The sequence below is a fragment of the Planktotalea sp. genome (assembly GCF_965659345.1).
Taxonomy (GTDB): domain Bacteria; phylum Pseudomonadota; class Alphaproteobacteria; order Rhodobacterales; family Rhodobacteraceae; genus Planktotalea.
Map to the genome: position 1 here is coordinate 1 of NZ_CBFHVK010000008.1, position 57671 is coordinate 57671.

Sequence of the window (57671 nt, forward strand, 5' to 3'; positions counted from 1 at the left end):
GCCTGAGGAAGGTAAAAATCCACCCGTTCATCATTAGGGTTAGCAACCAGCTTCTTCGGGGCATTCAACTTTTTAAACAGTGGATATTCTGGCACCAGTAGGCTTTGAAGAAACTTAAGGCTCGGTAACTCTATTGGCAGAATTGTATAAAAAAACTTTAGAGCTGGATTGTTTTCGAAGGTACCACCTCGAATGGTATGTTCCCATTTTGGCGTACTGTCTGAGATAAGACGCAGCGGCTGCCCCAGAAACTCTTTCCAATCAATATCTTCTTCGCCTCGGTGAGGTAGGATTAAATCCAGAAGTTGTGGAGCAGGCCGAGTGGGCGCTCCCCTTGTGAGTAAATCAAAAGTATTTGCGACGAAGGAAGGTACGGGAGCAGGTCTAGATTTCAAGCCATCAACTTCGAAAAGAATGTCTCCGGGAAAATATCCAGCACAGAATGATGGCACTTTAAATCTCCTTTGAACTGTTATTTTTCACTGTCGAAAAGGTCCAATCTGCCAGACTTACTTTGCTTTTCCGTTTTGAATTGATCCATGACGAAATCATCACTGATTATTTTTTAGCGTTAAAATGGAATATCATCACCATTTAACATTGCTGAACTATTGGGATCACCCATCTCATCACTAATCGAATAAACTCGCTCTTCAGATGAAGTATTGCGAGTTACCTTCCATGCCTTCACATCAGTATACCAACGGCCATTATACTCTCTACTTTCGAGGTCGACTGACACCTCAACACTCTCACCTTGCTGAATTGCAAACTGCTCGACCTTCTCACCCCAAACAATGAAGCAAACCTTTTTCGGGTACTGACCATCTGTCTGCAAAACATACTCTTGCTTCCGCCACTCACCATTAGACGACTGACCCGACTTCAAAGGCAGACACTCAATAATTTTTCCACTAATTTCCATCTGTGATTAATCCTCTTCGCTTCGGTGTCTATCGTTGGTGTGGCTTATATATGCGCGTCGATTAAGGCGCTCAAACGATCCACTAAATCTTTTGTTGAGTTCGCACCATTTACGACGACAACGATACTTCTGCTACCGCGCGTCACATAGACAGCAGCACAAAAACCAGCAGCCCGTGTATAGCCATATCGCGCAGCTTCAACTCCTTCTATCGAAGTAAGTACTCGCTTTGAACTACTAGACACAATCCTCGTGCCCGCGTCGGTGGATAATCTGCCAAATAAATTAAAGAAGTCTGGAAATTCTCTTTTGTGACTGAGCATTAGGGTCGAGATATCTCGAGCCGTCGAAAGATGCCCGTACTCTGTCAAGCCATGCGCGTTGCTCCAAGAGCTTCCTGTAAGGCCCAACCGCTTCGAAGTACGATTTAACTCGTCTACAAACTCAGCCTCCGAGCCTGAAATTCCTTCTGCCAGTGCTGTGGCTGCATCGTTCGCGCCTTTCACCCCGACAGCTCTTATTAAGTACCGTGCTTTAATTTTCCAACCTGCATTTAGACCCACACTGACAGCTGATTCAGCCGCACTCTTTTCGGAAATTGTAACCATATCATCTAGAGTAAATTCATTAAGTCGGATCGCATCAAAGGCAGCATAGAGTGTGATAAGTTTGGTTAATCCGGCAGGGTGCAGGCGCACATCAGCATTCTGCTCATGAAGGACTGCGTCGTTATTCGCATTTACAACTATAGCAGCGTAAGGGGCGGCAACAGCAATGCTGGCTGAGCTAAAAAATAAAAATATCAATGTCGTGTATAGGTTTTTCATTTTACTGCTTCCTCGGGTTGTAGATATGCAAACGTTGAAGCGCCAAGCACCGCGGCGCGGCGGGATGTAACAGCGTTTCAGAGTTTTGCTCACTCAGCACCTCATACTTATCTGCATCGATGATGATGTCTGCATACGGAGCCGCAAGAAGCTGGCTAGAAAACGCAGTCAGCCAGACCACAACCAAGGACAAAACAATTCGGGTACTCATCGGAAGAGCCTACTGATGGAACTAGATATTGACTAGGCCATCAATAAGTAAAAAATTTCAGCAGGCCTTTTCAGCAAAAAAATGTGAGAGCAGATTCACTAGCAACAAGAAGCCTTCATGTTTTTAGCCCCCCCCCACAGCCGCCTGTATACTAAAAAATTACCCAGAGCCGATTGGGGGGCCATTTGAGGGGCCAGAATTAAACAATACCTGCAAGGTATTGATAATAAATAACAATTTAAAATTAAATGGCGGACAGACAGGGATTCGAACCCTGGAGACGGTCTCCCGCCTACACACTTTCCAGGCGTGCGCCTTCGACCACTCGGCCACCTGTCCGTTGGGGTGGGGTTTAGCGTTAAGAGACGGACAAACGCAAGCGTAAAAATGCAGGGATTTGCACTTCGTTCAGCTGCGCGTTTTTCCACCAACGTCGCGTGTTAGATACCCTGTCGAGAAAGCCACAAAAACTGAGCGACGAAAAAGACTTCGGTCACAATCGCCAAAGCGATACCGCCCCCCACCTCGCCCCGGACGAAAGCAAGCACGCCAACAAGTGCCAACCCTGCCATCGCGACTGCAACGCTGCGGAAAATCGCGCGGCGTGCTGGCGACGGTGTCAAAGCGCGGGCGCTCCATGTTAAATAGGAGAACCCCGCGAAAAGCATCGCCGCGCGGGCCGCGAGGATCGCGCCGCCTGCGTCGTTCTCCATTTGGAAGAGCCAGAAAAACAACCCTGGAATGAATAGTAATGTGACGCAAAGCGCCGCAAAGATCAGCGCGGCCAGTTGGCACAAGCGAGTTGGGCTAAGCCAGAGCATCAGGCCCCCTTTCGCGATTGATCACGCAGAATCATCCATTTACTATACGCAATCTCGGCACACTCATTGGCGCGGGGTGCTGCCTTGGAGGTGTGGCCTCTGCAGAAGCATAGTTACTCTCAAAACGTTCTTTCACATCCTCCATACGAAGCTGAGAAATCTCGCGCCAATCCTGATTTTGAGCAAGCGCACCAAGGTCAGCGCCCGCTTCTTTATAGTAAGGAATGGCGCATAGATCAGGATCAAGCCGGTAAAGAATGTCGTCCACAGGCTTCATCGTGCGTCGATAATCCACGTTGATTGCAAGGCTGAGCGCGATCAGACGACGACTGTTGTAGGGCGATGTGTAAAACTGCTTGTGCAACCCGTTGAAGGTAAAGCCAACGGACGAGTTATAATAAACCTCGATGAACATGAAATCGAGCGGCAGATCCATCGCCGCTTTGGGTAGGGTTTTTCGCCAACTCACGAAGTCAGGCAAGAACCGTTCGTACACGTCTTGATTAAATTCTTGCGTTGGCACAGGGAACAATCGCTGCATCTGCCAATCCAGATCCTTCCAACGGCTCCGTTTGCCAGTGAAGACATAGACGGCGCGCAAAAGATCGGTCAAATGCCCGCGCAGCACAACATTATCTGGCGTCAAAAATTGATGCACGTTCTTTTCGATTTCATCTGGAATGGGCACAGGCGCACCAACAGCGGTTTGAAATTGACGCGTTTGGTGACGGTATTTGAAACGGCTGCGCGCGGGCGGGCTCGGCTGCCGCCAAGCGTGGATTTCATGATCAACGCCCAAATGATCAGCAATCAGAGTCGCAACGGAGGCATCATAACGCGTCGAAAAATTTGTAATATGTGTATATACTTGATTGACGTTCTTAATGTGCTCTCCAGCGAACCCCGCTATCAATCGGCTGTCGCGCCCGCCGGACAGTGGCAAGGAGGTTTTAAACATCTGTGTGATCGACGCAATCGAGTGGCGCGCTGTCGCCGCGATCTCGTCGTAGACGGCTCCGTATTGCTCACGCGGCACTTCAAACTGTTCGGTGCGTGGCCAGAACCGTGTTTCGAGCATGTTATAAAGATCAAGATAAAAGCTTCCGTTCATCCGGCGCGCTGTGGCGTCGCGCGTGTGAAAGAGCGTGTATTTTCCACCGCGTTTCTCATTGGCAGAATGGTCATAGCTCGGATGCAGCACAGGGTCGTCATCAAGCACGAGGTTGAGCGACGACCCAACACGTTTGGTCAACGGGTTATAAACCGCGCCAATCATCGCGACGGGATCGGTGTAAATGCGCTGCTCAATTCCCGCAGCACAGACAAAGACGTAACGCCCAGACACATCGTCAAGATACTCTGCAAACTTATCGAACACACGCGGATCATCAAGATCGAGACAGTCAAGCTGCCACACACCTTGAATAACGCCTGTCTTGTCGACGCCAATCCCAAGCACATAGCCGAAAAAACGCCCTTTCACGTCAGTCACAACTGCGCGGTGCAGCTTTTTGCCGACGTGAACCGAGAATTTACCAAAAGGAAGTGGGTCAAACCCATCAATAGATTTTTTGCCAGGGGAAACTAAATACTGATACGCAAAAAGATCGCTGAAATTCAGCGAAGCCTTCTCGCACAACCTGTGTGCGTAGGTCATGGTGCCACCTCAATGTATTTATATAATTTTTTATACATCTATGGAGTTATTTGCGGCTAGGTAAACACGTTTAGGTCGAACCAGCGCGACCGAGTCTTTAGGGCAACACCGCGTTTGAGCGGAATTTAGCTATCTAAGTGCAAGTACACACGACGGTTCTGCTTGCCCTTTTTCTCCACCTTGCCAAGACGCACGCGGCCAATCTCGGAGGTGCGTGCCACATGAGTGCCGCCGCAAGGTTGCAGATCAATCTGTCGCGTCTCATCGCCAATGCGCACGAGACGTACGCGCCCTGCCCCCATTGGTGGCTGCACAGACATGGTTTTCACCAAATCCATATTCGCACGCAGCTCTTCGTCAGAAATCCATCCTTCAGAGACGACATAGTCCAGCTCGATCAATGCGTTCAAAGAGCGTTCCAGCGCCTCTTTATCATCCGGCGCTTCAGGCATATCGAAATCCAGCCTGCCCTTAGTCGCCGAAATGGACCCACCTGAGACGGGCAGCGGGATTACAACCGACAAAAGATGCAAGGCCGTGTGGACCCGCATATGCGCATGGCGGCGCTCCCAATCGAGGGATTGCGAAACCTTTGCGCCAACGGGCGGTAGCGGTGCAGGTTCTGCTGGCACAAGCGCAGATGTCGTATCGCTGCGATCTTTGATCTTCACACAGGTCGCTATAGGAAGGCGTTGGCCATCCCATTGTATCATCCCGCTATCCCCGGGCTGTCCGCCCCCTGTCGGATAGAAAATCGAGCGGTCCAAGACGACCCCACCTTCGGGCGTGTGTTCGATCACCGTCGCATCCGCATCGCGCATGTAGGCGTCATCGAGGAACAATGGATGTGTCATGTCGCAGGCTTCTCAATTGTGGATTGATCAGATGTTTCGCCATCTTCACTCACATCCGAGCCACCAGAGGACAAAGCTTCGGGATTGCGGATCCAGATGTCGCGTTGTTGGAAGGGAATTTCGACCCCTTCTTCGGCAAAGCGTTTGGCAATCTCATGGTTCATATCAGACTTTACGCTAAGCACGTAATTCACATCACGCAAGATCGCGCGAATTTCGAAATCGAGCGAGTCAGCACCGAAGCCTTGAAATACAATCGACGGCGCTGGATTTAGCAAAACCATCGGATGTTCACGCGCGATCCCCAGCAGAATGTTCTCCACCTTGCGGGTATCGTTGCCATAAGCGACCCCGACGGGAACAATCACACGCCCAACCGTTTTGCCGCGCGTCCAGTTAGTGACCATGCCCGACACAAGGTCTGCATTTGGAACAATAACATCCGTGCGATCAAACGTCTCAATCCGGGTTGAGCGTACTGAAATACCGCGCACATACCCCATCTTGCCACCCACCTCGATCCAATCGCCCTCAGCAATCGGGCGTTCGATCAACAGGATGATGCCAGAGACAAAGTTAGAAACAATATTTTGAAGGCCAAAGCCGATACCAACGGACAACGCACCTGCAACAAGCGCAATGTTGCTCAGATCGATGCCAGCAGAGCTAATGGCGATTACGGCGGCAAGGAAGATACCGATATAGCCGATGCCAGAGACAATGGCATTTCGCCCACCTGTGTCGATCTTGGTGCGTGGCAGAATGGACGTGCGCATCGCACTTTGAAGCAAGCGAGTGAGCATGTAGCCAGCGCTAAAGATCACGGCGAAAGTCAGGAAATCAACAGGTGAAATGCGACTGTCTCCAATCGCGAACCCCTCTTGGAAACGTGTCCAGACCTCTGTGATATCTGCCGCACGGGCACCCCAGATCAACGCAAGGACTGGCACAGAACCAAGCAGCAAGACAAAGCCCATAAGAATGGGGATCAAGCCATCCTCTTCGCTATCACCTTTGCGCACGAGAAAGGCGTAGAGGTGACCAATGAACGATTGCAGTACCAATACCAAACCGAACACAGCCAACGTTGCGACGGTCGCAAACATCAATCGCGCAGACGCATTACCATAGCCAAGCGCGCCAATGATCGGCCCAGCAATCGCTACCAGCAGCAGCGCACGTCCCAAAAGCCGAGAAATCCGCAATCGATATAACGGAGTTTCTTCTTCGGATGAGCTGTCGATCAAGCCATCGCTCAAGATGCGTCCCAAACGCGACAGCACGACACCTGTGACAATCAGTATTGGAAAACCAATCACAGCGCGCGTAGCATCGCTCCAAGCATCGTAGGTAGCCAGAACATTGAAAACCAACGCCGTGACCAATATCACCGCACCAGCTGCGATATACCAACGCGCTTCTCGCGCATGATTGTCTTCGACGTGTAAGATTGCTTCTTCGTCGTCATTACGCGGAAACAGCTGCCCTGCGAGCCAGCGAAAGCTCAGTAGGATCAGGCCGTACCAGGGGACGTCGTCAAGCAATAGGGTGCCGCGCAATCCAAGCAGACCCGTTTCGATTGCAGCTTCAACAAGCGCAATTAGGCCAACAAAAGGAAGAAAAATCTGCAACAATGACGCGACAAAACGCCAAACAGGCGCGCCACGTTGGGTATGACGGCTCAGAAAGCCAACAATGCTATAGGCCCAGCGACGCCCTCGTAATAAAAGCACCACTCCGACTAAAGCGAGAATGATAATTTCTGGCAATGCGCGCCCCGCACTACTGCGCTGCGCATCTGATTTAAACGCTTGGCTCACTTCGTGGGCCAGTGCACTGCTTGACCTCGCCAAGGCCTCAAGCGCGGGGGCCCAATGCACGGGGTTTAGCGGGCTTGGGCCTGCGCTCAGCAAAGCATCGGTTTGACGTTCACGGATCAAGCTATCGATCTCTTTGATGACCCCATCTGCGCGACTATAAGCTTCCTCGGCCGTAAGAATTGGGGCGCGCAAACGTTGTAACTGGATGGTCAATTCAGCACGGCGCTCGGCGATATCAGGCGCTTCTTCAACACCCTCAGCTGGGGTTCCAAGACTGGCTATCTGTGAATTAAGCGTTGCGATGCGCGTTTCATTGGCGCTTTGCGCTTCAAGAAATTGCTCGCGCCAGTCGACAACTTGCATGCGTAGCGCTTCTAAGGCGCTGGATGATGCACGTCCATTTTCAACTGCAATTTCAGCACGTTGCGCAACGCTTTGCCAAGCTGCATAATCTGGAACAGTGGCCTGCGCGCTCGCAGACAGTGGCAATACCAGCAGAAAAACTGTGCAAAGCAGTCGCAAAAGCGATGTCATACGCATCAAACGTCCTCGAATACGCTAGGCACAGCACTTGGCTCTTTATCCAGCCATGCGGGCACGGGCAGATCTTTTGAGCGTAAAAACTCTGGATTAAACAGCTTGGATTGATAGCGCGTGCCAAAATCGCACAGGATCGTCACAATCGTATGCCCCGGCCCCATTTCTTGCGCCATACGGATGGCGCCCGCGATATTCACGCCAGAGGACGCGCCAAGGCAGAGCCCTTCGCTCTCAAGCAAATCAAAGACGATTGGCAAAGCTTCATCATCGTGAATGTTGAACGACATATCAGGCGTAAAGCCCTCTAGATTCTTTGTGATACGAATTTGGCCAATGCCTTCGGCGATTGATCCACCTTCGCTCATCACCAGCTCACCATTCGTGTAGTAGTTATAGAGCGACGCACCGTCTGGGTCAGCAAGGCCGATTTTCACGCCTTTGGACTGAAGTGACATGCCAACGCCCGCGAGGGTGCCGCCAGAACCAACAGCACAGATAAAGCCATCAACCTTGCCATCGGTTTGTGCCCATATTTCAGGACCCGTCGTATCAATATGCGCTTGGCGATTGGCGACGTTGTCGAATTGGTTGGCCCAGATCACACCTTCATTCGTTGTGCGCGCCAACTCTTTCGCCAAACGTTCAGAATAACGCACGAAATTGTTAGGGTTGCGATATGGGGCTGCTGGAACCTGCACCAATTCAGCGCCTGCAAGCCGCAGCATATCTTTCTTTTCCTGAGACTGGGTTTCAGGGATCACAATGACCGTTTTAAACCCCATCGAAGACCCTACAAGCGCAAGGCCAATACCGGTGTTTCCCGCAGTTCCTTCAACAATTGTGCCGCCTGGCTTCAGCTCACCGCTTGCGACAGCATTCTGGATAATTGACAGTGCGGCGCGGTCCTTGACAGACTGGCCGGGATTCATGAATTCCGCCTTGCCTAGAATTGTACAACCCGTCAGCTCAGATGCGGCCTTGAGCTTGATAAGTGGTGTGTTTCCGATGGCCTGAGCCAGATCCTGCGCGACGATCATGTGCATCTCTCCTTGCTGCAGCTCATGTCTATGCCCCTGCCCTTGCTAACTCAAGTCACCAATCAGAGATCACGCCTCGTAACGCAGCGAGTCACGATGTCGCGCGATCCACAAAAGCATCATCGTTGTCGGCGCGAGATTGATCTCCCCGCTGTCCATCAGCGTCATCGCATGATCAAACGTGATGATATGGGTGCGGATATCTTCGTTCTCGCTCGCCAATCCATGGGTGCCCTCGACGACCTTATCAAGCTCGCAAATGCCTAGAAAACAATGGAAGAATTCGGTCGAGTAACCGGGGCTTGGATAGGCTTTCATCATCGGACGAATGTCTTGCAGATCAAGCCCAGCTTCCTCGACCGCCTCGCGGCGCGCTGTTTCTATTGGTGGCTCACCCGCATCCACAAGCCCGGCAATCGGCTCCAACACCCAAGGCTGCGGATCCCCGCGCATCAAGGGGCCATAGCGCAGCTGCTCGATTAACAAGATAAGATCATTTTTAGGGTCATATGGTAAGACCAGAGCTGCGTCGTAAGCAACAAAAGCGGACCTTTGCAGTGTCTCGCTTGGTGAGCCATCAAATCGCGGATAACTCAACTCAAACGTATCGAGCCGAAAGAACTCAGCATAGCCTTCTGCTGTGGGGCTGAGGTTCACCTCTGCGCTTTTGGTGGCGCGACGCAGAGACGAAGGAGCAGTGTCGCGCGCAAGTTCCTTTGCCCAAGCGCGTGCCCGAAAGAATGGCAAAAGGCGCGCGACCTCTTCAACACTACGCTTGCCGTAATGCTCCATCGCTTCCTTGGCAGCCGCCTCGCTGATCCTGCCCCAATCTGCGATCCAATCGTCCAAGACCCACTCGGCACCGGCGTGCCAGACACCCTCTTGAGGCAAGAAGACATCTGCCTTTGCAAAGCGACCATCGCTGAGCTGAACGTTCAGTGTGGCTAGATCATACTCAAACCCACCTTCGTAAAACCGCAGGCGCGCGACATCTTCAGCAGACAGGTCTTGCACCACTACCCCGCGCGCACGCGCTCGGGGCTGCTTGGCTATCATCGGAAATGGCTCGTCCTTGACCCAACTTACCAGATGATCTGCCAAATGCGCTTCGATGATCTCAATGTCAGCGCGGGATTTCCCTAAGACGATTTCTAGCAGTGGGATGTGACGCAGCGTTCCGTAGAAAAACAAAGATTGCGTCATGAGGCGCGTTTGGCCGTGAACTCAGCAAATAAGCCAGACAACGCAGAGCCAACAACCAAAGTGCCAAGGATCAATGGCGTTGCGACCAAAATTGCATTTTCTGCGATCAACTGGAACATCGCGGCAAGCGCTTCAAGCGCGCCATCGTAGCGATTGCGCATGGAGCGTTCAAACATCTCAATCGCGCCATGCGCAAGCGAGCACCACAAAAACAACATGATACCACCTGTCAGCCCATTATTAATTGCAGCTGACATCCCCCGCCCGGCACGGCTGCCGACAACTTGCCAGCCAACAACTAACGCAATGCCGGTATTGATCAGGTTGAAGTTCCCAAAAGGCTTATCGTCTTCAAACAGCTCTTTGATCTGTTCCGAAACGAGCCACGCTAACGCAGCGAGACAAAGGGCGGCGATAACGCGTGCGGCTGTAGGCATGATATTGTGCTTTCTGCGCTTAACTTGGCTTGCGAATGGTAATCTGTGTTACGTCGCAGTTTCCGCTGTGAAACGTCGATGCGCAAGAGGTGAGATAAAAGTTCCACATCCGCCGGAAACGATCATCAAACCCCATGCCTGCGACAATGTCCCATTTCGCATTGAACGTCTCAAACCAGCGTCGCAGCGTGATCGAGTAGCTTTCGCCAAACTCTTTGGATTTAATGACGTCCAATCCTGCTTTGTGAACCTCAGCTTTTAATGCACCGGGACTTGGAAGCATCCCACCTGGAAAGATGTATTTCTGTATGAAATCCACGCCACGTTTATACACCTGCCAACGACGGTCCGCGACTGTGATGATCTGGAGCGTTGCCTGCGCACCGGGCTTAAGCCGTTCACGTACAGTTTCGAAATACACAGGCCAATATTTTTCACCGACCGCTTCAAACATCTCGATTGACGCGATGCCATCATAGGTGCCTTTTTCGTCGCGGTAGTCTTGTAGCTTAAAGTCTACAAGATCAGAAATACCAGCTTTTTCAATGCGTTCTTGCGCATACTTAAACTGTTCTTCACTGATTGTGAGACCCGTCACACGGATACCACGTTCTTTAGCGGCATACTCTGCAAAGCCACCCCAGCCGCAGCCGATCTCAAGAACATGGTCGCCCGCTTTGGCCCCCATCTCATCAATCATCGACGCGTATTTGGCTGTCTGTGCTTTCTCGGTGCTTTCTTGCCCCGTTTCGAAAATAGCAGATGAATAGGTCATGGTTTCATCAAGCCAGAGACCATAAAATTCGTTGCCTAAGTCATAGTGATAAGAGATGTTTTTGCGCGCTTGTTCTTTATGATTGCGTTGCAACCAAAAGCGAAATTTTTCTGCCAAACGAACCAAACCCATGCCTGGAAAACCGTCATAGACGTCTTCATTGTCCATGTGCACAAGGTCCATAAAGGCCTGCAAATCAGGTGTAGACCACCAATCATCGAGATAGGCATCGCAAAATCCAAGGTCCCCTTCACGTATCAAACGCGCGAAAAGATCAGGGTTTTTAACATGAAGTTCTGCGACAGGACCCGGATTCTTGCCCTCAGCGCGAAAGATCCGCCCATCTGGAAGGTGAAAATCAACGCGGCCGTAGTTCATGTTGTTCGACATCGCGAACACCTGTGAAAAATAGCGCGGAAGGCCCTTTTGGCCGTCAGTGGTTGTTAAGATCATATCACCCCCCAATCGGTGAATCGGTGCGTCTTTTCATAGAGGTAGCCCGTGTTATTGTATATGTAGCCCTAAAACCCTCGGGCTTGATAGGCATCAAGCGCACGCTGGCGCCCTGTCGCAGCGTCAACAACAGGCTGCGGATATGACGCATCAGGCGTCAAAGACCAACTTTCAGGGATCGCATCAAAGAAGCTGAGCGACGTTTCTGAAGGGTTTCCGTGACCTTCTGCGATCCATGCGCGCACATAGCCGCGATCGCGATCAAACTTATCAAGTTGGGTCACAGGGTTGAAAACACGAAAATAGGGTGATGCATCAGGCCCGGACCCCGCCGCCCATTGCCAGCCCATCGCATTGCTCGCTGGGTCCCAATCCGTCAGGCATTCATCAAACCAAGCCTGCCCAACTTTCCAATGTGTCAGAAGATGCTTGGTCAGATAGCTCGCCACGATCATGCGCCCGCGATTGTGCATCTTGCCTGTCACATACATTTCGCGCATTGCAGCATCAACAAATTCGATCCCTGTGCGGCCTTGCTTCCATGCAATCACATCAGGGTGCGACGCATCTGTGTTCCACTTGAACTTGTCCCAATCAGGTTTCCAATTGCTATCAAGGATATGCGGTGTGTGATGCATCAAGTGATAGGCAAATTCGCGCCAGACAAGTTCTTTTAAAAAGACTTCTGCATCTGCGCTGCCTTCATGCAACGCGCGCATCCCAGCATGCCAACATTGATGCGGAGAGATTTCACCAAGAGCGAGATTTTCGCTCAAGCCAGAGGTGCCACGCGTTGAAGGGATATCGCGCATTTGCACATAGTCTGCGACATCATTGTCAATGAACTCTGCGAGACGATCCTGCGCGGCGCGTTCGCCCACTTGCGCATGGCGCTCAACAATCGCACCACCGCGTCGCATTGCTGCGCCAAGGGCCCACTCTTGCAATGTGTCACTTTTGACGGCTTCCGATTTTGCGATCTGCGACGGTGCTGGCAATGGCACCTCGACCTCCCGATCTTTCACGGAACGCCAAAATGGCGTGTAAACCTTGTACATTCCGCCAGTTTTAGTCTCCACACTCCAAGGCTCAAACATCAGATGACCGCCGAAACTACGCGCTTCAACATTCTGAGCCCGCAAGCTGGACTTCACGTCTGTGTCTCGTGCAACGCTTGAGGGATCATACAGGCGCGACCAATACACAGCTTGTGCATCTGTTTGCTTGATCAGGGCTTGAAGCACTTCCAGAGCAGGTCCACTGCGTAGAACCAGCTGGATGTTCAAATCATTCAATGTTTTCTCAAAAACGCCTAGTGCTTTACCAAGTCGCCACTTGGGAGCAGCGCCAAGCCGCTCCACCTGCTCATCTTTGATGAAAACTGCGATGACAGGCGCGCCACTTTGCGCGGCCGCGTGCAAAGCTGGATGGTCTGAGACGCGCAAGTCACGCCGGAACCAAACCAGTATAGGTTTTTGTGTGCTCACGCGAGCCCCCGGTATTATTGTTTTATTAATCTACGCGAGAGACCGGCGATTAGATCAAAGAATATCATCCAACGCATTCAAAAGCTGATCAATTTCACCCTTGGACGTGTAATGTGTAAAGCTCAAACGCAGCACCCCTTTGCTCAGATCCACCCCCATCGCACCAAGTGGTCGCTGCGCATAAAAATCACCGCCGCCCGCCATAATGCCGTGTTTGACCAATTTCTCCGCCAAGTCCTCAGCATTTTCTTGCGAAGCCAACGCAACTGTCGGAGCACGCGAAGCCGCCTGTGCTGGACCGATAAGGCGTACGGAATTCTTTGAAGACGCGTAATCTAGCAGCGGCTGCAACAACACTTCTTCATGCGCGCGCATCAAATCATGCACGCCTGCGCCCTTCTCGGCAGCGCTTCCAGCAATGTTGTGATGCGATGCCATTGTATCAATGTAGTCGGCCATTCCAGCACTGGCTGCGACCTGCGCATGATCCGGTCCGGCGGGGGTGAACCGCTTATAAAGAGTATCGCCGTTAAAATGGTGGCCTTGGTTCGGCAATGTCATTCCTAACACGCGTCGCATGACCATAATGCCCTGATGCGGGCCGTAGGTCTTGTAAGCAGAGAACAGATAAATATCCGGCCCCAACTCACCCACGTTGGGGATGCCATGGGGCGCGTATGATACGCCATCAACGCAAACAAACGCCCCCGCCGCATGGGCGATTGATGTTATTTCCGTCACCGGATTGATTTCACCCACCACGTTGGAGCAATGGGGAAACACGACAAGGCGCACCTGTTCATCAAGCATATTCGCGAGCGTTTCAGGATCAAGGTGACCTGTCTCCGGATCAATCTGCCATTCTCGTATCTCAATCCCGCGCTCTGTGAGCCTGCGCCAAGGTCCAGAGTTTGCTTCGTGGTCTTGATTGGTAACAACAATCGCTTCCCCCGGTGCCATGAACTCCGCAAAAGCTTGGGCCAGAACATATGTGTTCTGAGTTGTAGAGGGGCCGAAAGAGACCTCATCGGTGTCTACACCCATAATCGCTGCAAGACGCGTGCGCGCTTCGTCCATTTCTTCGCCCGCAAGCCGTGAGGCGTTATAGGGGGCGTATGGTTGCACTTTGCGTTGCGTGTAATACCGCGTGAGGCGATCTATCACTGCGCCACACGTATAGCTGCCACCAGCATTTTCGAAAAATGCTTGGCCCTGCAAAGAGGCCTGTGAAAAGGCCGGAAACTGCGCGCGCACGAAATCTAGATCAAGTGTCATATGTCATCCCCAAACAACTTGAGCCACACAAACGCAAAAGGCCCCGACGCGCAAGCTGTCGGGGCCTCATAATGTTGTATCGTGCTGATTACTCAGCGGGTGTGACTGCCGCGATTTCAGTGTGCGTTGTCGGCACACCAACCGCTTGGCGACGACCATCGTTGTAGATCGCCTTAATCAGCGCTAGGCACATCAAGACCATAACGATCGAGAATGGCAAAGCACCAATAACCATCGCTGTCTGGATGGCACTTGTTCCGCCAGAGATCAGCAAACCACCGACCACAAGCGCCAAGGCACCACCCCAGAACAGAATATGTGGACGCGCTTTTGGCCCCTCATCCCCTGCTGCGTTAATCGTATTAACGATCAATACCGCAGAGTCCGCAGATGTGACCAAAAAGGTCATCAACAAGACCACGATCATAACAGCCATCAACCATGACAAAACTTGGCTAATCGGCTCAAGCATGAATGTCGTCATCGCAAAGATTTTGTCGCCATTCGCAGCGTCCAAGATCACCCCGTTCGCATCGCCATTGAGCTCTAGGTCAACCGCTGTTCCACCGGCCCAAGCGAACCAAACAAAGCACATCAAGGATGGAACAATCATCGCACCAAGTACAAACTCACGGATCGTGCGCCCACGCGAAATACGCGCAAGGAATAAACCTACGAATGGTGCGAATGCGATCCACCAAGCCCAGTAGAACACAGGCCACCAACCTTGCCACTGCGCAAGCTTGAACGCTTCGGAACCCTCGACGCCATCAGACGTGTAAACATTGAAGCTGAGAAACGGCAGCGCTGTTATGTAATCCCAGATGCCTACCAAAAAGGCTGTCGCACCAAAGAAGGTTGCACCAAAGATAATAAAGAACCCAAGGAGCAAGATCGACAGAACCATGTTAATGTTGGACAACCACTTGATACCCTTGCCAACACCTGACAACGCTGAAAGCGTTGATGCGCCCATGATAACAAGCAGTGCGACCACAATACCAAACGTCGTGGCAGAGCCATCCGCGGTAGCAAGACCATTAAAGCCAATGCGCGTGAGACCAGCAACAAACTGCTCCACACCAAACCCGAGCGTTTGAGCTACGCCCAAGATAGTCGCAACAACCGCCACGATATCAATGATGTGGCCCAAAGTGCCCGACAGTGCTTTGCCAAACAGTGGTGTCAACGCAGAGCGGATCGTCAACGGAAGACCGCGACGATAGCTAAAGAACGCCAGAGCAAGCCCCGCAATCGCGTAGCACGCCCATGCCCCAAGACCCCAATGCAAGAACGACCAAACATACGCTTCACGGACATTGTCCGCCCCAAGTGCCGTGTTGACACCTTGAATAACGGCCGGGTTGTTTTTGAAATGCGCCACAGGCTCTGCGACAGCCCATGTCAGCATTCCAACACCAATTCCTGCACCAAACATCATCGAGAACCACGAGAAATTGCTGAATTCTGGCGTTTCACCATCCTGACCAAGGTTCAAACGCCCCGCTGTCGGCCAAATCGCCAGTCCAAGACAAACGATTACGAAAAAGGCGACGACCCAAATATACCAAGCAGCGAAATTGTTGAGAATTGCAGCGTTCCAAGTGCCCAAAACAGCTCCGGCCTGAACAGGCCAGAAAATGCACCACACAACCAGCACGCTGATTATGATTTTTGAGACAACGGTAACGTTGACACTAAATCCTCCATAAAAACCGCTATCCGCGGTTTTAATTGGAAGGTCCGTAAGAGGAGGCTTCATATTTAAAAATGTCCCTATTGTTCGTTTATTTTATTAAGTAACGAAAAGCCTAACACAGCTTTTCAATATTACTACCAATCTAGAAAAAAACGGTTCAGGACATTGATTTCATGAAGGAATGCCGCTCGCACGCGTCACCCGTTCGGAAATTGATACACCCCGCTTTGCGAGGCTACCAAAAGAATCACATTCGTGACAGTTCACGTCTCAAGGGCTGCTGCAATCGCCTCCGCTTGCGCTTTGATTACGTCCATATCGCCCATTTTTCCTGCTGGGCGCATCGACACCCTTTCGTGACGTGGATGAATATGAAAATGCAGATGAAAGACTTCTTGCCCCCCAGCTGCCTCAGAAAATTGCTGCAAACTAATTCCATCCGCCTCAAACGCGCGCATGCAGGCGTTCGCCACTTTAGTCACCGTGGTCATACACGCCGCAAGCTGTTCAGGGCTGGCATCTAAAATGTTGCGACAGGGCGTTTTCGGGATCACCAAACAATGCCCATCGCTGCGTGGCATAATATCCATGAAGCAATAGGTCTCTTCGTCCTCATATACTTTGAAGCTCGGGATGTCGCCCTTCAGAATTTTGGCAAAGATATTTTCGGGATCATATTGCATGTGTCGCCTCACTTAAGAATTGTGTTGATCAGACCTTAGGGTGCGCAAGGAGCGGTCTGCAAGGGCAAGCGCAGCACCATTTTTAGCGCACCATGCTCTTCGCTCATCTCGTATCCTAGATCCTTGTAAAAAGCCTGCGCGCTTGTGTTATCGGCCATCACCCCAAGCGTAACGCCCGCACACCGCAAATACGTCGCTTGCTCGGCCGCATTTTGCATCAAAGCACGTCCAACGCCCTGCCCGCGCATATGAGCATCAACAAACAGGTGCTGCACATCCATCAAGCGTCGTGCAAATTGCAACTGCACTTTCTTTTGCAGTGCCGCGTAGCCGATGATCTGCCCATCGCGTTCGGCAACAATTAACTTCAGCCAGGGTGTCGGGCCAAAACAAAGGAAAACCAAATCTTCAATTTCGATCTGTGCCTGATCCTCGTGAAAATGCGCCAGAAGCCCAATCATTTCCACAATCCGCGGAGCATCCTGCGCGCGTGCATTTCGTATGGTAACCTGTTTCATACTGTCTCTCTGTTTGTGCCAGAGGTACGTATGATCCATAAAAAAAACCGCCCCTCTGGGCGGTTTCATATTCACTCAAATATCATTTACCCGCCGTGCTATAAAGCAAAGCGATAAAACGAAATCATTTGAGCAATCAGTGTCATGACCTTGTGTTAGTCGATCCGCAGACACCGCGCAAGGGCGATGCCTGCGCCACGACTTTAGGCGTTCACGTCAACAACAACGCGCCCTTTGACCTGACCTTTCAAAATATCGCGACCGAGCTGTGGCAAATCAGACAAAACAGCAGGCTGCACCATCGCTTCGAGCTTATCCATTGGCAAATCCTTCGCAACACGCTCCCATGCACGCAAACGATTGTCGTAGGGCTGCATCACACTGTCGATCCCCAACAAGTTCACGCCGCGCAGCAGGAATGGAATGACTGTCGCTGGCAATCCTGCACCACCTGCAAGACCAACAGCAGAAACGGATGCGCCATATTTCATTTGCCCTAGAACCCGCGCAAGCATCTCACCGCCAACCGCATCAACACAGCCACCCCAAACTTCCGCTTCAAGTGGGCGTTTCGTCGTCTCGTTCAGCTCTTCACGGGCAACGATCTGTGTTGCACCGAGCCCTTTGAGGTAATCTTCCGTCTCCGGACGTCCGGTAACCGCGGCAACCTCATGACCCAAATGCGCTAAAATCGCCGTCGCGACAGAGCCGACACCACCAGCAGCACCAGTGACCAACACAGGCCCGTCTTTGATACCGTGATCTTCAAGCGCCATCACTGCAAGCATCGCGGTAAAGCCCGCCGTTCCAACAGCCATTGCTTGGCGTGTGTCCAAACCACTAGGCAGTGGCACAAGCCAATCGCCGCTCACGCGCGCTTTTTGAGAATACCCGCCCCAATGCGCCTCACCTACGCGCCAACCTGTCAAAACAACCTTGTCGCCTGCCTTGTAGCGCGCATCATCAGATGCTTCGACAGTGCCCGCAAAATCAATTCCAGGGATATGGGGGTAATTGCGCACAAGGCCACCACCAGGCCCAATACACAAACCGTCCTTGTAATTTACTGTGGAATACTCGACCGCAACCGTCACATCGCCTGCTGGCAGGGCATCAAGCTCGATCTGCTCGACAGCCGCACTGGTCTTTCCTTCTTCATTCTTATTCACGATCAATGCGTTGAACATCTCTTTATCCTTCATTTTTCCAAGTAAACTCCGGAGGCACGGGGGCTGGCCCCCGCCTCTCCCATCAAATCCAGAACGTTTCCCACACCGTGACAGGTTGAATCCCTGTCGGTGTCACAACATCCAACTCCGTGCCTGTATCCCAATGCGTCATGCGCACCATACCAATTGCTACGTTCGTCGCAAAGTCTGGCGAATAGGCTGCAGAACTCACCGTTCCTACTTGACGGTCCCCATCCATTAAAGGCCAAAGCCGATCACAAGGCGGCACCGCATCTCCATGTATCTCGATCGGACGCAATTGTTTAACAGGACCTTCTTTCGCAACCCGCAATAACGCATCGCGACCTACGCATCCAATCGCTGTGGAGGTATTACAGAACTTTCCAAGACCACATTCATGCGGCGTGTTATCGTCGTTCATATCGTTGCCATAAGAGAGCAATCCGCCCTCAATACGCTCAATCAAATTCGGACAGCCCGCATATACGTCCAGGTTCTTGCCCGCTTCCATTAAGGCATTCCACAAAGGCATGCCAATGTCAGAACCTTCGACATAGATCTCGAAACCGCCTTGCTTGGAATAGCCAGAGCGCGCAACAACCAACTGCCGTCCTTGGAACTCGAACATACCATAACGGAAAAACTTCACGTCTTTCACGCCATCGCCAAAAACTCGCGCCATTAACTGCTCTGCCTTCGGGCCTTGCACAGCTAGCGGCGACACATCTGGTTCATCAACCAACACATCCAAACGATAGCCGTTGGCAATGCCCTTGACCCACAACAGCAAATCACTGTCCGCAATCGAAATCCACCAACGATCTTCCGCCAGTTTGACTGCGACCGGATCATTCAACATGCCCCCGGTTTCATCAACGATGGGGACATAATAACACTGACCCGCGCTCATCCCGCGCAGGTCACGTGGTGTCAGCATTTGCATCAAACGCGCCGCATCAGGGCCGCGCAATTCAACCTGACGCTCGACTGCGACATCCCAAATCTGCACTGCTGATTTAAGATGATGATAATCTTCCACGACTGAGCGAAACACAGTCGGCAAAAGCATGCGGTTATAGATCGTATAGGCTTTGACGCCTGCCGCCTCGACACCATCGGAAAACGGCGTGCGGCGCAAACGACGCGAAGGAGAAATAAGAGCCATAAGGGCTACTCCGGCATAAAGGGGATATCAGTGGTATACATCGGTGCATTTGCAGCGCCGAGCATGGCGTGAACTTGCCCACGGTGGTGGGTCTGGTGGTTAAACATTTGCACAATGCACATCGCGCGTGGCTTGCTGACATCGCTCTGAACAGACCCTGAGTACCACGTTAGATCACCCGTCAAATCGAGATGGGTCACCCCTTTCGCCCATGTCACGAGACGCGCATCCGTGCGAAACCGTTCTGTGGACCATTCGGCTAACGTGTGTGTCATATCCGTCGTGTCAGTCTTGGTTAAGTCTGTTTCAGCCGGACCAGCCCCACCGTCAAACCGTGAAATCCAAAGCGTATCGCCCCAGAGCAAGTGGTTCACCGTGGCAAAGATCGAGCCGAAAAACGCGCTACGATCAGCGCGAAGTTCCGCATCTGTCATGCTTTCCATCGACTTCAACAACTCAGCATTTTGCCAACGATTATAGCGCGCCATTAGCAAGCAATACTCAGGCGTGATCATTTCTTGGAACCACTCCAGTCAATTGGGCAAATCTCAGCAGACTTCCCACCAAAGTCCCAGATACGTCCGAAATCACGTACTTTGGACTTTATGCCTTTCGCCGCAATGATATCCGGCCCCATCCAGTATTTTGAGTTGGAGATCATCACAGGATGATCAGGGCTTGCACCGTCGATCATCTCGATCTCGCCTTGGATCTTGCGGCCAATATAAAGCCCACGCTTCTTGCCATCGCGCACGATCTCTACCTTTTCGCGCTCTGCGTTGACGATATCGCTGACCAGCATGGTGAACAGGCCTGTCGTGCCGCCCGCCGCGCCAGAGAAGATCTGCAAGATGCCGTTGTAAGCTTTGCCAGATGCGCGCTCATCCACATAGGCCGCAACTTTCCAGCCGCCTTCCGCCATCTTGCCGGGAATCTCAACCATAAGGCCAACATTCAACCCACTCAGGTCTTCGCCCTCGTAGTGACCCTCATCAATTGCAATCGCCATCCATGCGTTGCAGTGCCCTTCCGTGGGAGGGTGCGCACCAAGAGAAACAACACAGGGGCAAAACAGCTCGCACGAGCAATTTAGGAACAATTCGCCCTTGATCACCCAATCCGTGTGCGACATTTGGCGACGCTTTGGGTTACTCATACGACTGTCGATGCGTTGCGATATCGGCAAACGATCTGCTTCGGGTCTCTTTTTCACTGCCATTGCTTTATCCTCCCATAATGGGGGCCCAGAGGAGCACCCCGACACCGGCGGCGATCAAGGTCACCCCCATTGGTTTTGTTACATAATGCCCGATTTGGGGCAGTTTTTCTATGACCATAAAGAACGTCGCCAGGCCCATCCACAAAAGGCTCATCACGCCCCCGACAAACCCAAGCGCCATAAAGCCCCAGCAGCACCCAACGCAAAACGCGCCAAGCCCAAGACCCATTTTAAGGCCACCCAAGTAGCCTGTCTGCCAATGGCCCAGAAAATAATTTATTGGGCTGTGACAGACGCCATGACAGATTTCTTTTGCGCGGGTGAATTGGAATAAACCAACGACAATGAGCAATCCGCCAGCGAAAAGCGTCGAATTGGGAATGCCAAGCATATCAATTACGCCACCAAACAATAGCGCGAGTTGAACGCCCGCGATAAGTGCCGCGAAGGCGACCCAAGCGATCATATAACCTGATAGAATGCCTAGCCACCCTGCCCGCGTGCCATCTGCGGAGACCATCAACATCTCATAAGCGCGTAGGGTTGGCACCATCGTCGGCAACATCATCGCCGCCATCATAATCGCCCACATGGCGAAAAGTGGACCAAACTCCGCCATGGGCATTTTCATGTCCATCCGTGGGTCCATCGCCGCCATACGTTGACCCATTTCGCCGGGTCGCCCGATCAAATCGAGGTCCATTTGCATTGCCATCATGTACATCATCCACCATGCGAGCAGAATGATGGTAAAAAAGCTAAGCCAGAGCGCAGAACGGACCATATCGTGCGGAATCACCTTGAGGTTTGAGTTGCATTTTTAATGTCAGACATTTAAACGTCTGACAAATGAAAATTGATCCCTCCTCCAAAGCAGACCTATCTGCGCAGATCGCCAAAGCCATCCGCGACGCAATTGTGAGTGGCGCGTTGATTGTCGACGAACGTTTACCCTCAGAGGCTGAATTGTCAGAGCAGTTCGAAGTATCGCGCGCGACAGTGCGCGAAGCCTTGAAACGACTCGCCGCTCAGAGCTTGATCCGTACACAGCGCGGGGCGTTTGGCGGGGCATTTGTGAACCGTCTCAGCTTTGAAGAAGCCTATGGCCAGCAAATCACCACCTCAACCTTGCTGCTATCTATGAACGCTGTCAGCTTTGAAACGGCGTGCGAGGCACGTTTCGCATTGGAACGCGCCTGCGCGCCGCTCGCTGCAACACGTCGCACGCCCGACCACCTTGCAACAATGCGCGCAGAGATCTCGCGCCAATCCCAACCGGGACTGAGTGACGAAAGCTGGTGTGCCAGCGACGTCGCATTTCATCGCGCTTTAGTCGATGGCGCAGGTAACCCGGTATTGTCATACCAACTCGCCGGGGCGGTTGAGGCGATGCAGCCTTTGATGAATATGATCACATTTACTGCCCGCTCCCGCGAACACATCATCGCGCTTCACACAAAAATCGCGGATTTTTGCGATGCTGGTGAGGGACATGCGATTGATCAAACCTTGGAAGAGCTTGCAGCGTATACGTTGAAATTGGGTCAAGAAATGGCCGACAAAAAAGCGGCGCGCTAAATTTGGCGACATATTCAATTTTTGTAAAAAAATTGCGCCCTGACACAACGGCTGGAGACTTCAATGATCGATACGCTCAATATTCTTATAGCTTTGATGACCATCGCTTTTGGAGCTTTTGGCTTTATTGCACCACGCTACACAGCCTCTGCCTTGGATCTTGAGATCGGACCAAGCAATATGGGGCTTAGCGAACTGCGTGCCTCTGTCGGTGGGTTGTTTGTCGCGATGGGGCTTTTTGCGATCTGGAGCGGCCTGCCCATGGCCAATGCCATGCTTGGTGTCGCCTACACAGGAGCCGCAATAGGGCGCTTGGTGTCGATCTTTCTCGACAAGCCCCCATTCAAGAAAGCCATGCTATATTTTGGGCTGGAAGCTGGACCAGCGGCGTATCTGCTCTTGGCAAACCTCTAAGCCCTTCCTATATATGGGATGTCCGCAAGGACTATGGACATAAACGCGCTCGCAATAAGCGGTTCGGACCCGGGGGCGGTACCCGGCGACTCCACCAACAACCCGTTCATTTGGCGGCGGAGGGGGTCGAAATAGGATCGACGAACGTCTAAAGGGGTTAGCTTTGTTTCGGCTGGGTGCCACCGTATCGGCCCAAAATGTACAATTGCAAATGACAATCGTGCTCCAGTAGCGATGGCTGCGTAAGCAGTTTCAGCTTCTGAAACTTAACTCCTTAGGTTTAGCGACTTAAGGCGGGGTTCGTAGGTACCTGGCAACAGAAACCTACATTACTTCCTCTGCTTTAAAGCATCTCAAAGAACGCTCGCTTGGTCACTGCCGCATTGATTAATCAACGCGCAGGGGGCTGTACGTTTGTAAACAAACGTCCACTGCAACAGAAACCTACATTACTTCCTCTGCTTTAAAGCATCTCAACGAACACTCGCTTGGTCACTGCCGCATTGATTAATCAACGCGCAGGGGGCTGTACGTTTGTAAACAAACGCACACTGCAACAGAAACCTACACTGTCATTTTTCACATTTTAGGGCTCTGCCCTCGTCTCAGCTTTCGCTGAGCCTCACCCGGGATATTTTTCGAAAGAGGAAGCAATACGACTTAGCGTCCTTCAAAGTCGGCAGTGCGTTTGTCAAGGAATGCAAGAACGCCCTCTTTGAAGTCGCGCGTCTGTCCACATTTGCCTTGTAGTTTGGCTTCTAGGGTCAGTTGTTCTTCTAGCGAATTCTCAAACGATGCACGGATCGCTGTTTTCGCCTCTGCATAAGCTGCCGTTGGACCATTCGCGAGGTGCGTTGCGCGCGCTTTCCACGTTTGAGCGAACTCGGCCTCGGGCACGGCTTCCCAGATCATGCCCCAGCGTTCTGCTTGCGTCGCTGAAATTTTGTCTGCGAACAAAGCGGCACCCATTGCTTTTGCCATGCCCATTTGGCGCGGCATGAAGTACGTTCCACCCGCATCAGGGATCAACCCGATCTTGGTGAACGCTTGCATGAAAAACGCCTTTTCTGACGCGATCACCACATCCGCACCGAGTGCAAGGTTGGCACCTGCCCCAGCTGCAGCGCCATTTACTGCGCTGATTGTTGGAACAGGACAGTCGGTAATCGCAGCGAGCATGGGTTGGTATTCATCGCGCAGGGTGCGTTCCAGATCGATGTTACTCGCGTTTGCGCGATCCCCTAGATCCTGCCCCGAGCAAAACGCGCGTCCTGCACCTGTGAGGACAACACAGCGCGCTTCGCGGCCGCCTGAGCGCACAGCATCGGTGATTTCGGCGCGCATTTGAGTACTGAGTGCATTCATCACATCGGGACGATTAAGAGTAATAACCGCGATATTATCCGCGACTGCGTATGTGATCGTTTGGTAGTCCATGCTCGTCCTCATCTGCAAGACAGGGCGGCGTCACTCGTCTTTGAGCAACTCAGCCAATCTGTTTTTTTCCGTGTCACTTAGCGCAATCATTTCCGGTTCATCCGCACTTTGACGTGTACGCAAATAACCGAAACCAACCCCGCCGGCTAACAACAGCATGAGCGGACCCGCAGCCCAAAGCAACCAGTTGGAGCCTGTGACGGTGGGTCGAAGCAGCACATATTCGCCGTACCGATCAACAATGAACGCGATTGCTTCGTCATTGGTGTCGCCAACGACCAAACGGTCACGCACTAAAAGGCGCAAGTCACGGGCCAGCGGTGCCTCACTTTCATCAATGGATTCGTTTTGACACACAAGACAGCGCAGCCCTTTAGAAAGGTCACGCGCGCGCTGCTCTAACACGGGATCATCAAGGACTTCATCAGGCTGCACCGCGCTCAAAGGGAGCGCGATGAGCATCAGTACTACAGCGAGCGCGTGCTTCATTCCGCTGGCACTTGGGCTTGGCGACGGCGGCGTGCGCCGGCAGCGACACGGAAACGGCGATCAGAGAGGCTTAGGAAACCGCCCAAAGCCATTAGCAACGTTCCGGCCCAGATCCAATTCGCAAGCGGTTTGATGTAGGTACGTAACGTCCATCCACCATCCTGTTGCGGATCCCCAATCACCACATAAACGTCGCGCAAAAAGCGATAATCAATCGCAGCTTCGGTCGTTGGCATTTGTGCCACCAGGTAATTACGCTTTTCAGGGTTCAAAACTGCAAGCTCAACACCGTCACGACGCAAAACGACATTGCCCATCGTTGATAGATAGTTGGGCCCTTCGACGCGATCGACACCTTTCAATTCAAGTTCGAACTGCCCGACCGTGAAAGGCTCATCAATCTTCGCAACGCGAATATCCTCAACCTGCCAAGCCAGCAATCCAGCGATACCAAACATCGTCACACCCAAACCGCCATGGGCGACAGATTTGCCCCAATCCGCACGTGGAAGACGAAGCAGGCGGTTCCATTTGCGCTGCGCACGTATCCAAAGGTCAAGTGCCGCGCCGAAGACCATCCATGCGCCCAGGAACAAGCCAATCGGCCCCATCAGGGAGCGACCCGTTTGCATGACCCAAGCCAACAGTGCCAAAGCCAACGCTAGCCCAAATACATAGCGCATCTGATAAGCGGCTTGACCAATCTTGCCACGCTTCCAAGCAAGAGTTGACCCAATCGGCAAGATCAGACCTAGAACAATCATAAATGGCGTGAAGGCCATGTTAAAGAAAGGTGGTCCGACAGAGAGTTTGCGATCAAAGAACATCTCCGCAAACATTGGCCAAAGTGTTCCAACGAAGACCACGAAACACGACACTGCGAGCAAGATATTGTTGCTCACAAGCGCGCTTTCGCGGCTAACGACACTGAATACACCTTTCGCTTCCATCGCGGATGCACGCATCGCGAATAGGATAAGCGCCCCTCCTGTGAAGAAAGCAAGGATCATCAAGATGAAAACACCGCGCTCAGGATCATTGGCGAAGGCATGTACGGACGTAAGCAAACCGGAGCGGACGATGAACGTACCAATGAGAGAGAAACCAAAGGCGAGAATGGCGAGTAGGATTGTCCAGCTTTTCAGGCTCTCGCGTTTTTCAACAACGATCGCAGAATGCAGCAGAGCAGCCGCTAAAAGCCAAGGCATGAATGATGCGTTCTCGACAGGATCCCAGAACCAGAAGCCACCCCAACCCAACTCATAGTAGGCCCACCAAGAGCCCAGACCGATGCCGATTGTGAGGAATACCCACGCAGCCAGGGTCCAAGGACGGACCCAACGCGCCCAAGCGGCGTCAACACGTCCTTCAAGCAAGGCCGCTACGGCGAATGAGAAGGCCATGGAAAGGCCCACATACCCGAGGTAGAGGAAGGGTGGATGGAACGCCAAACCGGGGTCTTGCAACAACGGGTTCAGGTCTTGACCGTCAAACGGTGGCACCGCGAGGCGCAAGAATGGGTTCGATGTGAAAAGAATGAAGGCAAAGAACGCGACAGCAACGGCAGATTGGATCGCCAAGACCCTTGCGCGCAAAGTCGGCGGGAGATTGTCGCCAAACCAAGCCGCCGATGCACCAAACAGCGTCAGAATAAGCACCCAAAGAAGCATTGATCCTTCGTGATTGCCCCAAACACCGCTGATTTTATAAAGCATTGGCTTGGCCGAATGCGAATTAAGCCAGACAAGGCGCAACGAAAAGTCTGAAGTCACAAAAGCGTACGTGAGCGCGGCAAAGGCAAATGCCGTGAACAAAAACTGCATTTTCGCAGCAGGTTCAGCCACGGCCATCCAGCCGTACCAGTGTTTATGGGCACCTATTAAGGGCACAATCGCTTGCACGATTGCGATTAAAAAGGCGAGGATGAGGGCGAAATGTCCGAGCTCTGTAATCATGAACCAAACTATAGGGCGCGCCCTGCCCGTCGCCAATAGTTTTCGAACGGATTTACGGTTCACATTGTCGCGGGTTTAATAAAGTATTTTTGCCCAATCCCTCAGAGCTGCGTTATTTGGATATGCCGTGCGCATCGGGTGTCTGGCTTGATCTGACTTAGACAACGCAGGCGCGGCATCAGTCATTGCGTCCAACGCCTTAATATTTTGCAGAACAGTTGGTGTATATGCCAGTGACGCCGCAATCTGCTTTTGGAATTGTTGATTTTTGAGTTGATGCCGCGCGCCGAAATAGAACGATACGATCGCGCCAAGAAGCCACCAAAGCGGTTCAGGCACCAGCGCGATCCCCTGCATGCGCGATGCAAACCAAATCGGGTCCGTCATCGCGGACCCAAACAACCCAAGCGTGCCAATCGCCATTGCCGGTCTTGGAATGCGATTCAGCGCATCCATAAAGCGATCAAATAACCCGCGCTGGTGCAGCGCAAACTCGCCCGCGAATTGCGCTAAGGCATCGCCACGCATGACGGCCTCGCGCGCGGCCCCTTTTTCGGCGTTTTCGACAAAAACTTCGGCTGTGTCGCGGATCAAATTTTTCCCACCACCAAAAACCAATCCAAAGAGGCGATCAATCAAGCCCATTTTGCGATCCTTTGCTGAAATTGTTGGGTGCTAAGGTGATACTTTGCAGACATGAAACTCTCTGCACGGGTGATCCAACCACCTTTGCCACCTGCCCGTGTACGCGCGTATTTTCGGCTGGCACTTCGCTTGTCTGCCAATCGAAAATAGTAATTGCGCCGCTCAATCGCATAGGCATCGCTTAGGTATACGCGCGCAGCTTCATTGGCGCGCACAGCCACGGCAATCGTTTGTGGCCCAATCGCACCGTCAGCGCCGCATTCAAATCCCATTTTGACGAACAATCGCTGTAGGATCTTCACCGCATTGCTGCCTGCGTTCACATACATGTCAAACACGCTTGCTTGCAGCACTTGCGGTAGCTTTGCGATGCCCGGTTTATCGAAGTAATGCAGCATGAAGATATCGATCGCTTGTGTTTGGCTTAATCGCTTCACATCCGCGCTTGTCACACTGCCGTCACCGTTGAGATCCAGTCCAAGTCTGCGCATTGTATGAATGGTTACGCCAAACTTCGTAGCACCACCTGGATCGCTTGGATCATTGACGTAGCCCCCTTCGCGCTGAACAATCTCAGCGGCAAGCGCGCGGACATCTTCGTTCTCAACTTCTGGCATGTACCATTCCCCCACTTCCAGACTTCGCTGAAAATGCGGGGGTGTTGGTTAATGATCCGTTAGAGAGCCGCGCGCTTAGGCGTCGGGCTCTTGATAAACACCTTGCGCTTTGAGCGCATCGACGACCTCTTTAGGCATGTAGGTTTCATCATGTTTGGCAAGAATTTCAGAGGCTTCAAAGACGCCGTTGATATATTTCCCCTGCCCAACCATACCTTGGTTTTCCTCAAAGAGATCAGGCAGCACCCCAGTATACGTCACTGGAATGCTCGCGCCGCCATCGGTTACGGAAAAACGAATGATTTCGCCGACACCGCGTTCGATAGACCCTTCTTCGACAAGACCGCCGATACGAAACACTTCATTAGGCTGTGGCGGTTCGGCAATAATCTGGCTTGGCGCGCGAAACAAGTTGATCCCGTCACGCATTGCGTAGCCAATCAGAGCCGTAGACAAAGCGAGTGCGACAGTCGCGAGCGCGACAATCTGAATACGCCGCTTTTTCTTGAGACCTGTCATTGCCATATCGAGAACTCCGAGCGGTTAAGGGAAACACGGTGCGAGCATAAGCCCGTCCGTCTCAGGAAGATTTAACATCAGATTTGCGTTCTGCAAGGCCTGCCCACTGCTACCTTTTGTCAAATTATCCAACACTGCAACAACGATTGCACGTCCCTCAATCCGATCAGCTGCAACCCCAATATGGCAAAAGTTCGATCCACGCACATGATGCGTACTTGGTGTTTCGCCCATCGGAAGTACTTCGATAAACGGCTCATTCGCATATTGCGCAACAAGCGCATCGTACACCGCCGTTGCATGACCTGACACATAACACGTCGCCAGAATGCCCCGATTTACAGGCAACAGATGCGGCGTGAATTGTATACGCACATCACGGCCTGCAAGTTTGCTAAACTCTTGATCAAACTCACCAAGGTGGCGATGTGTGCTGCCAACAGCGTAAGCGTTGTACCCCTCTGACAGTTCCGCATGAAGCAAGTTTTCTTTCAAACTCCGCCCCGCCCCTGATACAGCACATTTGAGGTCGAGGATGATGTCATCCAAACCGATCACACCCGCAGTAATCAAAGGCCGCAAAATGTATTGCCCCGTCGCCGCGTTACATCCTGTCCCTGCCACAAGGCGCGCCGATCTTATGTCTTCACGGTAAAACTCGCTCAGGCCGTAAACCGCTTCTTTCTGGAGATCGACAGCGCTGTGGGCATTGCCGTACCATTTCTCATACGCTTCGGGATCGCTCAAACGAAAGTCAGCGGAAAGGTCCACAACTTTTAGATCACGCGGGAGTTTTGCAATCACCTCTTGGCTGGTCTTGTGTGGCAATGCGCAGAACGCCAAATCTATCTCGCTGAAATCGATATCCGCGATCTTCACCAGATCGGGTAAATCAAGATGACGAAGATGTGGGAAAACCTGCGCAAGTGATTGGCCTGCTTTGCGCTCACCAGAAAGCGCTTTGATCTGCATACTCGGATGAGTTGCGATCAACCGGATGAGTTCCGCGCCCGTGTAGCCCGAAGCGCCAAGAATTGCGATACTATGTGTCATGTCATTGGTCTTTCTAAAGAAATGTCTGTTCGTTCAGCCTTGTTCGAAAGAGATTTCTCGTCGCATAAATTGTGTCGCGCGATCACTGACGCGCGCAGGATCACCGCTTGTGAAATAGCGGTGTGTTTTGCCTGTTCCGATAAAGTCTGGGCGCCGCTCTATATAGTCCGCAAGGCTCTCTGCCACCAAATTCGCTTGAGAGTACACCTTAACATCAGCTCCGAGTGCAGCCTGAAAATGCGTTTCCATCAACGGATAATGCGTGCAGCCCAGAATGGCAGCCTGGGGTGATGGCATCTTACGCTTCAAGGCATCCACATGTGAGCGCACCAAGGCTTCGGCCAAGATCATATCGCCGTCCTCGATCGCATCGACAACACCGCCACACGCCTGCGCTTCCACATCGACGCCAATCGCGCGGAACGCCAACTCGCGCTGAAACGCACGGCTTGCCACAGTGGCAGGTGTCGCAAAAACGGCTACTTCGGTCACGGCAACTTCGCGCGGCGGTGAATTATCACCCCACTGGCGTTCTGTGAGCGCTTCGATCAATGGTACAAACACGCCCAGAACACGCTTGCCTTCTGGTACGCCCGCTTCTTGCATACGACGCAGCGCAGCGGCAGACGCCGTATTACACGCCAAAATCACCAGATCGCAGCCATTGTCCCAAAGGTATTCAACCGACTTTTTCGTCAGCTTATAAATATCCTCGGAATCGCGCACTCCATAGGGCGCGTGAGCGCTGTCGGCGTAATAGACAAAAGGAACGTCAGGCAGACGTGTGCGAGCAGCGTCCAGAACGGTTAAACCGCCAAGGCCACTGTCGAAAATCCCTACTGCCATGATGTCACTCCACCGAACACACCGATCCTTAAGCGTCTCATACGCGCGTGCTACTCAAAAATCCATATGGTTATTCCGCAGCGCGCGCCATTTCGGTCCCGCCAGCGTTGATGACGCTCAAAAGTTCTTCACGTCGTTTGGCCGCTTTGCGTTCATTGGCTTCTTTCACCATGCCAAAACCGCGTATCGACAAAGGCAGTTCCGCAAGCGCAACAATCGCGTCTTCTGTCTGTGCGTTAAGCTTGGGCAGCACAGCTTTCATGTCCGACTCAAACTGTTTGATCAGTGCGCGTTCCATCTTGCGCTCTGCGGTGCGCCCGAACGGATCAAACGGCGTGCCGCGCAGACGTTTAAGCTTCGCAAGCATTTTAAAGCCGCGCAGCATTCGCGATCCGTATTCTTTCTTAATAGGACGTCCATCAGCACCGGTTTTGGTTAGCATGGGTGGCGCAAGATGATACGTGAGCTTCAAATCCCCCTCAAACGCTTCTGCCGCCTTTTCAGCTGTGCTCAGGTGCAAACGCGCAACTTCGTATTCATCCTTATACGACAGCAGCTTGTGGTAGCCTTTGGCCACCGCCTCTTGCAGGGTCTGGTTGTCGATGGAATCCACCAGTTTGCGGTAGCGTTTCGACAAACGCTTGCCTTGATATTTCACGAGATGATCCGCGCGAAACGCGATTTTTTCCTCCAAGGTTTTGGGTAAAGAAATCACATTTGGCGCGAGCAGGTTTTCAACTTGATCAGGATAGAGCACCGCCCAGCGACCTACATCAAATGCATAAAGGTTCTTTTCAACCGCTGCACCATTCAAGCGGATCGCGCCTTGCATCGCTTCAAGCGTCAGAGGGATCAAGCCCCGCTGCCAAGCCCCACCAAACACCAACATGTTTGAAAAAATCGCATCGCCCAATACGACGCGAGCCAGATCAGAGGCATCAAAAAGGTCAACTTTGTCGCGCAAACGTGCTGTCAGCGACAGTTGGAGTTGTTCTGACGGAAGTTTGAATTCCGTATTGCGCGTAAAATCACCTGTGATGATCTCATGGCTGTTCACCACTGCGCCGGTTTGTCCTTCTTTCGTAAGGCCCAGCGTGGAAGAACCGGCACTGACGACCAAGTCCCCCCCAATCAGCGCGTGCGCTTCGCCTGTCGCCACACGAATGGCAGAAATATCCTCAGGGTGATTGGCAAGGCGGCAGTGAATGTGTACCGCCCCCCCTTTTTGCGCGAGCCCTGCCATCTCCATCATGCCAGCCCCCTTGCCATCCAGTTGCGCCGCTTGCGCGAGCACCGCGCCAAGCGTGACAACACCCGTGCCACCAACCCCGGTGATCACAACATTATGCGTCCCCTTGATGCTGGGCAGGTCTGGCATTGGAAGATCGGGAAGTTTCAATTCCGTGGTCGCGGCCTTGCGCGGTGTTGCCCCTTCGACAGTTACAAAAGACGGACAAAACCCTTTCACACAGGAAAAATCTTTGTTGCAGCTTGATTGATCAATCGCGCGTTTGCGCCCCAGTTCCGTTTCATGCGGCACGATCGAAACGCAATTGGATTGCACACCGCAATCGCCACAGCCTTCACAAACATCAGAGTTGATAAACACGCGTTTGTCAGGATCAGGAAACAAGCCACGCTTGCGACGACGACGCTTTTCAGCTGCGCAGGTTTGTACGTAAAGAATGACAGACACACCCGAAGTTTTAGCAAAACTCTCTTGCACCGTTTGAAGTTCAGCGCGCTCATGCATTGCCAGACCGCTTGGGAAGGCGCTTTTCTCCACATCTTCCTTGTCGTCATAGACGACAGCAACGTTTTCAACACCCATCGCCGCAATCTCGCGAGCGATCCGTGGGGCATCAAGTCCACCGTCATTGCCTTGACCGCCTGTCATTGCAACAGCATCATTATAAAGAATCTTGTATGTCATCGTCGTGCCAGCCGCGACAGCTGCACGGATCGCTTGGATACCAGAGTGGTTATATGTGCCATCACCGATATTCTGGAAAACGTGATCACGCGTGCTGAACGGCGCTTCACCAATCCAGTTCGCACCTTCACCGCCCATATGAGTAAAGCCAAGCGTATCACGGTCCATCCATTGCACCATGAAATGACATCCGATGCCTGCATAGGCGCGGCTGCCGGTCGGCACTTTTGTTGATGAATTGTGCGGGCACCCCGAACAGAAATACGGCAATCTTGCTGCGAGTTCGGGCGCATTGTCTGCGCGCCGCGCCTCTTCGAGCGTCGCAAGACCGGACTTGATACCAGAGGTCGAACACCCCTCATCCACCAAAATGTCACCCAAATGTTGCGCAATCATCATCGGATCAAGCGCGCCACGCACTGGAAACAGCTCTTTGCCATTCCAGCGTTCCCCGTAAACGCGGGCGCGCTTGGGGTTATCAAATAGCGCCTCTTTGATCTGGACCTCGATCAGTTTGCGCTTTTCTTCAACCACAACGATCAGATCAAGATCAGCGGCCCACTCGTTGAACCCTTTCATATCCATCGGCCAGGTTTGACCAATTTTATATGTGCTCAAACCAATGCGTTCGGCCTCTGCCTCATCAATGTTGAGCAAAGACAGAGCATGTACCAGATCGAGCCAGTTCTTGCCCGCAGCAACAAAGCCGATCTTGGCACCGGCTTTGCTCCAGACCTCTTTGTCCATTTTGTTGGCATAGCTAAATGCTTCGGCCGCTTGACGTTTGTAGTCAGTTAAGCGCGCCTCTTGCACGTGGCGATCATCCACCAAGCGGATGTTCAAGCCACCATCAGGCATCTCGAATTCAGGTTCGACAAATTGCAAGCGGTGCGGATCACCGTTGACGACAGAGGTCACTTCAACCGTGTCTTTCATAGTTTTCAGACCGACCCAAACACCGGCAAACCGCGACAATGCATAGGCGTAAAGCCCGTAATCCATCATTTCCTGCACACCTGCGGGGCTGACAATCGGCATGTAGGCATCGACCAACGCAAATTCAGATTGATGCAGCACTGTGCTGCTTTCGCCCGTATGATCATCGCCCATAGCCATGATCACTCCGCCATTCTTAGACGTACCAGCCATATTGGCGTGCCGCATGACATCGCCTGTGCGATCTACGCCCGGCCCTTTGCCGTACCACAGACCAAAGACGCCGTCGTATTTGCCTTCACCCCGAAGCTCCGCCTGCTGCGCGCCCCAAAGAGCTGTGGCTGCGAGATCTTCGTTCAAACCCTCTTCGAACTTCACACTTGAAGCCGCGAGTTGTTTCGCGGCGCGCGTCATTTGAAAATCTACGGCCCCCAGTGGCGATCCACGATACCCAGTAACGTACCCTGCGGTGTTCAGTCCTGCGGCTTCATCGCGTGCCTTTTGCATCAACATCAAACGCACGAGCGCTTGCGTGCCATTCATCAGAACCTGAGTTTTTTCCAGATCAAACTTGTCATTCAAAGATGTCGTTTGCAGGCTCATGTGGGTCCCTCCCAAGACAAAACTGATGTGCTGTTACCGGTACGTTAGGTCACAATGACTGACCTTACTAGTAAAATCTCAAATGACGCCGCGTTGATAAGCGCGACGCGCTCAGTTAGGAGTGTATAAGGCCCGTGAATTTGCACCAGATAGAAAGTTGTCACGATGGATTGGGATAAGCTCAGAATATTTCACGCCGTCGCTGATGCTGGCAGCTTGACCCATGCAGGAGACAAGCTTCACCTTTCGCAATCTGCAGTATCGCGTCAGGTGCGTGGTTTAGAAGAAAGTCTAAATACAACACTGTTTCACCGCCACGCCCGTGGATTGATCCTGACGGAGCAAGGCGAGCTTTTGTTTGATGCCACCAGCGCTATGATCAAGCGACTCGACGCCGCCGAAGCGCGCATCAAAGACAGTGAAGAAGAGGTGTTTGGTGAACTTCGTGTCACCACTACAACCGGTTTTGGATCACTTTGGCTCGCGCCGCGCCTGCCGCATTTGTACGAAAAATATCCAGATCTCAAAATCGACTTGATGCTCGAAGAAAAAGTGCTCGATCTTCCCATGCGTGAGGCGGATGTCGCTATTCGCATGAAAGAGCCAAGCCAAGCGGACCTCATCCGCAAACGCTTGATGACGGTCCACATGCAGCTTTACGCCTCACCTGAATACGTCGCCAAACATGGCATGCCTGAGAGCATTGAAGACATCGGCAACCGTCGCCTCATTTGTCAAAACCCGCGCTCGGCTCAAGTTGGCGCCGGCCTTATGCTTATTCAACACCTTTTGGCCTATGATGTTCCTTCGATGTTAACAGTGAACAACTATTTTGGCGTGCTTCAATCTGTTGTGCATGGGCTTGGGATCGGCGTTCTTCCAGATTACGTGACGCAAGACTTTCCTGATCTTGTGCGCATTCTTCCTGATCTGCGCTCAAACGAAGTCCCCGTGTTCCTTGCGTACCCAGAAGAGCTGCGCCAATCCAAGCGCATTCAAGTATTCCGCGACTTCGTACAGGACGAAATCATCGCATACCGCAAAGCACAACGCGAAATTTCTGAAAATAACGAATAAAAACAACACTATAAAATTTATACGTGTTCGCGCGAAAGTTGAGCACAGACCTCAGTTGTTTTCCCATAACTCACAATAACACGTCAGATACACTTACCTCGTTAACGATTAATTAGGTGAGTTTTGACAATGACACTAAAAATTGCTGCCGTCTGTGTTGCGGTAACATTCTGTGCATCTACAGTTTTTGCACAAGCCACAACAACGCAAAGCGCTATCGTGGGTCCCTCTGGTGAAACCCAATATCCTGTCGAAGTTGTCGGCGCTGATGGGGTAAACTATTTCTGCCAATCTGGCACGAGCATCGTAAACGGCGTCGTTGCGCGGCTCTGTCGTCGTTCCGCAAGTTTTGGTGCCACGAGCGGCACAATCGGCAACACAATTGGCGGCGCAGGACTCGGCGGATTAGGTGGGGCAGCAGGCATTGGCGCGGCTCTAGGTGCTGCTGTGTTGATCGGCGTGATGACCAGTGGGGGTTCCACCACAGGCACTAACTAATTTTCAGGACGACCAAAACTTCGGTTTTGCATGCAGAGCTATCAAGGTGCCCCAACGCCTTGGTAGCTCATTTATTTAAAAGGCGCTGTTCACATATTTCTGAGACATCATGCGAATGATGCTTCACGACGCACGCATGGTATTGCATAAGGCGCTTATCACGAAGACTACGACAAAAGGACAATGGTCATGCATGATATCAAAGCCATCCGCGAAAATCCGACAGATTTTGATGCCGCCCTCGCGCGTCGCGGAGATGCACCATTGTCCTCAGAGCTGCTGAGTATTGACGCTGCACGCCGCGCAAAAATCCAAGCTGCCGAAGAAGCGCAAGCTGAACAAAACAAAGCGTCTAAACTTGTCGGTGCCGCCAAAGCGTCTGGCGATGAGGCAGAATTTGAACGCCTCCGTGCGCTGGTCGCTGAAAAAAAAGCAGCCGTCGCGCAGCTTAACGAGGAAGCCAAGGCCGAAGACGCGCGCCTAACAGATATGCTCGCGCGTGTTCCGAACCTTCCAGCCGACGACGTTCCAGAAGGAGCTGACGAAGAAGACAACGTTGAGGTAAAGCTTTGGGGCACGCCGCGAAGCTTTAATTTCACAGCAAAAGAGCACTTTGAACTCGAAGGCGTTGTAGCCTCCATGGATTTCGATACCGCTGCCAAAATTTCCGGCGCGCGTTTTGTGATGCTTAAAGGTGCGGTTGCGCGTATCCACCGTGCTTTGGCGCAATTCATGATCGACACGCATGTGGATCAAAATGAGCTAACAGAGGTCAACAGCCCTGTGCTTGTGCGGGACGAGGCGATGTATGGCACAGATAAGCTCCCGAAATTTGGCGATGATAGCTATCAAACAACCAACGGTTGGTGGCTTGTCCCAACGTCTGAAGTGCCGCTGACCTATTCTGTCGCGGGCGATATTCTTGAGCAAAGCGCGCTTCCCATTCGCATGACTGCTCACACGCTATGTTTTCGCTCCGAAGCAGGAAGTGCGGGGCGTGACACATCTGGCATGCTGCGACAGCACCAGTTTGAAAAGGTCGAAATGGTCTCTGTCACGCACCCTGATGAAAGCGATTCTGAACAAAAGCGCATGCTCGGCTGTGCCGAAGGTTTGCTGGAAGCTTTGGAAATTCCATATCGCACAGTGGTTTTGTGCACAGGCGACATGGGCTTTGGCGCGCGCCGCACCTTTGACATCGAAGCTTGGCTTCCCGGTCAAAATGCCTATCGCGAGATTAGCTCAGTCTCGACAACCGGTGATTTCCAAGCGCGCCGCATGAATGCGCGATTCAAGCCAGAGGATGGCGGCAAACCCCAGTTTGTTCATACGTTGAACGGCTCTGGCCTTGCGGTTGGGCGTTGCTTGATCGCTGTGCTTGAAAATGGTCAGCAAAACAACGGATCCGTCAGCCTACCAAGCGTGCTTGCGCCATATCTGGGCGGCAAAACCACGCTCACAAGCGCAGGCGTTCTCGCGTAACTGCTTGAAAAGACTAAGGCGGCGGCTAAGTTTTAACATATGATAAAACTTACAGCCGCCGTCACCGCTTTGCTTGCAATAGCTTTTGCAGTTTCCCCTGTCTTTACTGCACCGTTCTCGGGCTTTACACCTGATCAACTGCCAATTCCGCAGGTTAATCCCCCTGTGCAACCCGCTGGGTATGCCTTTGCTATTTGGGGTGTGATTTACCTTTGGCTGATTATTTCAGCGGTGTTTGGGCTTTGGAAACGCTCTGATGACACGGCAATCGACTGGCATGATGCGCGTAAACCACTTGTTGTGAGTTTGCTTATTGGCGTCCCTTGGATCGCAATCGCGACAACAAGTGCGATATGGGCGAGTGTCACAATCATCCTTATGGCAATCGGCGCGATCATGGCACTCATCAAAGCGCCAAAACGTGACCGCTGGCTCTTTCAAGCGCCGGTGGCACTATACGCAGGTTGGCTTACAGCAGCGAGTTGGGTCTCCATCGCCACGGTTTTTGCAGGCTATGGCATCTTAATGGATGCGTTTGGTTGGGCCATCGTAGGCATTACGGGCGCTTTGATAATCGCCCTTTTGGTCTTTCGCCAACGCTCCTCTGCACCGGAGTATTTTGCAAGCATCATCTGGGCGCTCATCGGAATCATTGTTGCAAACACCACTGAAACCTTAACGATCAGCATCCTTGCAGCAGTCGGAATTTCCCTACTCACCCTAACGCTGATCAAGAGCCAGCGCGCTTAGCGCTGACGCTCTACGTTTGATTTCATGTGCTTACGCAGCTTCGACGGTCCTGCCTTTTTGCGCCCTTTGAACGGGTTAGCGTCGTTTTGAGAGCGCATATAAAGACGGATCGGCGTGCCCGGCATGTCAAAATCGGTGCGCAAACCGTTGACCAAATAACGCGAATAACTTTCGCTCATTTTGTCCGGCAATGAACACATAACAACAAAGCCAGGCGGGCGCGTTTTAGCCTGGGTCATATAGCGTAGTTTGATACGTTTGCCTGCAGGTGCGGGCGGCGGGTGCGCTTCGACCATACCAGCCAACCAACGGTTCAAGGACGCTGTAGACACACGCGTGTTCCACGTCTCGTATGCGCGTATAATCGCATCGTGCAAACGATCCAATCCGCGACCCGTCTTAGCAGAAACCGTTACCAAAGGTGCACCACGTAACTGTGGCAGCAAACGTTCGAAACTCTCGCGCAGATCCCGCAGTTTGTTTTGTTTGTCGTCTTCGATATCCCACTTATTCACCGCAACGACCACTGCGCGGCCCTCGCGCTCGGCCAAATCCGCGATACGCAGATCTTGTTGCTCAAACGGAATAGCTGCATCCAGCAGTACAACGACCACCTCGGCAAATTTTACAGCGCGCAGACCATCAGACACAGACAGCTTTTCAAGCTTGTCCTGCACTTTCGCTTTCTTGCGCATACCTGCGGTGTCAAAAATGCGAATATGCGTGCCAAGCCATTCTGTACGCAGCGAAATCGCGTCGCGCGTGATACCTGCTTCAGGACCTGTCAAAAGGCGATCTTCACCCAGAATGTTATTGATGAGCGTTGATTTTCCAGCGTTCGGACGACCGACAACTGCAATCTGCATAGGCTTTTTCGCAGTTGGCATCACAAAGGCTGTGTCTTCGTCCCACTCGCCATCTTCATCCAAGCTCACGTCAACCTCAGGTGCTTGCTCAACCGCGCGCTCCTCAAACCCATCAGCGATGGGCATAAGCTGGGAATAAAGGTCATTCAAACCTTCGCCGTGCTCTGCAGAGAGGCGAATAGGCTCTCCAAGACCAAGCGAATAAGCTTCGATCACACCAGCATCGGCCGCAGAGCCTTCGCCCTTGTTCGCAGCCAAAACCACATGCGCCGATCGTTTACGCAAAATTTCAGCAAAAACTTGATCCGCAGGTGTGACCCCTGCCCGCGCATCAATCATAAACAGACAAATGTCAGCCATATCGACAGCACGCTCAGTCAAGCGGCGCATGCGACCTTGAAGGCTTTCATCGGTCGCTTCTTCCAAACCCGCCGTATCAATGACGGTAAAGCGCAAATCCGCAAGACGCGCTTCGCCTTCACGCAGATCGCGCGTCACACCCGGCTGGTCGTCAACGAGCGCGAGGCGCTTGCCAACAAGGCGATTAAAAAGCGTGGATTTGCCCACATTCGGGCGGCCCACAATGGCGAGGGTAAAGCTCATGAAAAGCTCCAAAACAAATGGTCAGAGCGCCGCTCTAACCTAGAACGGCGCTATATAAAAGGGGGCTATCGCACGAGCGCTTGTGCAGAGCTGCGGTTAGCGCAGCGCGTGCAATACACCTTTGGCAGAGACAACATATAGAGTATTGCCAGCAACCACAGGGTTTGTCGTCACACCACCCGGCACTTCGACAGAGCTGAGCAGCTCACCGGACACAGGGTCATAGCTACGGATAACACCATCATTTGAACCCACAATCACACGGCCACCCGCAACAACAGGGCCATAATGCGCGACAATCTCAACACTGCGGCGACGCACTTCTTTGGTAAAGAATGGCAAACGCGTGCCCCAGATCCGCTCACCAGAGCCGGCATCAAGACGCACCAATTCATTGCGATCCGTCACAGCAAAAACAGAGCCACCGACAGGCCAAACAGGCCCAAGTGCGCCATCTTTTGCCGTCCACAAACGCGCCCCGCTGTCTTTGTTCAGCGCAACAATGCGGCCTGAATAGCTGCCTGCGTATATTGTGTCGCCTTGGATGACAGGATCACCCGTGATGTCACTTACAGTTGTCGCAGCTATGCCGCGGCGGCTGCCTGCAACAGTTGCATCCCAACGCCGTGTGCCGCCTTGACGAAACGCGGCTTGCAACTCGCCCGTGCCATTCGCAAAGATAACGAGGTCTTCCCCGACCGCAGGTGCGGGTCCGCCAGACACGCGTGATATACCCGCAGAGCCATCAAGCTGCCAAGCAACCCGCCCCGAATCCGCATTGACGGCCCAAGCGACGTTGTCGCCACCGACGACATACACCAAACCGCGCGAAATCGCTGGCGTTCCCGTTGTCGCCGCAAGCAAATCTTGCTCCCAAAGCGTCGCACCGCTGGATGGATCAAGCGCACGCAAGGTGCCGAACCCTGAAGTGACGATCAATTTTCCATCACCAAACGCGAGGCCACCGCCCCCTGCATCGCTTTCGCGATCACGCTCCGGCGTTAGATCAACGGACCAGAGCGGCGCACCGCTCAGCGATACGGCAGTCACAGTGCTTTTCGAATCCATCACAAAGATGCGCCCATCTGCGATGACCGGATCTGCTGTAATACGATGACGACGGCTATCACCCGCACCAATCGGGGTAGACCACTGCACGCCAGTCAATGAACTTGCGAGCGCAGGGTGCGCTGTGCGCGTGGCTGGTGTCCCTATGCGTTGTTGCCAATTTGCGTTGGCGCTTTGACCCGGCAGTGAAATCTGCTGTGCAACATTTTCTGTCAGCACGCGCTGCTCTGACGTTTCACCAAAAGGCGCGCGCAGATCTTCGCGCTTGCCTGGTAAAATAACGTCATTTTCAGCGCAACCTGCTAACACAGCCGCTGTCAGCCCTGCCATAATAAGTTTTGCGTGTGTCACTGCTCAAAGCCCCCTTTGATAGTGCAACCCGTCTAATGCGGGCTTTTTATGATCGGCGACAAAGCCGCCGATTGCTCAATTTTGTCCGCTCAGAACCTCAGGCTCTGCGCCCAGTGCGATAATGAGTTGTGTTGCGCGTTGACGCAAGCCCGCTGTGACCTCTGCATCCACAACAATGCCTTGTAGCTTTTCAAGCGCGGCCTCTGTGTCTGCGGTTTCAATGTCAATCAAAGCAAGTTGCTCTGTTGCCAAAAGGCGCAAAGACGTGCCCGGTGCGCTGAGCGCTTCTAGACGGATGCGGCGATCTTCCACGCTCAGCGATCCGTCACTTTGACTTGCCGCTTTGAAAGATGCGATCTGACGGTAGATCTCTGGCAAGCTGCCATCCACCGCGATTTTCTCAAGCGCAGCTTGCGAACCTGCGGCATCGTCCGATGCGCCCTGCTCTGCTGCTTGCATCAGCGACACAACAGCTTTCGCTCCTTGGGTGATGTCTTGGCCACGCACCTCTTCAAGCGCGGCAACACGTGCTTCCGGCTCATCTGCTTCTAATGCCGCAAGAATAGCATCACCTGCAGTTTGTGCTTTCGCGAGGGTTTGCGCTTTGGAGTATTCGTTATAGGCCGCACCGCCAACAATCGCCAAGATAGCAAGAACCGCAATCCAGCCATACTTGCGCAAATAGCCATAAAGACGGTCGCGACGGACCTCTTCGCTGACTTCTTCAATAAAACTATCGGTATCGCTCATGCGCCTGCCCCAACTTATTTACCCCCAACTTTTTGCCTCTCATATCGCGATGTCACAGCCCTGCCAAGGGGCCGTCACACCCTTGCCATGTGATGCGCGCACTTTGGCGCAGTGACCTAAGGCGTTCCATCGTAGACAATATGTTGCGAAAGCGCCGCTAAAAAACTAATCTGAACTCGCGAGTTTAGCGTATAGCCTATATGACATTGTACTTTTTAAGAACAAGCCTATGTCGGACGAAGACGCCGACGTTGTGTACAAAGACCGAATTGAGGATGGCCCGCAGATGAAACTCATTCCATTGATCACCGCCATTTTGGTGACAGGATTTCTCTACTTTCTGGTGTTCGAGCGCGAAGAGCTCATGGCATTTGCGCAATCGACAACCTCTGATACGGCACAAGACGGTGATGCAGACGTTGCACAAGATGGCGATCAAGACGAAACAGCGATCCGCGTTTTCGCGGTGAAGTCGCAAGCACGTATGATTGACAGCGCAGTGATCTTACGGGGTCAAACAGAAGCTGCACGCTCTGTAGAGGTACGCGCGCAAACGTCGGGTCAAGTGACTTCAGAACCACTGCGCAAAGGCAATTATGTGACTGCGGACCAGTTGTTGTGCCAGATTGACGTCGGAACCCGTGAAGCGTCGCTTGCCGAAGCAAATGCACGCCTCGCAGAAGCGCGCGCCCGTGTTCCCGAAGCGCAAGCGCGTTTGGATGAAGCCATGGCCCGCCTTGATGAAGCAAAAATTAACGACAATGCAGCATCAAAACTAAGCCAAGGTGGCTTTGCCTCCGAAACGCGCGTAGCATCTGCACAGGCGAGCGTACGTGCTGCTGAAGCGGCTGTTGCCTCTGCCAAGAGCGGACTGGAGAGCACAGGTGCTGGCATTCAAAGCGCAGAAGCTGCGATCGCCAGTGTCCAGAAAGATATCGACCGCCTACAAATCACTGCCCCTTTCGAGGGTCTGCTCGAAACAGACACGGCGGAGCTCGGTAGCCTCATGCAGCCCGGCGCTCTCTGTGCAACGGTGCTACAACTTGATCCCATAAAGCTTGTCGGGTTTGTGCCAGAAACGGATGTTGACCGCGTTGAAATCGGCGCATTGGCTGGTGCGCGCCTTGCAGGTGGTCAAGACGTTCAAGGTCGCGTGACGTTTCTATCGCGCTCCGCTGATCAAACCACGCGGACATTTCGCGTCGAAATACAGGTGCCGAACGCAGATCTGAAGATTCGTGATGGTCAAACAGCTGAAATCATTGTCGCCGCGGATGGCGCAAGCGCGCATTTGCTCCCGCAATCAGCTTTGACATTGAATGATGACGGCGATCTGGGCGTGCGCACCGTCGATACGAACAATCAAGCGCAGTTTGCAAAACTGACCCTGCTGCGAGACACCGCAGAAGGCGTTTGGGTCGCAGGCCTACCCGAAACTGCCAACGTTATAACCGTAGGGCAAGAATACGTCATCGATGGCGTGTCGGTGTTGCCAACCTATGAGGAAACAAAGCAATGACAGGTATCGTTGATTGGGCCGCAGAACGCGCCCGCATGGTCATCGCCTTTATCGCCCTCACGCTTCTTGCGGGGGGCTTTGCCTACTGGGGTCTTCCCAAAGAAGGCGAGCCGGATATTGAAATTCCCGCGCTCTTTGTCTCCGTTCCCTTCCCAGGCATTTCTGCTGCTGACAGCGAAACCTTACTTGTCAAACCGATGGAAACAGAACTGGCGGATCTCGATGGTCTAAAATCGCTCTCTGGAACAGCCGCAGAGGGGTATGCAGGCATCGCGATGGAGTTCGAATTTGGTTGGGACAAAACCAAAGTCATGGCCGATGTGCGCGACGCTATGAATGCCGCTCAGGGCAAGTTCCCTGTTGGCGCAGAAACTTATTCCATCAATGAAATCAACTTTTCTGAGTTTCCAATCATCATTGTGAACCTCACAGGCAACGTGCCAGAGCGCACCATGGCCAAAACTGCCAAGGACCTTCAGGAGCGCATCGAAGCACTCGACGCCGTCCTAGAAGCGGGCATCGCTGGCAACCGTGACGAGATGCTTGAGGTGATCATCGATCCTTTGCGACTAGAGGCGTATAACGTCACCGCAGGCGAGTTGATTTCCGTCGTTCAAAATAACAACCAATTGATTGCGGCAGGCGAAATTGAGTCAGAGCAAGGCTCTTTCGCTGTAAAAATCCCTTCTTCCTTCAACGATCAAAGGGATGTCTATGAGCTTCCAGTGAAGGTAAATGGCGACCGTGTCGTGACGCTTGGTGATCTTGCAGACATATCTTTGACCTTTGAAGACCGCGTTGGCACAGCACGCTTTAATGGTGAAACATCCGTCGCGTTGCAGGTGGTAAAGCGCAAAGGCTTTAACCTGATCGATACAGCCGAGCTCGTAAAAACCACTGTTGAAGAAGCCCGCGCTGAGTGGCCCGAAGCGCTACAAGCCTCGATCGACGTGGGTACCTCTAATGATCAATCCCGCACCGTTGGTTCTATGGTGAGCCAGCTCGAGGGCTCTGTTCTAACTGCGATTGCCCTCGTGATGATCGTGGTGCTTGCAGCCCTAGGCACGCGCCCTGCCCTATTGGTCGGCTTCGCGATCCCTACGTCGTTCCTGCTTTGCTTTGTCTTTCTTGCCGTAATGGAAGTGACCATTTCAAACATTGTGATGTTCGGTCTGATCCTTGCAGTTGGGATGTTGGTCGATGGCGCCATCGTTGTGGTCGAATATGCAGACAAACGCATCGCTGATGGCTCTGGCCCAATGGACGCCTATGTTGAAGCCGCAAAGCGCATGTTCTGGCCCATCGTTTCGTCCACAGCAACAACGCTTTGTGCGTTTTTGCCGATGCTGTTCTGGCCTGGTGTCCCCGGTCAATTCATGGGCATGCTGCCGGTCACGCTCATCTTCGTTTTGTCTGCGTCCTTGGTCGTCGCGCTTGTTTATCTGCCAGTTATGGGCGGCGTAACAGGTCGCTTGAGCCGCGCATTTGGCAACACGTCCGATGCATTGCGCGCCAAATTTCCATGGATCGTACGCGCCATTTTGGTGCCGCCAGCGCTTTACACTGTCTTTTTGGGGGCCATGCAGGTTCTCAACCCAGGTTATCTTTTCGGCGGAACTCCAATTGCTGATGGCTTCGTTGGCGCACTGCCAGGTATCGCCCTCTTCCTGTTTGGCGCATTCGCGGCTTCTGTCACGCTGGGTGCTGCCAAATTCGAGCGCAAGCGCACCAAGATCAAAGCTGGTCATCGTCGCACGCTCTTTGGTGTTTTGATCAAAGGTATCACTGGCAATCCGATCATGCCATTGGTCTCCATTGCAGCGGTTGGTTTCTTTGTCATGAGCACGTTCAGCTACTTTGGCGAGAACAACAATGGCGTTGAATTCTTTGTCGAGAGTGAACCAGAACAGGCCATCGTTTATGTGCTCGCACGCGGAAACTTGTCCCTGTCTGAAAAAGACCGTCTGGTCGCCAAAGCCGAAGACGTCGTCCTTAAGCACCCCGGCGTGCAAAGCGCATTTGCGTTCGCTGGCGAAGGCGGCTTGAATACAGACGCCTCAGGTGCATCGACGCCAAAAGAGACAATTGGTCAAATCCAGCTTGAAACAATTCCTTGGGAAGATCGCGTAGACCGCCCCGAACTTGACGGTGATACCGTGATTGCAGAGCTCACGCGAGAGCTGCAAAAGATCCCGGGTATTGAGATCGAGATCCTCGCCCAAGCGCGTGGTCCTGCCTCTGGCAAGCCAGTTCAACTTCGCTTGAAAGCGGATGATTGGGATGACCTGTTAGACGCAACTGCAATCGCACGCGCACAGTTTGAAACCACCGAAGGTTTGAAACTGATTGAAGACACCCGTCCTTTGCCGGGTATTGACTGGCAAATTGACGTTAACGTGCAAAAAGCAGGTCGCTACGGCGCGGACGTGGCAACGGTTGGCGGCATGGTTCAGCTTGTGACCCGTGGCTTGCTGTTGGACACGATGCGCGTTGACAGCTCGGATGAAGAGATCGAAATTCGAGTACGTTTGCCCGAAGAAGATCGCGTTCTCAGCACACTAGACACGCTCAAGGTGCGCACACGTGATGGCCTAATCCCACTGAGCAATTTCACCACTCGCAAACCTGTCCAGAAACTGGCCGAGATCAATAGGATCGATCAGAAGCGCTATTTTGATGTAAAAGCAGCTGTTGAAAGCGATCTTACAAAGTCAGTTGTTGGCGAGGATGGCGAGGCAAAAGACGTGCCCATCACCCCGAATGAACGCATTACTGCGCTTACCGAATGGTTGGAAGCAGAGCCGTTTCCTGCTGGCGTGGACTGGGAATGGACTGGCGATCAAGAGGACGAGGCCGAAAGCCAGCGCTTCCTCTCGACAGCTTTTGCTGGTGCGTTGGGCTTGATGTTCATCATCTTGCTTGCGCAGTTCAATAGCTTTTATAACTCTGTCTTGGTCCTTCTTGCAGTAATCTTGTCTACAACAGGTGTGCTTATTGGTATGCTTGTGATGGATCAGGCCTTCTCCATCATTATGACGGGTACAGGTATTGTTGCGCTTGCTGGAATCGTGGTGAACAACAACATTGTTCTGATCGATACCTACCAAGAATACAGTCGCTACATGCCAAGGATTGAAGCAATCGTGCGCACTGCCGAAGATCGTATTCGCCCAGTTTTGCTGACAACGATTACAACGATGGCTGGTCTGGCTCCAATGATGTTCGGTCTGAGCTTAGACTTCATCGGAGGTGGTTTCACAGTCGATAGCCCGACAGCTCTCTGGTGGAAGCAACTTGCAACAGCGGTGGTCTTCGGACTTGGTATTGCGACGGTTCTGACACTTGTGTTTACACCGTCAATGCTAGCTCTTCGCGTCTGGGCAACGACCTACATTCAATGGATCGCGCGTCTGCTGGCCAAATTGTCGATGGGGCGTTCAAGCGCAGCTGCAAGAGACTGGGCACTGCAACGTGAAGCACGTCGCATAAAAGCGCCCATGATCCTTTGGGAAGACGACGAAGAGACGGACGAGGATTACGCGCCAGAGGCAGAACCAGCGATGATCATGGTCTCACCGCTCAAAGCTGCAGAGTAACGGCAAACGTAGGGTGCGTGATCTCACGCACCCACCTCTATTTCCAAATAAAGCGCGGCGTCTTTGCTTTGTAAGCAATGTACTCTTCACCAAATTGCGCTTCTAACCACGGTTCTTCCAAGAACGGTGCAAGGACATACAGCACAGCCCACAACAACAACGGCACTAGGATCGCAACAGTAGGCAGCAAGACCGCCCAACCTAACATGCCAAATAACGTTGCCACATAAACTGGGTTGCGAGAATACGCGTACACACCGCTGCTGACCAATCCCTCAGCCGCCCCGAACGTTTGTTTCCAGCCGAGCTTACCAGTGAAAAGCAAAGCACAGCCAAGGCCTAAAATGACGAGTGCAAAGCCGATCCACGGCCAAGCGAAACCAACCTCTCGTGCCCAAATCGCACTTGCTGCGACCAACGGATAAAGCCCAAGACGGAACAAGGCGTGAAAGCTCTGACGCTGCCAGCTTGCGGTTTTTTCAGGCGGCCAATACCGACCCAAACCCACATATGGGCCGACAAAAGACAGCCCTAAAATGATCAAAAATCCCAAACACGAAAGCGCTGAAAGCCCCCATATCATGCTGCATCTTCGGATTGCTGACGATGCCATAGGCCCGCATAACGCCCAGAAAGCTCCAAAAGCTCCGCGTGACTGCCCTGCTCTGCAATCTGCCCATCCGCCAAAACAACAATCCGATCTGCATCCGCAATTGTCGACAAACGGTGCGCGATCGTGATCACGGTGCGCCCTTCGGCTGCCTTTGCCAAAGCGTCCTGAATTTCATGCTCGGTCCCGCTGTCCAGCGCTGATGTCGCCTCATCAAGCAACAAAATGGGCGGGTTTTTGAGCAATGTGCGTGCGATGCCCACACGTTGCTTTTCCCCACCAGAGAGCTTCAACCCTCGCTCACCGACAGTCGTCTCATAGCCTTCGGGCAGCGCCATAATGAAGTCGTGGATCTGGGCCGCGCGCGCGGCCTCTTCAATCTCGCTATGGCTCGCACCGTCTTTGCCATAGGCAATATTGTAGCGAATGGTGTCGTTGAACAGCACTGTGTCTTGCGGAACGACACCAATGGCATCATGCAAACTGGTCTGCGTCACATCACGCACGTCCTGCCCATCAATCTCCAAGCTGCCACCTGTCACATCGTAAAAGCGGAACAGCAATCGCCCGATCGTAGACTTGCCAGATCCAGATGGCCCGACGATCGCAATGTTCTGACCCGCAGGTACATCAAGATCTACGCCTTTCAAGATCGGGCGCGCCTCATCATAGCCAAAGTGAACATCATTCAAGGTCACATGCCCACCCGCAATGTTCAGATCCTTGGCACCGTTTTTATTCGCAACTTCTGGCGGTTGCTCAAGCAAATCAAACATTTCGCCCATATCGACCAAGGCTTGGCGAATTTCACGGTAAACCGTGCCCAGAAAGTTCAACGGCATCGTGATTTGGATCATGTAGGCATTCACCATCACAAAATCGCCTACGCTCATGTTGCCATTCTGAACGCCCATGGCCGCCATCACCATAACCACAACCAAACCCGTTGTGATTAGAAAAGCTTGGCCAAAGTTCAAAAACGCAAGTGAGTATGAGGTCTTCAAGGCAGCTTCTTGATACAGTGCCATAGCGCTGTCATAGCGCCGTGCCTCGCGCGCCTCTGCACCAAAATACTTCACAGTTTCAAAGTTCAAAAGACTATCAATCGCCTTTTGGTTCGCGTCTGTATCTTGGTCATTCATCTGCTTGCGCAACTTCACGCGCCACTCTGTCACCGCGAATGTGAACCACACATAAAATGCAATCGTGACAAAAACAGCCGCCAGATACCAAACATCGAACAAAAAGAAGAGAACGCCAGCGATCATCAGCAGCTCAAGGATCAACGGGCCGATCGAAAACAGCAAAAAGCGCAACAAGAATTCAACGCCTTTGACACCACGTTCGATAATCCGGCTCAAACCGCCTGTTTTGCGCCCGATATGATACCGCATCGATAATCTGTGAATATGTTCAAAGGTTTGCAATGCAAGCGCGCGCAACGCACCCTGCGCAACTTTTGCAAAAACAGCATCGCGCAATTGTTGAAACCCGTTGGACATCAAGCGCGCCAAACCGTAGGCGATTGTGAGACCAACCGCGCCCACGGCCAAATCAGGTGCGCCCGCATCAGACAACGCATCCACCGCGCGCGCATATAAAAGCGGGGTTCCAACAGCAACAATCTTAGCGATCAAGAGCATCGCCAAAGCGATTACAACGCGCTGTTTGACCCATAACTTATCTTCGGGCCAAAGATAGGGCGCGACACGACGTATGACACGCCAGCCTGAAACCCGTTGCTCTTTAGAAAGAGCTGCGTCTGTAGGGATCATACTTCTCATATCGCGGAGTCCTCAAGCGTGGACTTCACAAATAAGCATACGAATTGGGAATGACCAGTGAAGGTCAGTCTGGAACTGTGAAAACTTGCCCTGGATAGATCAAATCTGGATCTTTGATCGACTCTGCATTTGCCTCGACCACCCGCGCATATAGCGTGCCACTGCCATACCGCTCTTGCGCGATTGCCCAAAGCGTCGCACCCGGTTGGACAGTCACCGCTTGGATTAGCTTTTTTGGTTCTGTCGCAGCAGCCAAAACCTCCGGTTCCTCGCGTTTAAAGGGCGTCTCGACCCGTGCAACCACATCGCCCGCCTTGTTCAACTCATCCACGCGAAGGGTATAAATACCAGTGTCCACCGCCGGCAAACCCGCTTGCCAATCTCCGCTTACTGCGATCTGCGACGTGGCCACCGGACGATTGTCCAAATAGACACGCACAAACTCCCCAGCGCCTGTTCCTGTCAAAGCAACATCGCCTGCGTCATCATATGAGATCGAGCCGAGCAAAGCCGTCATAGCGTCCGGTTTTGGAGCATTTGGTGCCTGCAAAACCCGCACACCTTCGTCCGTGGCCAAAAGTATGACGGGCCGTTGTGGCTCTGGGGCTGCTTCGGGCTCAGATTGTTCAGCGTTCGTCGTTTCGATTTCAGGCTCAGCCACGACATCTGCCTTAGCAACAGTGTTGCCCTCTTCGATTGCCTGGACACCAACATCGGATCCTGGTTCAGAAAGTACTTTATCAGCAAGCTTAATAGCCGTTTCGATTTTTGGTTTAGATACCACATCCGTCTTAGCACCAGTGGTGACCTCTTGAACCGCTTCGACACCAACATCAGAAACTGGTCCAGAAAGTCCTTTATCAACAAGGTTAGTAGCCGTTTCGATTTTCGGTTCAGATACCGCATCCGTCTTAGCAACAGTGGTGACCTCTTGAACTGCTTCGAGCGCAACATCAGAGACTGCTTCAGAAAGTCCTTCATTGGAAAGTTCAACATCGGCTACGACTGGAGGCCTAGGCTCTGCATCCGCAGCTAATGCAACAACTGACTTTGGCGCTGGTGCTTCTTCGGCAACCTTCTGAGATGTCGGTGCCGCCGCTATCGGAGCAACAATAACTTGTTCATTGGGGGCATCGCCAGACCCATTGTCCAACGTTAAAACTTGCGCATCTTCGCTTTGCGGCAATGAAACGAAACTCGCAAATTTACCAGACCCGTCCGCCTTTACCTCAGCGACCACATCCTCATCCAAACGAATAGCAATTGTGCTTCCCGCTTCGGCACTGCCCGCAATCATTGCGGCACCGTCAGTTTCAACCCGCACCACATCGAACGTCGGCGTCTTGGGCGCGGCTGCAACACTTGCAACCTTCGGCGCAAGCAACTCCGCCTCTTCTGAAGGGACCGGAAGCCCAACAGCAACGTCAGTCGCTTCATCCGTCACAAACTGTTCTGACGTGAACGCACCACTCATGTAGCCTGCAACCGCTAACGCGCCGACCAAAACAGTCCCGGCACCAACAGTAATGCCCGTTCCTGATGTCAAAAAAGCAAGCTTGCTCATTGCACTCTATCTCCGATATGCCAACGACTTGCGCCGACGTTGCGCGTCTATAACAAACATGACCCACGCGGTCAAAACACTGAAAATAGGGATCACGTGATGCAACAACGTTCAATTTGTGTCTTTTGTGGCGCATCTGATGGGGTAGATCCGGCCTATGGTGCGGCAGCCGAACAGCTTGGCGCGCTTATAGCTGATCACAAAATGCGCTTGGTCTACGGCGCAGGCGATGTGGGGCTCATGGGGCGCGTTGCCCGTGCAGCTCAAGCAAATCAGGCGACCACCTTCGGTGTGATCCCTCAGCACTTGGTAAATTGGGAAGTCGGCAAAACTGATCTGACCTCTTACGTGGTGACCGAAAACATGCATGAGCGTAAGAAAGTAATGTTCATGAATTCAGACGCAATCACGCTGCTTCCTGGCGGCGCAGGCTCGCTCGATGAATTCTTCGAGGTGCTCACTTGGGCACAGCTCGAATTACACCAAAAACCCATCGTGTTGATCAATGTAAAGAACTACTGGGATCCCTTGCTCGCTCTTCTTGATCATATAATCACTCAAGGCTTCGCCCAAGCTTCTGTAAAAGACTTCTTCAAAATAGCCACCACCCCGACAGAGGCGATTGAGCTTCTACGCTAAACCAGCGCTTCATTTTTCCAAATAAACTCCCCGCGGAGCGTCCTACAGCAACAAAAAACGCCGCCAGATGCTTTCTGGCGGCGCGTTTGAAATCTCTTAAGAAAGCCTGTCTCACATACGTGAGGCAACATTCTCCCAGTTGACCAAGTTGTCCATGAAGTTGGACAAATAAGCAGGACGTTTGTTGCGGAAATCGATGTAATAGGAATGCTCCCAAACATCACAGCCAAGCAAAGCTGTTTGGCCAAAGCACAACGGGTTCACACCGTTTTCCGTCTTCGTCACTGCCAAGCTACCGTCTGCATTTTTGACCAGCCAAGCCCAACCAGAGCCAAACTGACCCGCGCCCGCAGCCGCGAACTGCTCTTTGAACGCGTCAACAGACCCAAAGCTCTCTTTCAACGCTGCTTCCAGCTCGGAAGGCATCGCAGATTTGCCTGGACCCATCATCTCCCAGAACTGGTTGTGGTTCCAAAGCTGGCTGATGTTATTAAAAATGCCGTTTTGTGCCACGGAAGACGCATCATACGTCCCTGTGATGATCTCTTCGAGGGATTTGCCTTCCCACTCGGTACCCGCGATCAACTTGTTGCCATTGTCCACATAAGCCTTGTGGTGCAAGTCGTGGTGATACTCCAACGTCTCTTTGGACATGCCGTGGTCGGCCAATGCGTCGTGCGCGTAAGGTAGATTTGGAAGTTCGAATGCCATTATATGGACCCCTCAGTTGGTATTTCCTACATCAGATAGAGAGCGACAAGCAGCTGCCGTCAAGGGCCGCAACCCCTGATTTTTCTAGAAAAATTGCACAACACCTCTGATCAAAGCGCCTAAACGCGTTTTATAGCGCGTTTACCTCTGACCCGTTTTGCGCCGCAACGCTCAATAAATCAAACATGTACTCGCCAACCGATCGAAAACACACGATCGTAAATGAATTTTCACCATTCATCCAAAACGCAGCAGGCACCTGCGCCATGCGTGTGCGGCGAAACATACCCATTTCAAACGCGACAGGCGCAAAATCAACCGGGGCAAGTTTTGCCATAACTTCGCGTGCACACGGACCCGATACTTCAAACACCGCACGCGCGTCAGAAACGTTGGCCGCAAGAAAATGCGTTCCCTTCAATGAGGCGTTCAAAGTTTCAGCAGTGCTCAGCGCGTCGCCATGCGGCACCATCAAAAGCAACTCATCTGGGCTCATCCAAGCGGCTCCAGCCTCGCCCTTTACAGCAATCATGCGTTGTTCAGGCATCGCGCCAGCAATCGCTTTCACCGCCTTGATCAGTTTCTTGTCGCTCAAATCACCACGCAAAGTGATCATTCCGCGCAAGCCCATTTCACGCACATCCGCAATCCCATCCACAAAGGAGGCATTTTGCAAAGCACTCATAACATTAGACATTTTGCTTCGTCCCCTCTGGGTCATAGATCACTGGATCAACAATCTTTGCTTTCACAACTGTGCCATCGGTCTTTGGAAAATCAATAACGTCGCCCATACGATCCGGCCCGTTCTTTACAAGTCCCATCGCGATACCGCGCTCCAAGTTCGCTGAGTAATACGTCGACGTCACACGCCCGAACATATTGCGTTGTCCGTTGGCGTTTACGCCCTCTTCGACTGCATATGCACCATCAGGCAGCACCGACTTATCCACAGTTTCCAAGCCGACCAACTTCCATCGCTCTGGATCTACCATATGAGATCGCTGGTGCGCACGCTTGCCAAGGTAGTCATCTTTCTTCTTGCTCAACGCCCATTGCAAGTTGAGATCCTGCGGGATCACTGTTCCATCGGTCTCGTCGCCGATCATGATGAAGCCTTTTTCAGCGCGCAAAATATGTAGCGTTTCTGTGCCATATGGCATCGCGCCGAACTCTTCACCAGCAGCGTTCAACGCTTCCCAGAATGCCAACCCTTGGGACGCAGGAACAGCGACCTCATAGCTTAACTCGCCCGAAAAAGAGATCCGAAAGACCCGTGCGTCAAACCCGCCGATCGTACCATCGGCCCACTCCATGAAGCCCAATGCGTCTTTCGAAACATCCATACCACCGAGCTTCTCGAGGACTTTGCGCGCATTTGGACCAACCACCGCGATCTGCGCAAATTGCTCCGTCACATTGGCAACGTACACATTCCAATCCCACCACTCGGTTTGCAGCCATTCTTCCATATGACCGTGGATCGTGTCCGCGCCCCCTGTCGTCGTGTGGCACAAGAACGTGTCTTCATCGAGCCGCGCGACAACGCCGTCATCAATCAAAAAACCATTTTCTGAACACATCAAACCATAGCGACATTTGCCGACCTTCAAAGTGCTCATCATATTGGTGTAGAGCATATCGAGAAACTTGCCCGCGTCCGGCCCTTTAACGATGAGTTTGCCAAGCGTCGAGGCATCCAGCAGCCCCAGATTTTCACGCGTATTTTTCACTTCACGATTGACCGCGTCATGCACGCTTTCACCGGGCTGTAGATATGCAAAAGGACGACGCCACGCGCCCACTGGCTCCCAGTCGGCCCCATGCGCATCGCTCCATTCATAGAGCGGCGTTTTACGCAAAGGCTGGAACACTTTGCCTCGCGCTTCACCACCAATCGCGCCCATCGAAATAGGCGTGTAAGGCGGACGGAACGTTGTCGTCCCTGTCTGTGGAATAGGTTGACCCAATGCATCAGAAAGGATCGCCAATCCATTGATATTACTTAATTTACCTTGATCTGTCGCCATGCCCAAAGTGGTGTAACGCTTAGCGTGTTCAACACTTTCAAAGCCTTCTTGCGCGGCTAGTTGTACGTCAGACACTTTAACATCATTTTGATAGTCCAACCACGTTTTGGAGCGCAATTTGATCCCCGCGCCCTGCGGCATAAGCCAAACAGGCTCAACAGGGTTTTCAGACGTCGGCACCCCTTCAGGAATGACAGCTTTGGCGCTGCTGCCACCGGCAGCTTTGCCCGCGGCAAGACCCGCGCCATGGGCGTCACCAATCAGTTCTGCCAGCTGCATATGACCGTTCGCAGAGCCTGCGACAGACACAAAGCCCTCGCCTTTCGCGCCAAGCGGTGGACGCTCTGCATCGGGACGGAAATGCGATTGCTGTTCATCCCAAGTCAGCTTGCCCCCGCAATGTGACCACAGGTGCACAACAGGTGACCAACCGCCTGACATTGCGACCGCGTCACAAGCAATCTCTTCCAGTTCCGCACCTTCACCAGCCTGCGCGCAAAGCGACACTCCGATCACACGTTTGCTGCCTTTGACCTTTGCGATGGCTTTGCCATTTTCAACGCGGATCCCTAGCGCTTTTGCCTCTTCGGCCAAAGCACCGCCGCCGTTTGCGCGCGCATCAATGATACAGGGCACTTCAAGGCCAAGCCCTTTCAATGTAAGCGCCGTGCGATATGCGTCATCATTGTTCGTCACAACAACTGTGCGGTCTCCGACGGAAACACCGTAATTCACTGCATAATCGCGCACAGCACCCGCCAGCATCACACCCGGAATGTCATTGCCAGCAAAACTGAGCGGACGCTCGATTGCGCCTGTAGCTGTTACAATTTGCGTCGCGCGAATGCGCCAAAGTCGATGGCGTGGGCCAACATCAGCAGGCTTATGATCGCGCAAACGTTCGTAACCGAGCACATAACCATGATCATAAACACCCGCGCCCATCATTCTGTTGCGCATGGTGACGTTGTCCATTGCGGAAAGCTCCGCAACTAAGTTATCCACATAGTTTTCCACAGGTAGGCCATCGACTTCACCGCCATCAACTGGTGCGCGTCCGCCCCAATGGGCAGTCTGCTCTACCAAAAGTACCTTCACACCCGTCAACGCTGCTGCTTTCGCAGCTTGCAAACCCGCGACACCGCCACCGATCACCATCACGTCTGTAAAGTGATAGAAATGCTCATAGGTGTCAGGATCACGATCCTCGGCACGCGGCGCTTTGCCAAGACCCGCAGACTGACGGATGAACGGCTCGTACACATGCTTCCACAAAGGACGCGGATGGATGAACATTTTGTAATAGAAACCCGCTGGCAAAAAGCGGCTCAAGTGCTTGTTGATTGCACCAATATCGAACTCGAGGCTCGGCCAATGATTTTGGCTGGCAATCTTTAGACCATCAAATAATTCGGTCACCGTCGCACGTTGGTTCGGCTCGAAATCATCCGTGCCGCCCATATTGAACAGCGCGTTCGGCTCTTCCCCACCGCTGGCGACAATACCGCGAGGACGGTGATATTTGAACGAGCGGGCGACCATCATCTGATCGTTGGCAAGCAAGGCAGAGGCAAGCGTGTCGCCCTCAACGCCCTTCAGTTTCTTACCGTTGAAATCAAAAGAAAGCTGCGCGCCGCCGTCTGTGAAACGACCGCCCTGTTTAAGACGAGTGCTCATGAGAAATTCCTCCACGTCCAACCGGGGCGTTTGGCGCTAATTGCATCTTTGATCTCTTGGGGTGGTTCAAAGGTCTGGGCAGGATACGTGCCGAAGACCTCAAGCGTCTGTGTGCAGCGCGCCGCATGAAACCACTTGCCACAGCCATTGTTGTGACGCCAACGCTCAAAATGCACCCCCCGCGGATTTTCCCGCATGAACAGGTATTCTTCGAATTGATCATCAGTAGAGCCGACGGAGTGGCGTTTCAAATGCGCCTCACCCCCTGCGTGGAATTCCGTTTCTTCGCCGCTTACGCCACAGCAAGGACAATCAAGGATTAGCATGGCACTGCCTCCAACTTGAAAAATTGCTCCTTCACGCATAGTATCTTCGCATGAATGGAATTTTTTGGGTTCTTGGCGGCGTTTTCGCGCTTGGTCTTGGCATCGCACTCTATGAGCGACGCAAGAAAAAGCTGCTGCTCGCACATGACTTCAACCAACTTGGCGCCGAAACCGAAACGGATCGCACCGCGACACGTGTCAAAGATGAAATGGCTGCCAGAACGGTTTTTACGCATCTCAAACATTAGTGCGCCACCCCCGCAGCAACGCTCTCATCGATGAACTTGCCCTCTTTAAAGCGCCACATGGAGAATTCATCGGTCAACGGCGACTCCCCCTTCGCCATCAGCTCCGCCATAGCCCAGCCGGACCCCGGAATGGCCTTGAAGCCCCCTGTGCCCCAACCGCAGTTCATGAACATGCCCTCGACAGGTGTTTTCGTCAGAATGGGTGAGCGGTCGCCCGTCACATCCACGATACCGCCCCATTGGCGCAGCATCTTCAGGCGCGACAACATCGGAAATGTCTCGATCAACGCACGCACTGTTTCTTCAATATGATGGAACGAACCGCGCTGCGTGTAGTTGTTATAGCCATCCGTGCCACCACCAATGACCATCTCGCCCTTGTCTGATTGCGACAAATAACCATGCACCGTGTTCGCCATCACGACGATATCCATCGCAGGTTTGATCGGCTCTGACACCAGCGCTTGCAGCGCGACGCTTTCCATCGGCAAACGGAAGCCCGCCATTTCAGCGAGCACAGAGCTATGCCCAGCAACAACACCGCCAAGTTTGTCGCAATCAATCGCACCTTTGGTGGTGTCGACCCCAACAACTTTGCCGCCCTCTGTGCGCACATTGGTGACTTCGCATTTCTGGATGATATCCATGCCCATATCGGAACAGGCACGCGCGTAGCCCCACGCAACAGCATCGTGACGTGCCGTACCACCACGTGCTTGCCACAAGCCGCCAAGCACAGGATAGCGCGGGCCGTTGAGTTCGATAATCGGGCAAATTTCTTTCACCTTGCCGGGTCCGATCCATTCGGTCGGAACCCCTTGCAACGCATTCGCATGGGCTGTTCGTTTGTAGCCGCGAATTTCGTGCTGGGTTTGCGCCAACATCAAAACGCCGCGCGGGCTAAACATCACATTGTAGTTCAGGTCCTGCGACAAGGTCTCATAGAGCGAGCGAGATTTCTCATAGATCGCCGCGGACGGATCTTGCAGGTAGTTCGAGCGAATAATTGTCGTGTTGCGCCCAGTGTTACCGCCGCCAAGCCAGCCTTTTTCGATGATAGCAACATTAGTGATGCCGAAGTTCTTGCCCAGATAATAGGCCGTCGCCAGACCATGACCGCCCGCGCCAACGATAATCACATCGTATTTCGACTTTGGCTCCGGTGAGCGCCATGCACGCTCCCATCCTGTGTGATACCGCAAAGCTTCACGCGCGACTGCAAAGGCTGAATAACGCTTCATGATGGGCACCCTCAGGTTAGAAACACGGCAGTAAGTTCGACTTTGGCAAACGGATTCGTCGACCCTTTCGTTTTGGGCTTGATGGCGGAAAAGAGGATACTCCGACCGACAAAAAAACACGCGAAAGCGACGAAGCCTGATAATCCTGATCTAAGCCAAGCAATCACAAATGCAAAGCCGCTCAGTAACGTCGCCTGCGACATAAGCTGCAATCTCGCGCTTTCGCACGCACGTGTGCGCTCTGCCTCTTTTTTTTGCGGCGATTGCAGACTAAATGTGTGGCGAATGAGGAGACGACATGACCTTTTGGCTGATTACATCTGTTTTAGCGATTGGAGCCTGCGGGTTGCTGGCACTGGCCTTGTGGCGCGGCCATGAAGGCGCGAGACCCGCGGCGGAGTTTGACCTTAACGTGTATCGCGATCAGCTCGCCGAGGTAGAGCGCGATCATGCGCGCGGC

53 protein-coding genes, 1 tRNA gene and 1 other RNA gene (1 of these 55 running past the window's edge) are annotated in these 57671 nt (G+C 52.7%); 12 read left to right on the plus strand and 43 right to left on the minus strand.

Going from position 1 to position 57671, the window contains the following annotated elements; genetic code table 11:
- From ACTG3Z_RS07740 to ACTG3Z_RS07850, 23 genes are all read right to left on the minus strand, one after another.
- Window positions 1-452, minus strand: a 452-nt coding sequence (locus tag ACTG3Z_RS07740; RefSeq protein WP_439142360.1) for a hypothetical protein, incomplete at its 3' end; no start/stop codon positions are given.
- A 119-nt stretch (window positions 453-571) separates the two neighbouring features.
- The gene (locus tag ACTG3Z_RS07745) at window positions 572-925 is read right to left on the minus strand and encodes a DUF3127 domain-containing protein (RefSeq protein WP_439142362.1); all 354 of its coding nucleotides are present in this window, start codon (window positions 923-925) and stop codon (window positions 572-574) included.
- Window positions 926-969: 44 nt separating this feature from the next.
- Window positions 970-1752, minus strand: a complete 783-nt coding sequence (locus tag ACTG3Z_RS07750; protein ID WP_439142363.1) for a D-alanyl-D-alanine carboxypeptidase family protein — start codon at window positions 1750-1752, stop codon at window positions 970-972.
- A gap of 1 nt (window position 1753) precedes the next feature.
- Window positions 1754-1963: a hypothetical protein gene (locus ACTG3Z_RS07755; RefSeq protein WP_439142364.1), complete on the minus strand. Its 210-nt coding sequence runs from the start codon at window positions 1961-1963 to the stop codon at window positions 1754-1756.
- 249 nt (window positions 1964-2212) lie between these two features.
- Window positions 2213-2302: transfer RNA gene (locus tag ACTG3Z_RS07760), tRNA-Ser, on the minus strand.
- A 101-nt stretch (window positions 2303-2403) separates the two neighbouring features.
- Entirely contained in the window at window positions 2404-2784 is a 381-nt protein-coding gene (locus ACTG3Z_RS07765; protein WP_439142366.1) for a hypothetical protein, read from the minus strand.
- 31 nt (window positions 2785-2815) lie between these two features.
- Window positions 2816-4441, minus strand: coding sequence for an asparagine synthase-related protein (locus tag ACTG3Z_RS07770; RefSeq protein WP_439142367.1), 1626 nt, complete (start codon window positions 4439-4441; stop codon window positions 2816-2818).
- Window positions 4442-4566: 125 nt separating this feature from the next.
- Entirely contained in the window at window positions 4567-5295 is a 729-nt protein-coding gene (locus ACTG3Z_RS07775; RefSeq protein WP_439142369.1) for an alanyl-tRNA editing protein, read from the minus strand.
- A complete protein-coding gene (locus ACTG3Z_RS07780; protein ID WP_439142370.1) occupies window positions 5292-7655 on the minus strand; it encodes a DUF3772 domain-containing protein in 2364 nt (787 codons plus the stop codon). The genes ACTG3Z_RS07775 and ACTG3Z_RS07780 overlap by 4 nt, the downstream gene beginning before the upstream one ends.
- Window positions 7655-8692, minus strand: coding sequence for a cysteine synthase A (locus ACTG3Z_RS07785; protein ID WP_439142372.1), 1038 nt, complete (start codon window positions 8690-8692; stop codon window positions 7655-7657). Before ACTG3Z_RS07785 ends, ACTG3Z_RS07780 begins: the two co-directional genes overlap by 1 nt.
- 69 nt (window positions 8693-8761) lie before the next feature.
- Window positions 8762-9895, minus strand: a complete 1134-nt coding sequence (locus ACTG3Z_RS07790; protein ID WP_439142373.1) for an NUDIX domain-containing protein — start codon at window positions 9893-9895, stop codon at window positions 8762-8764.
- Window positions 9892-10332 carry a TrgA family protein gene (locus ACTG3Z_RS07795; RefSeq protein ID WP_439142374.1) on the minus strand — a complete coding sequence of 147 codons (441 nt, stop codon included), beginning with the start codon at window positions 10330-10332 and terminating at the stop codon, window positions 9892-9894. The genes ACTG3Z_RS07790 and ACTG3Z_RS07795 overlap by 4 nt, the downstream gene beginning before the upstream one ends.
- Window positions 10333-10351: 19 nt before the next feature.
- The gene (locus ACTG3Z_RS07800; RefSeq protein WP_439142375.1) at window positions 10352-11560 is read right to left on the minus strand and encodes a class I SAM-dependent methyltransferase; all 1209 of its coding nucleotides are present in this window, start codon (window positions 11558-11560) and stop codon (window positions 10352-10354) included.
- A gap of 68 nt (window positions 11561-11628) precedes the next feature.
- A complete protein-coding gene (locus tag ACTG3Z_RS07805; protein ID WP_439142376.1) occupies window positions 11629-13047 on the minus strand; it encodes a cryptochrome/photolyase family protein in 1419 nt (472 codons plus the stop codon).
- A 54-nt stretch (window positions 13048-13101) separates the two neighbouring features.
- The gene (locus ACTG3Z_RS07810) at window positions 13102-14322 is read right to left on the minus strand and encodes an aminotransferase class V-fold PLP-dependent enzyme (RefSeq protein WP_439142377.1); all 1221 of its coding nucleotides are present in this window, start codon (window positions 14320-14322) and stop codon (window positions 13102-13104) included.
- 88 nt (window positions 14323-14410) lie between these two features.
- Entirely contained in the window at window positions 14411-16084 is a 1674-nt protein-coding gene (locus tag ACTG3Z_RS07815; protein ID WP_439142379.1) for a BCCT family transporter, read from the minus strand.
- 200 nt (window positions 16085-16284) lie between these two features.
- Window positions 16285-16704: an HIT family protein gene (locus ACTG3Z_RS07820; protein ID WP_439142380.1), complete on the minus strand. Its 420-nt coding sequence runs from the start codon at window positions 16702-16704 to the stop codon at window positions 16285-16287.
- Window positions 16705-16739: 35 nt separating this feature from the next.
- A complete protein-coding gene (locus ACTG3Z_RS07825) occupies window positions 16740-17222 on the minus strand; it encodes a GNAT family N-acetyltransferase (RefSeq protein WP_439142382.1) in 483 nt (160 codons plus the stop codon).
- A 203-nt stretch (window positions 17223-17425) separates the two neighbouring features.
- On the minus strand, window positions 17426-18409 hold the full coding sequence (acuI, locus tag ACTG3Z_RS07830; RefSeq protein ID WP_439142383.1) for an acryloyl-CoA reductase: 984 nt from the start codon (window positions 18407-18409) through the stop codon (window positions 17426-17428).
- Window positions 18410-18473: 64 nt separating this feature from the next.
- On the minus strand, window positions 18474-19577 hold the full coding sequence (locus ACTG3Z_RS07835; RefSeq protein WP_439142385.1) for a dimethylsulfoniopropionate demethylase: 1104 nt from the start codon (window positions 19575-19577) through the stop codon (window positions 18474-18476).
- A 5-nt stretch (window positions 19578-19582) separates the two neighbouring features.
- The gene (locus ACTG3Z_RS07840; protein WP_439142387.1) at window positions 19583-20092 is read right to left on the minus strand and encodes a DinB family protein; all 510 of its coding nucleotides are present in this window, start codon (window positions 20090-20092) and stop codon (window positions 19583-19585) included.
- A complete protein-coding gene (locus tag ACTG3Z_RS07845) occupies window positions 20089-20796 on the minus strand; it encodes a DUF1326 domain-containing protein (RefSeq protein WP_439142388.1) in 708 nt (235 codons plus the stop codon). The genes ACTG3Z_RS07840 and ACTG3Z_RS07845 overlap by 4 nt, the downstream gene beginning before the upstream one ends.
- Before the next feature lie 4 nt (window positions 20797-20800).
- Complete coding sequence (locus ACTG3Z_RS07850; RefSeq protein WP_439142390.1) at window positions 20801-21580, minus strand: DUF2182 domain-containing protein; 780 nt, start codon at window positions 21578-21580, stop codon at window positions 20801-20803.
- Window positions 21581-21645: 65 nt separating this feature from the next.
- On the opposite strand from ACTG3Z_RS07850, the gene ACTG3Z_RS07855 reads away from it, so the two are divergent.
- The 3 genes from ACTG3Z_RS07855 (at window position 21646) to ssrA (ending at window position 23119) form a co-directional block, all read left to right on the plus strand.
- Window positions 21646-22374 carry a FadR/GntR family transcriptional regulator gene (locus ACTG3Z_RS07855; protein WP_439142392.1) on the plus strand — a complete coding sequence of 243 codons (729 nt, stop codon included), beginning with the start codon at window positions 21646-21648 and terminating at the stop codon, window positions 22372-22374.
- 63 nt (window positions 22375-22437) lie between these two features.
- On the plus strand, window positions 22438-22788 hold the full coding sequence (locus ACTG3Z_RS07860) for a DUF4345 family protein (RefSeq protein WP_439142394.1): 351 nt from the start codon (window positions 22438-22440) through the stop codon (window positions 22786-22788).
- Window positions 22770-23119: a transfer-messenger RNA gene (gene ssrA, locus ACTG3Z_RS07865) on the plus strand. The genes ACTG3Z_RS07860 and ssrA overlap by 19 nt, the downstream gene beginning before the upstream one ends.
- Before the next feature lie 329 nt (window positions 23120-23448).
- Here the strand turns inward: ssrA and ACTG3Z_RS07870 are convergent.
- The 9 genes from ACTG3Z_RS07870 to ACTG3Z_RS07910 all read right to left on the minus strand — a co-directional run bounded on the left by ACTG3Z_RS07870 (window position 23449) and on the right by ACTG3Z_RS07910 (window position 33821).
- A complete protein-coding gene (locus ACTG3Z_RS07870) occupies window positions 23449-24225 on the minus strand; it encodes an enoyl-CoA hydratase-related protein (RefSeq protein ID WP_439142396.1) in 777 nt (258 codons plus the stop codon).
- A gap of 30 nt (window positions 24226-24255) precedes the next feature.
- Window positions 24256-24714: a cytochrome c-type biogenesis protein gene (locus ACTG3Z_RS07875; RefSeq protein WP_439142397.1), complete on the minus strand. Its 459-nt coding sequence runs from the start codon at window positions 24712-24714 to the stop codon at window positions 24256-24258.
- Window positions 24711-26669 (minus strand): heme lyase CcmF/NrfE family subunit, encoded by a 1959-nt coding sequence (locus ACTG3Z_RS07880; protein ID WP_439142399.1) that lies wholly within the window; start codon window positions 26667-26669, stop codon window positions 24711-24713. Before ACTG3Z_RS07880 ends, ACTG3Z_RS07875 begins: the two co-directional genes overlap by 4 nt.
- Window positions 26670-26744: 75 nt before the next feature.
- Window positions 26745-27314, minus strand: coding sequence for a holin family protein (locus ACTG3Z_RS07885; protein WP_439142400.1), 570 nt, complete (start codon window positions 27312-27314; stop codon window positions 26745-26747).
- A complete protein-coding gene (locus ACTG3Z_RS07890) occupies window positions 27305-27931 on the minus strand; it encodes a holin-associated N-acetylmuramidase (RefSeq protein ID WP_439142402.1) in 627 nt (208 codons plus the stop codon). The genes ACTG3Z_RS07885 and ACTG3Z_RS07890 overlap by 10 nt, the downstream gene beginning before the upstream one ends.
- A 75-nt stretch (window positions 27932-28006) precedes the next feature.
- Window positions 28007-28450: a cytochrome c maturation protein CcmE gene (ccmE, locus tag ACTG3Z_RS07895; protein ID WP_439142570.1), complete on the minus strand. Its 444-nt coding sequence runs from the start codon at window positions 28448-28450 to the stop codon at window positions 28007-28009.
- A gap of 24 nt (window positions 28451-28474) precedes the next feature.
- Window positions 28475-29503 carry an N-acetyl-gamma-glutamyl-phosphate reductase gene (gene argC, locus ACTG3Z_RS07900; protein WP_439142403.1) on the minus strand — a complete coding sequence of 343 codons (1029 nt, stop codon included), beginning with the start codon at window positions 29501-29503 and terminating at the stop codon, window positions 28475-28477.
- 33 nt (window positions 29504-29536) lie between these two features.
- Entirely contained in the window at window positions 29537-30349 is an 813-nt protein-coding gene (locus tag ACTG3Z_RS07905) for a glutamate racemase (RefSeq protein WP_439142404.1), read from the minus strand.
- 70 nt (window positions 30350-30419) lie between these two features.
- Window positions 30420-33821, minus strand: coding sequence for an indolepyruvate ferredoxin oxidoreductase family protein (locus ACTG3Z_RS07910; protein ID WP_439142405.1), 3402 nt, complete (start codon window positions 33819-33821; stop codon window positions 30420-30422).
- A gap of 165 nt (window positions 33822-33986) precedes the next feature.
- Between ACTG3Z_RS07910 and ACTG3Z_RS07915 the strand changes: the two genes are divergently transcribed.
- From ACTG3Z_RS07915 to ACTG3Z_RS07930, 4 genes are all read left to right on the plus strand, one after another.
- On the plus strand, window positions 33987-34898 hold the full coding sequence (locus ACTG3Z_RS07915) for a LysR family transcriptional regulator (protein ID WP_375266059.1): 912 nt from the start codon (window positions 33987-33989) through the stop codon (window positions 34896-34898).
- A gap of 129 nt (window positions 34899-35027) precedes the next feature.
- Entirely contained in the window at window positions 35028-35396 is a 369-nt protein-coding gene (locus tag ACTG3Z_RS07920) for a hypothetical protein (protein WP_439142406.1), read from the plus strand.
- Window positions 35397-35585: 189 nt separating this feature from the next.
- Window positions 35586-36878, plus strand: coding sequence for a serine--tRNA ligase (serS, locus tag ACTG3Z_RS07925; RefSeq protein ID WP_439142407.1), 1293 nt, complete (start codon window positions 35586-35588; stop codon window positions 36876-36878).
- A gap of 39 nt (window positions 36879-36917) precedes the next feature.
- Window positions 36918-37628 (plus strand): hypothetical protein, encoded by a 711-nt coding sequence (locus ACTG3Z_RS07930; RefSeq protein WP_439142408.1) that lies wholly within the window; start codon window positions 36918-36920, stop codon window positions 37626-37628.
- On the opposite strand, the gene der is transcribed toward ACTG3Z_RS07930, so the two are convergent.
- The 3 genes from der to ACTG3Z_RS07945 form a co-directional block, all read right to left on the minus strand.
- Window positions 37625-39097 carry a ribosome biogenesis GTPase Der gene (gene der / locus ACTG3Z_RS07935; protein ID WP_439142410.1) on the minus strand — a complete coding sequence of 491 codons (1473 nt, stop codon included), beginning with the start codon at window positions 39095-39097 and terminating at the stop codon, window positions 37625-37627. The two genes, ACTG3Z_RS07930 and der, sit on opposite strands and share 4 nt — an antisense overlap.
- A 96-nt stretch (window positions 39098-39193) precedes the next feature.
- Window positions 39194-40516, minus strand: a complete 1323-nt coding sequence (locus ACTG3Z_RS07940; RefSeq protein ID WP_439142411.1) for an outer membrane protein assembly factor BamB family protein — start codon at window positions 40514-40516, stop codon at window positions 39194-39196.
- Window positions 40517-40591: 75 nt separating this feature from the next.
- Entirely contained in the window at window positions 40592-41266 is a 675-nt protein-coding gene (locus ACTG3Z_RS07945) for a hypothetical protein (RefSeq protein ID WP_439142412.1), read from the minus strand.
- Window positions 41267-41552: 286 nt separating this feature from the next.
- Here ACTG3Z_RS07945 and ACTG3Z_RS07950 point away from each other — a divergent pair, with 286 nt between their 5' ends.
- Together ACTG3Z_RS07950 and ACTG3Z_RS07955 are read left to right on the plus strand one after the other, a co-directional pair.
- On the plus strand, window positions 41553-42785 hold the full coding sequence (locus ACTG3Z_RS07950) for an efflux RND transporter periplasmic adaptor subunit (protein WP_439142571.1): 1233 nt from the start codon (window positions 41553-41555) through the stop codon (window positions 42783-42785).
- Window positions 42782-46381, plus strand: a complete 3600-nt coding sequence (locus ACTG3Z_RS07955) for an efflux RND transporter permease subunit (protein WP_439142413.1) — start codon at window positions 42782-42784, stop codon at window positions 46379-46381. The genes ACTG3Z_RS07950 and ACTG3Z_RS07955 overlap by 4 nt, the downstream gene beginning before the upstream one ends.
- 37 nt (window positions 46382-46418) lie before the next feature.
- Here ACTG3Z_RS07955 and ACTG3Z_RS07960 read toward each other — a convergent pair whose 3' ends face one another.
- From ACTG3Z_RS07960 to ACTG3Z_RS07970, 3 genes are all read right to left on the minus strand, one after another.
- Window positions 46419-46964 (minus strand): methyltransferase family protein, encoded by a 546-nt coding sequence (locus tag ACTG3Z_RS07960; protein ID WP_439142414.1) that lies wholly within the window; start codon window positions 46962-46964, stop codon window positions 46419-46421.
- Window positions 46961-48766: an ABCB family ABC transporter ATP-binding protein/permease gene (locus ACTG3Z_RS07965; protein WP_439142573.1), complete on the minus strand. Its 1806-nt coding sequence runs from the start codon at window positions 48764-48766 to the stop codon at window positions 46961-46963. The genes ACTG3Z_RS07960 and ACTG3Z_RS07965 overlap by 4 nt, the downstream gene beginning before the upstream one ends.
- A 73-nt stretch (window positions 48767-48839) precedes the next feature.
- Complete coding sequence (locus tag ACTG3Z_RS07970) at window positions 48840-50339, minus strand: LysM peptidoglycan-binding domain-containing protein (protein WP_439142416.1); 1500 nt, start codon at window positions 50337-50339, stop codon at window positions 48840-48842.
- 99 nt (window positions 50340-50438) lie between these two features.
- On the opposite strand from ACTG3Z_RS07970, the gene ACTG3Z_RS07975 reads away from it, so the two are divergent.
- On the plus strand, window positions 50439-50978 hold the full coding sequence (locus ACTG3Z_RS07975; protein ID WP_439142417.1) for a TIGR00730 family Rossman fold protein: 540 nt from the start codon (window positions 50439-50441) through the stop codon (window positions 50976-50978).
- A 111-nt stretch (window positions 50979-51089) separates the two neighbouring features.
- Here ACTG3Z_RS07975 and ACTG3Z_RS07980 read toward each other — a convergent pair whose 3' ends face one another.
- The 4 genes from ACTG3Z_RS07980 to ACTG3Z_RS07995 all read right to left on the minus strand — a co-directional run bounded on the left by ACTG3Z_RS07980 (window position 51090) and on the right by ACTG3Z_RS07995 (window position 55722).
- On the minus strand, window positions 51090-51689 hold the full coding sequence (locus tag ACTG3Z_RS07980; RefSeq protein ID WP_439142418.1) for a superoxide dismutase: 600 nt from the start codon (window positions 51687-51689) through the stop codon (window positions 51090-51092).
- Window positions 51690-51819: 130 nt separating this feature from the next.
- Window positions 51820-52386: a sarcosine oxidase subunit gamma gene (locus ACTG3Z_RS07985; protein ID WP_439142419.1), complete on the minus strand. Its 567-nt coding sequence runs from the start codon at window positions 52384-52386 to the stop codon at window positions 51820-51822.
- A complete protein-coding gene (locus tag ACTG3Z_RS07990) occupies window positions 52379-55396 on the minus strand; it encodes a sarcosine oxidase subunit alpha family protein (protein ID WP_439142420.1) in 3018 nt (1005 codons plus the stop codon). Before ACTG3Z_RS07990 ends, ACTG3Z_RS07985 begins: the two co-directional genes overlap by 8 nt.
- Entirely contained in the window at window positions 55393-55722 is a 330-nt protein-coding gene (locus ACTG3Z_RS07995; RefSeq protein ID WP_439142421.1) for a sarcosine oxidase subunit delta, read from the minus strand. Before ACTG3Z_RS07995 ends, ACTG3Z_RS07990 begins: the two co-directional genes overlap by 4 nt.
- A gap of 50 nt (window positions 55723-55772) precedes the next feature.
- On the opposite strand from ACTG3Z_RS07995, the gene ACTG3Z_RS08000 reads away from it, so the two are divergent.
- A complete protein-coding gene (locus ACTG3Z_RS08000) occupies window positions 55773-55970 on the plus strand; it encodes a hypothetical protein (RefSeq protein WP_439142422.1) in 198 nt (65 codons plus the stop codon).
- Here ACTG3Z_RS08000 and ACTG3Z_RS08005 read toward each other — a convergent pair.
- Window positions 55967-57211, minus strand: a complete 1245-nt coding sequence (locus tag ACTG3Z_RS08005) for a sarcosine oxidase subunit beta family protein (protein ID WP_439142423.1) — start codon at window positions 57209-57211, stop codon at window positions 55967-55969. The genes ACTG3Z_RS08000 and ACTG3Z_RS08005 overlap by 4 nt on opposite strands.
- 298 nt (window positions 57212-57509) lie before the next feature.
- Between ACTG3Z_RS08005 and ccmI the strand changes: the two genes are divergently transcribed.
- Window positions 57510-57671, plus strand: the 5' end (the start) of a protein-coding gene (gene ccmI, locus ACTG3Z_RS08010; protein ID WP_439142424.1) for a c-type cytochrome biogenesis protein CcmI. The gene runs 1071 nt beyond the window's last position; the window shows 162 of its 1233 coding nt (coding positions 1-162); its start codon is at window positions 57510-57512; the stop codon falls past the right edge of the window.

Excerpts from the sequence above, each read along its gene's own strand:
- ACTG3Z_RS07930 (WP_439142408.1), top strand. The coding sequence starts at position 36,918 with ATGATAAAACTTACAGCCGCCGTCACCGCTTTGCTTGCAATAGCTTTT.
- ACTG3Z_RS07815 (WP_439142379.1), bottom strand. The coding sequence starts at position 16,084 with ATGAAGCCTCCTCTTACGGACCTTCCAATTAAAACCGCGGATAGCGGT.
- ACTG3Z_RS07860 (WP_439142394.1), top strand. The coding sequence starts at position 22,438 with ATGATCGATACGCTCAATATTCTTATAGCTTTGATGACCATCGCTTTT.
- ACTG3Z_RS07870 (WP_439142396.1), bottom strand. The coding sequence starts at position 24,225 with ATGGACTACCAAACGATCACATACGCAGTCGCGGATAATATCGCGGTT.
- ACTG3Z_RS07945 (WP_439142412.1), bottom strand. The coding sequence starts at position 41,266 with ATGAGCGATACCGATAGTTTTATTGAAGAAGTCAGCGAAGAGGTCCGT.
- ACTG3Z_RS07835 (WP_439142385.1), bottom strand. The coding sequence starts at position 19,577 with ATGGCTCTTATTTCTCCTTCGCGTCGTTTGCGCCGCACGCCGTTTTCC.
- ACTG3Z_RS07875 (WP_439142397.1), bottom strand. The coding sequence starts at position 24,714 with ATGAAGCACGCGCTCGCTGTAGTACTGATGCTCATCGCGCTCCCTTTG.
- argC (WP_439142403.1), bottom strand. The coding sequence starts at position 29,503 with ATGACACATAGTATCGCAATTCTTGGCGCTTCGGGCTACACGGGCGCG.
- ACTG3Z_RS07990 (WP_439142420.1), bottom strand. The coding sequence starts at position 55,396 with ATGAGCACTCGTCTTAAACAGGGCGGTCGTTTCACAGACGGCGGCGCG.
- acuI (WP_439142383.1), bottom strand. The coding sequence starts at position 18,409 with ATGTTCAACGCATTGATCGTGAATAAGAATGAAGAAGGAAAGACCAGT.
- ACTG3Z_RS07995 (WP_439142421.1), bottom strand. The coding sequence starts at position 55,722 with ATGCTAATCCTTGATTGTCCTTGCTGTGGCGTAAGCGGCGAAGAAACG.
- ACTG3Z_RS08005 (WP_439142423.1), bottom strand. The coding sequence starts at position 57,211 with ATGAAGCGTTATTCAGCCTTTGCAGTCGCGCGTGAAGCTTTGCGGTAT.
- ccmE (WP_439142570.1), bottom strand. The coding sequence starts at position 28,450 with ATGACAGGTCTCAAGAAAAAGCGGCGTATTCAGATTGTCGCGCTCGCG.
- ACTG3Z_RS07755 (WP_439142364.1), bottom strand. The coding sequence starts at position 1,963 with ATGAGTACCCGAATTGTTTTGTCCTTGGTTGTGGTCTGGCTGACTGCG.
- ACTG3Z_RS07765 (WP_439142366.1), bottom strand. The coding sequence starts at position 2,784 with ATGCTCTGGCTTAGCCCAACTCGCTTGTGCCAACTGGCCGCGCTGATC.
- ACTG3Z_RS07810 (WP_439142377.1), bottom strand. The coding sequence starts at position 14,322 with ATGACACTTGATCTAGATTTCGTGCGCGCGCAGTTTCCGGCCTTTTCA.
- ACTG3Z_RS07770 (WP_439142367.1), bottom strand. The coding sequence starts at position 4,441 with ATGACCTACGCACACAGGTTGTGCGAGAAGGCTTCGCTGAATTTCAGC.
- ACTG3Z_RS07950 (WP_439142571.1), top strand. The coding sequence starts at position 41,553 with ATGAAACTCATTCCATTGATCACCGCCATTTTGGTGACAGGATTTCTC.
- ACTG3Z_RS07920 (WP_439142406.1), top strand. The coding sequence starts at position 35,028 with ATGACACTAAAAATTGCTGCCGTCTGTGTTGCGGTAACATTCTGTGCA.
- ACTG3Z_RS07885 (WP_439142400.1), bottom strand. The coding sequence starts at position 27,314 with ATGGGCTTGATTGATCGCCTCTTTGGATTGGTTTTTGGTGGTGGGAAA.
- ACTG3Z_RS07910 (WP_439142405.1), bottom strand. The coding sequence starts at position 33,821 with ATGAGCCTGCAAACGACATCTTTGAATGACAAGTTTGATCTGGAAAAA.
- serS (WP_439142407.1), top strand. The coding sequence starts at position 35,586 with ATGCATGATATCAAAGCCATCCGCGAAAATCCGACAGATTTTGATGCC.
- ACTG3Z_RS07980 (WP_439142418.1), bottom strand. The coding sequence starts at position 51,689 with ATGGCATTCGAACTTCCAAATCTACCTTACGCGCACGACGCATTGGCC.
- ACTG3Z_RS07780 (WP_439142370.1), bottom strand. The coding sequence starts at position 7,655 with ATGCGTATGACATCGCTTTTGCGACTGCTTTGCACAGTTTTTCTGCTG.
- ACTG3Z_RS07890 (WP_439142402.1), bottom strand. The coding sequence starts at position 27,931 with ATGCCAGAAGTTGAGAACGAAGATGTCCGCGCGCTTGCCGCTGAGATT.
- ACTG3Z_RS07745 (WP_439142362.1), bottom strand. The coding sequence starts at position 925 with ATGGAAATTAGTGGAAAAATTATTGAGTGTCTGCCTTTGAAGTCGGGT.
- ACTG3Z_RS07955 (WP_439142413.1), top strand. The coding sequence starts at position 42,782 with ATGACAGGTATCGTTGATTGGGCCGCAGAACGCGCCCGCATGGTCATC.
- ACTG3Z_RS07915 (WP_375266059.1), top strand. The coding sequence starts at position 33,987 with ATGGATTGGGATAAGCTCAGAATATTTCACGCCGTCGCTGATGCTGGC.
- ACTG3Z_RS07795 (WP_439142374.1), bottom strand. The coding sequence starts at position 10,332 with ATGCCTACAGCCGCACGCGTTATCGCCGCCCTTTGTCTCGCTGCGTTA.
- ACTG3Z_RS07790 (WP_439142373.1), bottom strand. The coding sequence starts at position 9,895 with ATGACGCAATCTTTGTTTTTCTACGGAACGCTGCGTCACATCCCACTG.
- ACTG3Z_RS07850 (WP_439142390.1), bottom strand. The coding sequence starts at position 21,580 with ATGGTCCGTTCTGCGCTCTGGCTTAGCTTTTTTACCATCATTCTGCTC.
- ACTG3Z_RS08000 (WP_439142422.1), top strand. The coding sequence starts at position 55,773 with ATGAATGGAATTTTTTGGGTTCTTGGCGGCGTTTTCGCGCTTGGTCTT.
- ACTG3Z_RS07965 (WP_439142573.1), bottom strand. The coding sequence starts at position 48,766 with ATGATCCCTACAGACGCAGCTCTTTCTAAAGAGCAACGGGTTTCAGGC.
- ACTG3Z_RS07825 (WP_439142382.1), bottom strand. The coding sequence starts at position 17,222 with ATGAAACAGGTTACCATACGAAATGCACGCGCGCAGGATGCTCCGCGG.
- ACTG3Z_RS07820 (WP_439142380.1), bottom strand. The coding sequence starts at position 16,704 with ATGCAATATGATCCCGAAAATATCTTTGCCAAAATTCTGAAGGGCGAC.
- ACTG3Z_RS07970 (WP_439142416.1), bottom strand. The coding sequence starts at position 50,339 with ATGAGCAAGCTTGCTTTTTTGACATCAGGAACGGGCATTACTGTTGGT.
- der (WP_439142410.1), bottom strand. The coding sequence starts at position 39,097 with ATGAGCTTTACCCTCGCCATTGTGGGCCGCCCGAATGTGGGCAAATCC.
- ACTG3Z_RS07855 (WP_439142392.1), top strand. The coding sequence starts at position 21,646 with ATGAAAATTGATCCCTCCTCCAAAGCAGACCTATCTGCGCAGATCGCC.
- ACTG3Z_RS07880 (WP_439142399.1), bottom strand. The coding sequence starts at position 26,669 with ATGATTACAGAGCTCGGACATTTCGCCCTCATCCTCGCCTTTTTAATC.
- ACTG3Z_RS07750 (WP_439142363.1), bottom strand. The coding sequence starts at position 1,752 with ATGAAAAACCTATACACGACATTGATATTTTTATTTTTTAGCTCAGCC.
- ACTG3Z_RS07845 (WP_439142388.1), bottom strand. The coding sequence starts at position 20,796 with ATGGCAGTGAAAAAGAGACCCGAAGCAGATCGTTTGCCGATATCGCAA.
- ACTG3Z_RS07985 (WP_439142419.1), bottom strand. The coding sequence starts at position 52,386 with ATGTCTAATGTTATGAGTGCTTTGCAAAATGCCTCCTTTGTGGATGGG.
- ACTG3Z_RS07905 (WP_439142404.1), bottom strand. The coding sequence starts at position 30,349 with ATGGCAGTAGGGATTTTCGACAGTGGCCTTGGCGGTTTAACCGTTCTG.
- ACTG3Z_RS07840 (WP_439142387.1), bottom strand. The coding sequence starts at position 20,092 with ATGATCACGCCTGAGTATTGCTTGCTAATGGCGCGCTATAATCGTTGG.
- ACTG3Z_RS07785 (WP_439142372.1), bottom strand. The coding sequence starts at position 8,692 with ATGATCGTCGCGCAGGATCTGGCTCAGGCCATCGGAAACACACCACTT.
- ACTG3Z_RS07960 (WP_439142414.1), bottom strand. The coding sequence starts at position 46,964 with ATGATATGGGGGCTTTCAGCGCTTTCGTGTTTGGGATTTTTGATCATT.
- ACTG3Z_RS07775 (WP_439142369.1), bottom strand. The coding sequence starts at position 5,295 with ATGACACATCCATTGTTCCTCGATGACGCCTACATGCGCGATGCGGAT.
- ACTG3Z_RS07800 (WP_439142375.1), bottom strand. The coding sequence starts at position 11,560 with ATGATCTTAACAACCACTGACGGCCAAAAGGGCCTTCCGCGCTATTTT.
- ACTG3Z_RS07975 (WP_439142417.1), top strand. The coding sequence starts at position 50,439 with ATGCAACAACGTTCAATTTGTGTCTTTTGTGGCGCATCTGATGGGGTA.